General features: G+C 41.4%; 42 protein-coding genes and 1 tRNA gene. 24 read left to right on the top strand and 19 right to left on the bottom strand.

Going from position 1 to position 45832, the window contains the following annotated elements:
- Nucleotide 1: 1 nt before the first annotated feature.
- A tRNA-Cys gene (locus Q0C15_RS02135) sits at nucleotides 2-73 on the bottom strand.
- 66 nt (nucleotides 74-139) lie between these two features.
- Nucleotides 140-808, bottom strand: a complete 669-nt coding sequence (locus Q0C15_RS02130; RefSeq protein WP_297215522.1) for a 16S rRNA (pseudouridine(914)-N(1))-methyltransferase Nep1 — start codon at nucleotides 806-808, stop codon at nucleotides 140-142.
- 428 nt (nucleotides 809-1236) lie between these two features.
- Between Q0C15_RS02130 and Q0C15_RS02125 the strand changes: the two genes are divergently transcribed.
- Nucleotides 1237-1686 carry a DUF1641 domain-containing protein gene (locus Q0C15_RS02125; protein WP_297215520.1) on the top strand — a complete coding sequence of 150 codons (450 nt, stop codon included), beginning with the start codon at nucleotides 1237-1239 and terminating at the stop codon, nucleotides 1684-1686.
- A gap of 20 nt (nucleotides 1687-1706) precedes the next feature.
- On the opposite strand, the gene Q0C15_RS02120 is transcribed toward Q0C15_RS02125, so the two are convergent.
- Nucleotides 1707-2045 (bottom strand): SHOCT domain-containing protein, encoded by a 339-nt coding sequence (locus Q0C15_RS02120; RefSeq protein WP_297215517.1) that lies wholly within the window; start codon nucleotides 2043-2045, stop codon nucleotides 1707-1709.
- 48 nt (nucleotides 2046-2093) lie between these two features.
- Entirely contained in the window at nucleotides 2094-2594 is a 501-nt protein-coding gene (locus Q0C15_RS02115; protein ID WP_297215515.1) for a MarR family transcriptional regulator, read from the bottom strand.
- 616 nt (nucleotides 2595-3210) lie between these two features.
- Between Q0C15_RS02115 and Q0C15_RS02110 the strand changes: the two genes are divergently transcribed.
- The 7 genes from Q0C15_RS02110 to Q0C15_RS02080 all read left to right on the top strand — a co-directional run bounded on the left by Q0C15_RS02110 (nucleotide 3211) and on the right by Q0C15_RS02080 (nucleotide 10277).
- Nucleotides 3211-4746, top strand: coding sequence for a tetratricopeptide repeat protein (locus Q0C15_RS02110; RefSeq protein WP_297215512.1), 1536 nt, complete (start codon nucleotides 3211-3213; stop codon nucleotides 4744-4746).
- A 170-nt stretch (nucleotides 4747-4916) separates the two neighbouring features.
- Nucleotides 4917-5705: a hypothetical protein gene (locus tag Q0C15_RS02105; RefSeq protein WP_297215509.1), complete on the top strand. Its 789-nt coding sequence runs from the start codon at nucleotides 4917-4919 to the stop codon at nucleotides 5703-5705.
- Between the two features lie 316 nt (nucleotides 5706-6021).
- Nucleotides 6022-7254, top strand: a complete 1233-nt coding sequence (locus tag Q0C15_RS02100; RefSeq protein WP_297215507.1) for an FAD/NAD(P)-binding oxidoreductase — start codon at nucleotides 6022-6024, stop codon at nucleotides 7252-7254.
- A gap of 4 nt (nucleotides 7255-7258) precedes the next feature.
- Complete coding sequence (locus Q0C15_RS02095) at nucleotides 7259-7549, top strand: hypothetical protein (RefSeq protein ID WP_297215504.1); 291 nt, start codon at nucleotides 7259-7261, stop codon at nucleotides 7547-7549.
- Between the two features lie 188 nt (nucleotides 7550-7737).
- Complete coding sequence (locus tag Q0C15_RS02090; RefSeq protein WP_297215500.1) at nucleotides 7738-8175, top strand: 30S ribosomal protein S15; 438 nt, start codon at nucleotides 7738-7740, stop codon at nucleotides 8173-8175.
- Nucleotides 8172-9512, top strand: coding sequence for a DHH family phosphoesterase (locus Q0C15_RS02085; RefSeq protein ID WP_297215497.1), 1341 nt, complete (start codon nucleotides 8172-8174; stop codon nucleotides 9510-9512). Before Q0C15_RS02090 ends, Q0C15_RS02085 begins: the two co-directional genes overlap by 4 nt.
- Nucleotides 9513-9584: 72 nt before the next feature.
- Entirely contained in the window at nucleotides 9585-10277 is a 693-nt protein-coding gene (locus tag Q0C15_RS02080) for a hypothetical protein (protein WP_297215494.1), read from the top strand.
- Nucleotides 10278-10384: 107 nt separating this feature from the next.
- Here Q0C15_RS02080 and Q0C15_RS02075 read toward each other — a convergent pair whose 3' ends face one another.
- Entirely contained in the window at nucleotides 10385-11158 is a 774-nt protein-coding gene (locus Q0C15_RS02075; protein WP_297215491.1) for a CARDB domain-containing protein, read from the bottom strand.
- Complete coding sequence (locus Q0C15_RS02070) at nucleotides 11155-17400, bottom strand: glycosyltransferase family 39 protein (protein WP_297215488.1); 6246 nt, start codon at nucleotides 17398-17400, stop codon at nucleotides 11155-11157. The genes Q0C15_RS02075 and Q0C15_RS02070 overlap by 4 nt, the downstream gene beginning before the upstream one ends.
- Before the next feature lie 105 nt (nucleotides 17401-17505).
- On the opposite strand from Q0C15_RS02070, the gene Q0C15_RS02065 reads away from it, so the two are divergent.
- The 3 genes from Q0C15_RS02065 to mptA are packed head-to-tail and all read left to right on the top strand — an operon-like array spanning nucleotide 17506 to nucleotide 18948.
- Nucleotides 17506-17724 carry a KEOPS complex subunit Pcc1 gene (locus Q0C15_RS02065; RefSeq protein WP_110642119.1) on the top strand — a complete coding sequence of 73 codons (219 nt, stop codon included), beginning with the start codon at nucleotides 17506-17508 and terminating at the stop codon, nucleotides 17722-17724.
- Complete coding sequence (locus Q0C15_RS02060; protein ID WP_110642121.1) at nucleotides 17717-18091, top strand: prefoldin subunit beta; 375 nt, start codon at nucleotides 17717-17719, stop codon at nucleotides 18089-18091. The genes Q0C15_RS02065 and Q0C15_RS02060 overlap by 8 nt, the downstream gene beginning before the upstream one ends.
- On the top strand, nucleotides 18088-18948 hold the full coding sequence (gene mptA, locus Q0C15_RS02055) for a GTP cyclohydrolase MptA (protein WP_297215482.1): 861 nt from the start codon (nucleotides 18088-18090) through the stop codon (nucleotides 18946-18948). Before Q0C15_RS02060 ends, mptA begins: the two co-directional genes overlap by 4 nt.
- A 31-nt stretch (nucleotides 18949-18979) precedes the next feature.
- On the opposite strand, the gene Q0C15_RS02050 is transcribed toward mptA, so the two are convergent.
- Nucleotides 18980-19408: an FAD synthase gene (locus Q0C15_RS02050; protein ID WP_297215480.1), complete on the bottom strand. Its 429-nt coding sequence runs from the start codon at nucleotides 19406-19408 to the stop codon at nucleotides 18980-18982.
- A gap of 119 nt (nucleotides 19409-19527) precedes the next feature.
- Between Q0C15_RS02050 and Q0C15_RS02045 the strand changes: the two genes are divergently transcribed.
- Nucleotides 19528-19989, top strand: coding sequence for an N-acetyltransferase (locus tag Q0C15_RS02045; protein WP_297215479.1), 462 nt, complete (start codon nucleotides 19528-19530; stop codon nucleotides 19987-19989).
- An 8-nt stretch (nucleotides 19990-19997) separates the two neighbouring features.
- Here Q0C15_RS02045 and Q0C15_RS02040 read toward each other — a convergent pair whose 3' ends face one another.
- Complete coding sequence (locus tag Q0C15_RS02040; RefSeq protein ID WP_110642129.1) at nucleotides 19998-20441, bottom strand: HIT family protein; 444 nt, start codon at nucleotides 20439-20441, stop codon at nucleotides 19998-20000.
- Between the two features lie 311 nt (nucleotides 20442-20752).
- Between Q0C15_RS02040 and Q0C15_RS02035 the strand changes: the two genes are divergently transcribed.
- Nucleotides 20753-22624: an aldehyde ferredoxin oxidoreductase family protein gene (locus tag Q0C15_RS02035; protein ID WP_297215475.1), complete on the top strand. Its 1872-nt coding sequence runs from the start codon at nucleotides 20753-20755 to the stop codon at nucleotides 22622-22624.
- 2 nt (nucleotides 22625-22626) lie between these two features.
- On the opposite strand, the gene Q0C15_RS02030 is transcribed toward Q0C15_RS02035, so the two are convergent.
- Entirely contained in the window at nucleotides 22627-24645 is a 2019-nt protein-coding gene (locus tag Q0C15_RS02030; RefSeq protein ID WP_297215472.1) for a cation-translocating P-type ATPase, read from the bottom strand.
- Between the two features lie 82 nt (nucleotides 24646-24727).
- On the opposite strand from Q0C15_RS02030, the gene Q0C15_RS02025 reads away from it, so the two are divergent.
- Together Q0C15_RS02025 and Q0C15_RS02020 are read left to right on the top strand one after the other, a co-directional pair.
- Nucleotides 24728-24868 (top strand): YHS domain-containing protein, encoded by a 141-nt coding sequence (locus Q0C15_RS02025; RefSeq protein ID WP_367181941.1) that lies wholly within the window; start codon nucleotides 24728-24730, stop codon nucleotides 24866-24868.
- Between the two features lie 33 nt (nucleotides 24869-24901).
- Entirely contained in the window at nucleotides 24902-25087 is a 186-nt protein-coding gene (locus Q0C15_RS02020) for a DUF1059 domain-containing protein (RefSeq protein ID WP_110642135.1), read from the top strand.
- A 157-nt stretch (nucleotides 25088-25244) separates the two neighbouring features.
- Here the strand turns inward: Q0C15_RS02020 and Q0C15_RS02015 are convergent, their stop codons facing one another.
- Entirely contained in the window at nucleotides 25245-26432 is a 1188-nt protein-coding gene (locus tag Q0C15_RS02015; protein WP_297215464.1) for a nicotinate phosphoribosyltransferase, read from the bottom strand.
- 213 nt (nucleotides 26433-26645) lie between these two features.
- Entirely contained in the window at nucleotides 26646-28004 is a 1359-nt protein-coding gene (gene cysS / locus Q0C15_RS02010) for a cysteine--tRNA ligase (RefSeq protein ID WP_297215461.1), read from the bottom strand.
- A 225-nt stretch (nucleotides 28005-28229) separates the two neighbouring features.
- On the opposite strand from cysS, the gene Q0C15_RS02005 reads away from it, so the two are divergent.
- Entirely contained in the window at nucleotides 28230-29996 is a 1767-nt protein-coding gene (locus Q0C15_RS02005) for an ATP-dependent DNA ligase (protein WP_297215458.1), read from the top strand.
- 3 nt (nucleotides 29997-29999) lie between these two features.
- Here the strand turns inward: Q0C15_RS02005 and Q0C15_RS02000 are convergent, their stop codons facing one another.
- Complete coding sequence (locus Q0C15_RS02000; protein WP_297215455.1) at nucleotides 30000-30440, bottom strand: single-stranded DNA-binding protein; 441 nt, start codon at nucleotides 30438-30440, stop codon at nucleotides 30000-30002.
- 72 nt (nucleotides 30441-30512) lie between these two features.
- The gene (locus tag Q0C15_RS01995; RefSeq protein WP_297215450.1) at nucleotides 30513-30845 is read right to left on the bottom strand and encodes a toprim domain-containing protein; all 333 of its coding nucleotides are present in this window, start codon (nucleotides 30843-30845) and stop codon (nucleotides 30513-30515) included.
- Nucleotides 30846-31160: 315 nt separating this feature from the next.
- On the opposite strand from Q0C15_RS01995, the gene Q0C15_RS01990 reads away from it, so the two are divergent.
- Together Q0C15_RS01990 and acs are read left to right on the top strand one after the other, a co-directional pair.
- A complete protein-coding gene (locus tag Q0C15_RS01990) occupies nucleotides 31161-31685 on the top strand; it encodes a hypothetical protein (protein WP_297215447.1) in 525 nt (174 codons plus the stop codon).
- A gap of 196 nt (nucleotides 31686-31881) precedes the next feature.
- Nucleotides 31882-33978: an acetate--CoA ligase alpha subunit gene (acs, locus tag Q0C15_RS01985; protein WP_297215444.1), complete on the top strand. Its 2097-nt coding sequence runs from the start codon at nucleotides 31882-31884 to the stop codon at nucleotides 33976-33978.
- 40 nt (nucleotides 33979-34018) lie between these two features.
- Here acs and Q0C15_RS01980 read toward each other — a convergent pair whose 3' ends face one another.
- Nucleotides 34019-34831 carry a fumarylacetoacetate hydrolase family protein gene (locus Q0C15_RS01980; protein ID WP_297215442.1) on the bottom strand — a complete coding sequence of 271 codons (813 nt, stop codon included), beginning with the start codon at nucleotides 34829-34831 and terminating at the stop codon, nucleotides 34019-34021.
- A gap of 82 nt (nucleotides 34832-34913) precedes the next feature.
- On the opposite strand from Q0C15_RS01980, the gene rnz reads away from it, so the two are divergent.
- The 6 genes from rnz (at nucleotide 34914) to Q0C15_RS01950 (ending at nucleotide 39748) form a co-directional block, all read left to right on the top strand.
- Nucleotides 34914-35834: a ribonuclease Z gene (rnz, locus tag Q0C15_RS01975; protein ID WP_297215439.1), complete on the top strand. Its 921-nt coding sequence runs from the start codon at nucleotides 34914-34916 to the stop codon at nucleotides 35832-35834.
- Between the two features lie 110 nt (nucleotides 35835-35944).
- A complete protein-coding gene (locus Q0C15_RS01970) occupies nucleotides 35945-36928 on the top strand; it encodes a hypothetical protein (RefSeq protein WP_297215436.1) in 984 nt (327 codons plus the stop codon).
- Between the two features lie 40 nt (nucleotides 36929-36968).
- Nucleotides 36969-37838 (top strand): dihydrodipicolinate synthase family protein, encoded by an 870-nt coding sequence (locus Q0C15_RS01965; RefSeq protein ID WP_297215434.1) that lies wholly within the window; start codon nucleotides 36969-36971, stop codon nucleotides 37836-37838.
- Nucleotides 37839-37942: 104 nt separating this feature from the next.
- Nucleotides 37943-39001, top strand: coding sequence for an NAD(P)-dependent glycerol-1-phosphate dehydrogenase (locus Q0C15_RS01960; RefSeq protein ID WP_297215431.1), 1059 nt, complete (start codon nucleotides 37943-37945; stop codon nucleotides 38999-39001).
- A gap of 1 nt (nucleotide 39002) precedes the next feature.
- Entirely contained in the window at nucleotides 39003-39449 is a 447-nt protein-coding gene (locus tag Q0C15_RS01955) for a UPF0179 family protein (protein ID WP_297215428.1), read from the top strand.
- A gap of 113 nt (nucleotides 39450-39562) precedes the next feature.
- Nucleotides 39563-39748 (top strand): DNA-directed RNA polymerase subunit K, encoded by a 186-nt coding sequence (locus Q0C15_RS01950; protein WP_110642163.1) that lies wholly within the window; start codon nucleotides 39563-39565, stop codon nucleotides 39746-39748.
- On the opposite strand, the gene Q0C15_RS01945 is transcribed toward Q0C15_RS01950, so the two are convergent.
- From Q0C15_RS01945 to Q0C15_RS01925, 5 genes are all read right to left on the bottom strand, one after another.
- Nucleotides 39745-41193: an amino acid permease gene (locus tag Q0C15_RS01945; protein ID WP_297215424.1), complete on the bottom strand. Its 1449-nt coding sequence runs from the start codon at nucleotides 41191-41193 to the stop codon at nucleotides 39745-39747. The genes Q0C15_RS01950 and Q0C15_RS01945 overlap by 4 nt on opposite strands.
- A gap of 141 nt (nucleotides 41194-41334) precedes the next feature.
- Entirely contained in the window at nucleotides 41335-42978 is a 1644-nt protein-coding gene (gene metG, locus Q0C15_RS01940; protein WP_297215421.1) for a methionine--tRNA ligase, read from the bottom strand.
- 64 nt (nucleotides 42979-43042) lie between these two features.
- Entirely contained in the window at nucleotides 43043-44575 is a 1533-nt protein-coding gene (lysS, locus tag Q0C15_RS01935) for a lysine--tRNA ligase (protein ID WP_297215418.1), read from the bottom strand.
- 147 nt (nucleotides 44576-44722) lie between these two features.
- A complete protein-coding gene (locus Q0C15_RS01930; protein WP_010901571.1) occupies nucleotides 44723-45319 on the bottom strand; it encodes an orotate phosphoribosyltransferase-like protein in 597 nt (198 codons plus the stop codon).
- Between the two features lie 229 nt (nucleotides 45320-45548).
- Nucleotides 45549-45832, bottom strand: a 284-nt coding sequence (locus Q0C15_RS01925; protein WP_297215413.1) for a helix-turn-helix domain-containing protein, incomplete at its 5' end; no start/stop codon positions are given.

The following is a 45832-nucleotide window of genomic DNA, read 5'->3' as shown; positions in this document are numbered from 1 at the left end:
AAGGATAGGTAGGGATTCGAACCCTAGTAGATGGGATCTGCAGTCCCACGCATGACCTCTCTGCCACCTATCCGTGTTCTGGCAATTATTCAACAATATTTTATCCTTTCCACAAAAAGCGGCCATAACTAATGAAACACTATGTGAGGCCTATGGCCCGCTCATAATTTGCTATGACTTCATTTGCGACAGACCATATTGTTAGTTCCTGATCGAATATTGCATATTTTTCTTGCATATATGATATATCGCTGAGGAAGTCACCTTCAGAAAAACCACCAATCACGACAAGCATATCGGATTTGTCTACGATTTCTGAGGGTTTTTTCATTTCGCCTTTTGGATGTAAAAGTATCTTCCTATCAACATTTATGGAATTTATCAGATCCAGAAGATTCGAATCTTCAATTGAGAGCAGCTTTTTCCCGCTGTTCGTTATAATTTTTTTATCGAACAGATCCTCGAAGAGACCTATAAACCTATTATATGACTTGGGCATCCTAGTGATTGGACTTATCTTTATTACCTTGTTATTTCTCGTATGTATGTAAGTTCTCAGCTGATTCTTATGATTAAGTATGGATTCCTGCGCCATCTCCAGCAATAGGTATATTATGTCAGGCCTTCCCCTTCTCTTTGATTCGTTTGGAAAGTACCGGTCGATAGAGGTATGCATATAGTTGGAATCTAGTATTATCTTTTCTACCTTTTTGTTTCTTTTCTTGGCGAATCGCCTTATTGCTGGATCTTCTGTCATCTGTTCTGGAATGGTTTCCAGTTCGGCATCGGCGATGATCAGATGAAGCATAACATATGATGCTAACCTGTGATATTATGGTTCTCATCTTCCCTGAGACCGTGAGCTACCCATAAGCAGAATCTTCGAATCTTCCCTTTAACGAAGAGAGCTCTGCCCGTACGGTATATTCCATACAAGCACCGTATCATAAATCTCTAGGCGTATATTCGGATCGCATTTGTCCTATTCTTATAGATCGTCCAGAATTCATTATACTTTATCATTAGGCTTAGTCCCAGTATCTTCTGGTCGAAGAGATGATTTTACCACTTCCAGCAAACGCCTAACTCCACTGTAAAACTTACACTGAATGGAGCTAACAACATTAATATATCAATTGATACTTAATACATTATGATATCTATTAAATATATTCTGGACGCCAAATTATCCTCAAAGGATGCTATCAGATTTGAATTGCCTCACAGTGGAGGTAGGTGAAGTTGGAGAAATTAAAAAATGACTATGTTTTCGAAGGCACCGAAGGATCGGTTCAAAAAATCCTATCTATTATAGTGGAACTGGATAAGAGTGGGATAATTGATATATTATACAGGATGACCAAGGATGAGGAGGTTATAAACTCATTAAAGAAATTGCTATCAAGCGGTTTCCTTATGAATCTTATTGATAACTCAGAGGTTATAGCAAATTCTCTCACTACGATAGATCTCGGAATGTTTCCACATTATACAAATGCTATAAAGGCTGTAGAAAATGCAATAAAAACTGAAGATGTGGAACCTGTTGGCGGACTGAGCGGAATTCTTCAGAAAATAAAAGACGACGATACTCAGAGAGGTATAGGCATTGTACTATCACTACTTAAGAGTCTGGGAAAGACATGCTCTGAATCCGAAGGATGTCCATTTAAAGGGAAAGAATGAGGAGATTTAGTTACTATTTGTTATCTCCTCAGATCTTCCAATCTCTTTTCATATTCCTCTTTTGAAATTTCTCCTCTAGCATATCTTTCTTTTAGTATCTCTTCAGCTCGGTCGTCGTAATCGTGAATACCAGAAAATGCCCCGAAGAAGAGGTATATGAACAGCACTATCACGAGTATGGAGATTATGGCCATTATTGGCATGAATATATACATGCCATAATATGGATACCCCATCATACCATAACCAAACCCTCTGTATCCTACACCGTAATAGATTGTTGGAATCACGCTGAGGATCACAACTAGCGCTATCATAGCTATAAGCGCCCAAATCACAACACTAAGATGATTTTTCATATTAATCAATAGAATGAAATACCTGATAAACCTGACTTGAAATACATTTCAGAAATGTATTTTACCCAGAAGAAAAATCTCGTTCGTCATGCCGTATCTCCTTCTCTGTATGATACCTTTGTTTTCAAGCGCGTTAAGTATCCTTGAAACTGTTGCGGGAGAAAATCCAGAGTCCTTTACTATTTGATTCTGCATTGCACGACCTCCATATCTTTCAATAATTGCTATGATCGTCTTTTCATTGTCAGTTAGATCAGTTGAAATTATTCGCTCTTTATCATCCAATTGATTATGCTTTCCATAAATGCTTACGAATGATCTGATCGATAGAACAAGAATAATGCTGTTTATGCCAATGATAAGGCCGTAAAGTATCAGTGTGATACGATTTATTTTTATCCCATACATTATCGTGAACAGCATCACCGAAAACGTGGAGACCAGTATTATAAGTGAAACTAGAGATACCACTAGCATTGTAAATAGATACCTTACTATCCCGGAATCAGGGGTGAACTTATCCCTTTTTTTAGATTTTGTATCAGACATAATGATCCTGTTTCGTGCCCGCACGAATTTTCATCCATCTGCTATTATATCCTGCTTTCTCAATCATCAGTGAATCATGCCTTCTAATATATAAGTAGATAATTTATTAATAATTTCTTGAATGATCAGCATCTTGATGGTTACCTCCTAAAAACGGAAGATTCATCTTTTCCAGAAATGCGTTCTATGGTTTTCTCGTAGAGTCTTTTAGAATGAACGAAAAGGCTCTATCGTACTATTTCCCAAGAGAGCATCCTCTTTAATATATAAAGTACAGGAATTTTTAGGTCTGATGATTCTTGCTGAAAGCCAGATCCTATCTATTCTTGGAAGGTTGAGCGATTATTTTTCCAGGTATATTATCTTAACAGTCAAGTCAATCGATAGCTTCCAACAAGATCGATTAAGCGAATGCATCGTAATGCATCAAAATTTAAATAATGGAGGCAAATATTGAACTTGCTTTATGGGACCATTGTAACAGAATCGAGTAGGGAATGACTGGCCCGACTTTATGCCTGTGATGGTTGAAAGTATTGTGTGGTTCCGAAGGTGAGACCGCGCAGGAACTTCTCAGAGAACGATGAGAAGATGTCAAAAATGAAGGCGAAACGATATGGAGTCTAATAAGGATAATGCAGATAGATATGCAAGTGAGGCAAAGGATGCCATAAATTTTGGTGATTACGATAAGGCGATAAGCAATATTGAAAGGGCCATTAAAGCGAGCCCGAGGGATGTTTCATATCATCTCATAAAGGCTGACGCGCTCTATAAGAAGGGCGATTATGAGGGGGCACTTGACGCACTTAACTTCGCAGAGACACTTGATCGTAACAATCCAGAACTACATTCTCTGAAGAGCATATGCTATGGATCAATAGGAAAGTTTAAGGAATCGAAGGAGGAGGCCATAAAAGCCATAAAGGCCGACCCAAACTATCCTTTTGCATACTATAACAAGGCAAAATCTGAACAATACCTTGAGGAATATGAAGATGCAAAGAAAGATCTTCAAAAATATCTCGAGCTACAGCCAAACGACCCGGATGCGTATCTTGATCTTGCCGAAATGAGCTATAATGAGGGCGATTACAAAAAGGCTCTGCAGAATGTTAATACCGCTATAAAGAAGGATAAGGAGAACGTAGATGCCCATGATCTGAAGCTCAACATTCTGCTTGCCCAGAAAGATATAGAGAGCTATCTGAAAGAGCTGCTAGAGGCATTTAAAGATACTGAGGATTTCAAGTACATAGGCACACTTGTCGACACCCTAAAGAATGTTGGATCTTATGATACAGCCGAGGATATACTTAAAGAATTCATAAAGATCTATAAGGGGGAACCATTTTTATATGATGCTCTCGCAAGGGTATATTACGATGAAGACAGAAAGGATGATGCATATAAAATATACGAAGAACTGCTGAGCGCCAACGGCGACAGGGAGGCAAAGATATACTGGTTCGATTTTCTGCTTGATGATGGCTCCTTTGATCGGTTAATAGAGGAGATCAATAAGAGCGGGCTGAATGATGATGAGGTCCTTGAAATAAAATATCTTGCTGAGGATCAGAAGGGAGATCATCAGAGCGCCCTTGAAACGGCCAAGGAACTCATGAACCTTGATCGAAGCCCTTACAACATCAGCCTCTATGGATCACAATTGAGAAAACTCGGGAGACTTGATGAGTCCATTAAAGCGCTCTCAGAATATGAAAATGATCCAGATGTTTCGTATGAAATGTTCCTTTCTTATATGGACAAGGACCAGGCCAAGACCGCATCTAGATATCTGAAGAATTCAATAGAGAACAGCGAGGAAGATGAGGATATAATATCGAATGTTCTCGAAGGCGTATCTAAAATGATAGATAAATCAGATTTTCAGAGCGTTAACGATTTTCTTGATAGCCTGAATGATAAATCTGACGATATATCCATTCTTGTAGATACGATGCGCGCAATAAACTCCGGTGTATTTGAGAGCTATGAGAAGGGCAAGGAAAAACTTCTGAGAATTGATGAACATAAAGAGGAAGTGTGCGAATTTGCCAACAACATAGTTCAATTGACAGAGGGAAAAGCAAGATCTTTTCTGGAAAAATTCATAGAACAGAACTGCGATAGTGAGGATCAGGAAGATTGATCTCATTATCTAATATCCTTTTTTATATCGATATCATGACGTGGATAATGCACCAGATTGGTATATATCACCTATTGCTGGGATTATAAATTAGAGCCAGTGATCCCATCATTGAACTTTTTCGAAATCTGCTTTGGAAGATCATTTATATATCAAATCGATTGAAGAATGTGGAGATAAGGAAGATTATAGATCCGGATCAGATAGACGGCTTTCTGGAAGTTATCAAGTCTGCGTGGAGGGCTGATAACATTGATGGTGCATTCAGAGATACCATAGCTTCAATGCGTTATCATGGTGGGATACTTCTTGGTGCATTTGACGATGATGGAAAGATGGTTGGTATGTCATTCTCATATCCAGGATACAGAAACGGAAAGGTATATCTCTATTCTCACATGGCAGGAGTAGTAGAGGGGAAAAAATATTCGAATATAGGATACACTCTGAAGTTAAAACAGAAGGAACTGGCTACTTCAATGGGTTATGATCTGATAGCTTGGACTTTTGATCCATTCAATCCACTGAATGCCTATTTCAATATAACAAAGCTGGGTGCTATTTCGCGCACATACATAAGAAACTTCTATGGAAACATGAGTGACGGCATAAATCGCGGTATGCGCACTGACAGAGTGGTTGCAGAATGGTGGATTAAGAGTATGTTCGACAGAAAATGCAGCGAAATAGAGTTCGTTAATGATGAAATGGACTATATCAGCATAAAAATGCATGGTGATTCAGATTGCCTGGGGTTCTATGTTCCATCCAAGATTTCATTCTTCTTTGAGGAACAGTCCCTAGGGATCAAACTAAAGGAGAAGGCTTATGAAATTTTCAACGAACTTTTCAGAAATGGCTATTCAATAATAGGCTATGAAAAGGGGACATCGAACTATTTTGTTTTCAGGAAGATAGATCAGAATCTTCCGAAGGTCTTTGATCCAGCGGTGATCTAGACCATATAAGAGAACTGTTGGTTGGTCGTGACTCTAGAATGCTTTACTTTGAGGATCATCTATTCATCCGCAGTATGAATGAAATGTTAACTTGACTAATGACGAAATATTTTAAAAATGATTATATATAAAATAGAACTCGACAGATCAGAGCCAGCAACCATGAACATGAATTTTTAAACTCAATACATTCATTATGATATTTATTCGTATTTTACTTAATCTAGCCATTATCAATTGATATTCTTATTTTTTATATATAATGTTTCATCTAATAATAAATTATTTTTAAATAAATGAGGAAAATCGATGCACAATGGCAGATGTCAAAATTCTAATATTAGGTGGGAGGTTCGGTGGGCTACAGACAGCCTACGATCTCAAAAGATATCTGAAGAACAAAGCAGATATCAAGATAATAGAGAAGAATAGGTATGTCTATTTTCGTCCTGCACTTCCGCATGTAGGAATAGGGCTTGAACGTTCTGAGGATCTACGGATAGATCTCACGAAGGTTTTACCGGAGAGAGGCATAGAGTTCATACAGGGAACTGTCACGCGCATAGATCCTGAAAGAAACTTTGTGGAATACGCCAAGGAAGGGGGTGGAGGATACAAGGAAAAATATGATTTTCTAGTTGTAGCTCTTGGAGCGCACCTGGCCAGCGAGATGATAGCCGGATTCGACAAATACGGATCAAGCGTATGTGAGGCGGATCTCGCCGAGAACATGTGGAAGAAACTTAAGGATTTTAAGGGAGGAAATATAACTCTTGGATCTGCGAAATTCATCCAGGATACAAAGAACAGACCTACAAGTACGCCAGATAAGTATGCACCCATAGCCGATTCGGCCTGTGAAGGGCCGGTTTTCGAAATGTCGATCATGCTATATGATTACTTCAAATCAAAGAACATGCTGGATAAGGTCAAAATGACGGTATATTCACCAGGTGAATATCTGAGCGACTTATCACGAACAAGCCGTGCCACGGTAGCCTCAATGTATAAAGGAATGAACATAGAACTTATAGATAACTTTGTGGTGAAGGAGGTGACCGAAAAGGAGGTTATCAGTGAAGATGGTAGGAGACTGCCTTCGGATATAAGTTTCATATTGCCACCTTATACTGGGCAGAAAATCGTAAAGGATGCCAATCTGGGCGATGATGTTGGTTTCGTGCTTACAGGAACTGATATGAAGTCTGTGAAATACGATAATATCTATGCGGTGGGTGATGTAAATGCGCTTATCGTACCGAAGATGGCATTCCTTGCTGTAAAAGCTGCAAGAATAGCTGCTGCCAACATAGCCAACAGATTTGGATTGTCTGTGCCTGTAGAAGTATACGATCCGAAGATCGTATGCGTGGCTGATAGCCCGTATGGAAACTATGCCGTCGCAGTGACAGATTCAACCTTCTATGGTGGGAACATTTCTGAGGCCATACCTTCAGCCGCAAATCACTTGAAAAAGACGCTGTTCACAAGATATTTCCTGTGGAGTAAGGGAGATCTCGCTATGGATAAGTATCTAACAAGTTGGTGATCATATGTCGTTGTTGAGTCAGCTTGATAATTTGAGTAAGATTACGCCGGAAGATATAGAGGTAATGCAGAAATTTTCCAGAATAGCCCAAAAACTGGAAAAACTAGGGCTGCTGGATGTGCTGGAAGGCATTCTGGATGATGATAGAACCATAAGCGCCATAACATCCTTCCTCACCAGCGATACCATGCTTGAGATACTGGTCAACAGGGATAATATTGTAAAACTCATAGCCCTGCTTTCCAAAAACGAAACCTATGCCAATATCTCTGCGATCCTCGAAAAACTTAGCTAAAAATAATATTTTTATAATTTATTTCTTAAAAATAACACATAATATGGGCTATATAACATATTCATCGAGCGACTCCCCATATACTTTCCTTGAAATAATTCTTCAACGTTAGCCTCATATTGAGAGCGGACAGAAAAATGAAAAAGTAAATAAATGGGATATAGATTGCGTTAAAATCAGGTGTAAGAATGGCACGAATGCATACGAGGAAAAGAGGCAAATCAGGTTCAAAGAAGGTTTATGGTGTTCAACCAACCTGGATTCAATACAGTAAAGATGAGATCATAAACACAATTGTTAATCTGAAAAAATCGGGAGTTCCACCATCCGTGATCGGGATTAAACTGAGAGATCAGTATGGCATTCCGACCGTTAAAGCAGTACTCAACACTAAGCTTGGGAAAATACTCGCAGAAAAAGGCCTTAAGGACGAAGTACCGGAGGATCTAGCGAATCTAATAAAGAGATACAACAATGTGGCAAAGCATGTGGATCTGAATCCCAAGGACCAGGCCAATAAGAGGGGAAGAGATCTCATAATGGCCAAAATGCTCCGCCTTGTAAAATATTACAAGAGGACAGGAGTACTTGATGAAAAGTGGAACCTAAGTAAGGTTCTGAGATGATTGAAGATCTAATTCCAAAAGAATTATACGGTAAGTATGTGAAGGCCAGGGATATGATCCTTGGTTCCGATTTTTTGCGTGTTATCGTTCATTATGATGGGGATGGAACTAGTTCAGCCGTTATCTTAACAAATATGCTTAAGAGATTGAACAAGAAATTTCATCTCAGCTACATAAAGGAGCTGAACGAGGCTGGTTTCAGATCGTTCATAACCGATGACACTACAATCGTAGCTGATGCTGGATCCGACCAGCTCAGATTTATACCGGATAAGGAGAATATTATTGTCCTTGATCATCACTTCTATACCCAGGGAAGCTGGAAAGGCCTAAATATAAATGCTAGAGATTATGGAGTGGATGGCACCCATGAGGCCTGCGGATCGACCATGTCCTATATAATGGCGCTTGTGGTTGACGAGAATAATTCTGACCTCTTCCCCTTCTTCATGAGTGGCCTAATAGCAGACAAACAGGATCTTGGAGGGATTACCGGCCTTAACCAGAAACTTGTCGAGGCCTATGGTACAAAATTCAGGAAGGAACGCACTCTTAACCTGGAGGGATCCTCCATAAGGGATTCACTAACATACTCCACAGATCCTTTTTTCAAGGACATCACTGGTTTTCCTGATAATGCTGAAACCTTTCTAAGATCCATCGGGATAAATCCTGAAAAGAAACCGCAGGATCTCTCGGAGGATGAAAAACGCTTGTTAGCCAATGCACTTGGTTTGAAATTGCTTAAACAAAAAGCCGGTTTTGAAGCTCTATCATACATAGAGGGTGACATTTATTATTTTGATTCTGGATATTCATCAAAACAGCTTGCTTCCATAATTGACGGCAATGGTAAAATGGGTAAAAACTCGGTACCTGTTGCATATTTTCTGGGCTTTCCGGAGTTCAAGCAGGAGATGGAAACAAACTGGAAAATGTTCAAGACTAAAATAATTGATTATGCATACAGATCTATAGCAGAAATGTTCAATACCACACATATCTCGTACTTCTATGCCCCCGAGTCAGAGATGGCTGGAGCAATCTCAGGCATAATAATGCTTTACCTGGCAGATCAATCAAAACCGGTGATCGGGTTCAGCGTAGGAAAGGACGACACAAAAGTATCATCTCGTGGTACAAGAAAGCTCGTCGCCAAAGGCCTAAATCTTTCAGTGGTAATGCGCGAAGCTGCTTCAGCAGTAGGTGGATCGGGTGGCGGGCATGATATAGCAGCAGGCGCAGTGATTCCAAAGGGAAAAGAGATACAGTTCTTAGAGGTTGCTGAGAAGATCGTGGAATCACAGATAGGAAAAATAGCTGCGAAGGCCAGGTAAAATATTATTCTTCATAATTTATATATAAATTTTACCGAAAAAAATTTAAATGATGATTCGATAGTTATATGAATGCCAAGAGTTGGGATAATAACATCTGACTTCAAATTCTACCATGATGTTATAAATGAACTTAAATCTTGGAAAATACCGTTTGTAAGCTTGGATCTGAAGGATGGAATTCCAGACGATGTTGTTGTGATCTTAAGTTCAATCAGGGACGATATTGATCTACCTGGTCAGGTGAAAGCTCAGGATGGTATTGATGGAATAAGAAGGGCTATACCCAGACTTCTCAATAAGACCATGTTTAAGGATCTGATCATCGGTATTGATCCTGGCCCAAAACCTGGTATTGCAGTGTTCGGTGATGATGTTCTGTTGGAGGCCTTCGAGTGCCCAACAGTATTTTCGGTCAGAAATTTTGTTGACTCAATAAGTATGAGCTATAGCTATGAAAATATAATGATCAAGATAGGAAATGGCGATAAGCCAAATCGAGAGATCATAATGAGCAGACTATCAGATGTGGATATCGCCATAGAGATAGTGAACGAAAAAAACACCAGCACGCCACACAAGATCCATGATAATGCACTTTCTGCCGCCAGAATAGCACAGATAAACGGTCTTTATCCCACAAAGAAAATCCCCATAAAATTCAGCAGAAAAAATGTATACGAAAAGGAGTTCACAACGTTGAGAAATGTAATAGAAAACAAAAACGTGTTGGATAGACATGAAAACAGTAATACCCAGACCTGATCAAAGATCATAAAAAGGGAAGTTATATCTGAGGAATACCATTGTTTTCGTATCAAGTAAATGATTATATCACATATTTGTTAATATTTTGTTGTGTATACCTTTTCTTATTTCTTTGATCTTTTCCATTTGGGCTGATTGCGTCCTCTGTTCGATCCGAGGACCATTATCACCATAAATATCAATACGACGCCAAATACATAGAATATCCAGTCATAGTTCGGCGGGGTTCCGTAGTAAAATTTTGTAGTTATGGAGTTTGCATTCCCATCTATTTTGATGTTGGCGTTGTTCAAGGTGACCGTAAGCGTATGTGATCCATGACCAAGATTGGGATTAACGTATGTGACGTTAACCTCCACAGTTGATCCTGGCATTATTTTCGGCACCGTCTTTTGAATTACGGGGACGCCATCCACATAAAACGTTGCCGTAACATTGTAAACTGGATATGCGGATGGATTACTCAGAGATACATGGAAATAGATAGGTGAAACAACCGAGATCGTTATCATCTCTGAATAATTCTCCTGGATGCCATCGAAATCAGCAGATGTTACTATGTAGAGATAAAGTGTCTGTGGAACATCTGGAGCCGTTATACTGGCAGTGTAATTATATTTTGATGGGTAATACTGATGTATAGTGTTGGTTGGGCTTATTCCAGTAAGATTCGTACCAGCTATATAAATCGTGTAATTATAATTGCTGAATCCAGCTGTACTTGTTATTGTTATATTGAACTGCTGGCCTGTGCCGACATACGATGGGAAACTCACCTGACTCGAGTAGAACGGCGCGGTCTGTGCATTGGCCGCAGTTCCTGCCATTCCGATCATAAGAAGTGCGATCACTGCCACAAAGATTATCGATTTGTTCATTTCCTGCGCCTCCCCCTGTATGCTGATACACTTAGACCAACTATGACGGTCACAGCGATCAAACTCAAGCCGATTATGAGGCTAAGATATGGATTCGATGTATAATTGCTTATTACTCCATTGCCACTCGCAACTACGCTTGCCTTTGAGAGCTGTGGATAACTGGCATTCAGCGTTAAACTATACGTAGTATTATAACCACTGACCACAACCTTAACTGAAACCTGCGGTGCCGGAGTGCTCGTTGTGGGTATAAGAGTTATATTCACCGATCTGGAGCTGTATGCAGGTATAGTAACATTGTATGGATACTTAACAGAATAATCTAGCAGCGAAAGATTGTTTATCTCAGCCGCAGATATATTAAGATTTACCGTTATGTTCGCATTGCCGGTATTGTTTATTATAACTGGTAATTCAAGATAAGTCCCATTCACTGAACTTATTCCGGCAGAGACATCGAAAGCAACAATAGATGGAAAGTTTGCGTAAAGATATTTGGTAGTATTACCGCCATTATAGGTTATATTCACTGGGATGCTTATTTGCCCGGAGTTCATCATCTTTAGTGGAGTTATGTTTGCGGTTACATTATCTTCCTGTCCCGGGATCAACATCAACTTTCCATCGCTTATGTTCTTACCGAAGAATATCATGCGAAACTCACTCAGATTACCGGATGAAAGCGTTATATTTACGATTGAATTCCCAGTATTCATAATTGTGAAGTTATAGCTCAAAGGATAGTAGATAATCGTTCCATTTTTGATAATATATTTAAAGGTCTTTATCTTGGAAATTTGAGTTATAGAGAATGAAAAGACCTTCTCTTTGACCAAATTAAGGTTCACATATGTTTGACCTTTTACGTATACGGTGGAAGAGCTGGCGAATGTTATGCTAACCGTCTCTGATGGGAAACTTTCGCTACTGCTTATCTGTGAAGAAAAGGTATAATTCCCTATCGGCAGATAGATGTATCCGATCGAGCTGTTTACATTTATGTTAGCATTTCCAGAAGAAATTGAGACGTTCAAGGGCTCCTGTACTCCATCTACAGCCGTCAACATGAAGACTTTGTAGGAGTCGGTCATGCTTGCGTTGAATGTCTTTGACCTTTCAAATGGGCTTATGGATAATGAACCGAAGTAACCAGTACTGTACGTGCGACTCAATGCATATACGGTATAATCTCTCGTAGGAACCTTGAAATATGCTATGCCCGTACCGTTTGCATTGGCTCCGGAGTAAAAAGAACCATTATAATACAGGTAAACTGTGGAATATGGATGATCTGTATCTATCCTCAAATTGGTCATGACCTGGACAAGCGTGACATTTATTGTTTCATTGGTGTTTGCATTTAACGTTACATTTGAATATCCTGTTGCATAGAAGGATCCAGTGTAATTGGAAAGAGCACCAGAGAATGTTATATGGTAACTCCCTGCCGGTAAGACCAGACTGGATAGGCCTGATATCTTGTATCCATTCCCTGAAACAGTATAATTGCCGAAAATGCCAAGGTCATTGCTGAGGTTTAGGTAGAAGCCAGATGCCGTAGTTATATTGTTTATCTGAATGTTCCTCGTCACGTTAAACATAGAGAGATGGTAGCTTGAACCTGAAATATAATATTCCTCGTATGTTCCAACAGGAATAATTCCTAACATAACACGCGAACCAGTTTGACTGAACAGATACAGGTTGCTTAGATTGCTAGATACATTGGCTAATATCTGAACAGGTAGCTTTATCGTCCTTGATGCAGCTATTGGACGATCATTATATTTTATGATGTTTGTAGCATTGTGAATCGTTATTGTGTATATTCCTGGTAGAACGGATCCAACTATGACGCCATTGATCAGTGAAAGGTTATAATCGTACTCTCCTCTAAGATCTACATAACCGTTGAACACCGCTGGAATAGATGAATTGTATAGCGTTATATCAATTGGAATGTTAATTGGAGTCATACCGAGGGTCATGGCGGGTGCCAGATTTGTGACGGTGTAATTTTCAAAGTATGGAGATATCACCTTTATTGACGGGCTCCCGGTATTGGATGCATAAACTATATCAGTATATCCTGAAGGCGTAATTGGCACAGCTTCAATAGGGGTCCTGTATGAGTAAAGAACGATATAACCATTCCTTATAGAAGAATTTGAATCGTAAGATGGGCTAACACCGGAGTTATATAAAACTATACCGGTTAATGTTGAGTTGACAAGATGCATCTGATAAGCGAGGTTGCGCGTCAATGGGACTTTAATATTTGCCGAATAGCTCTGACCGGCCACAACACTCGATGAATATATGGAATAATATCCATCGGGTAGACTGATATTAAACTCAGAGCTGCCACTGTACTGGTAATATATGAAAGAGTTGCCAGTAACTATGGAATAGTATCCAGAGCTCAAAGATATGTTGGTGACATTTGATTCCAGGGAAATCAAGCTGGACGGATATCCAGAGATGTTCAATTTTGTATCGGTTGTAAATGTATACGTTCCAAGGAACGCATATCCATCTCCGTAACCGTATACGGTGTATGATCCGGACGGTATGGATACTGCATAACTGCCATTGCTTATATCAACAGACGTAGTTACATTTCCATAGTTTCCGTCTGAAAGAAACTTGAGCGTTGAAATATTAGAGGCAATACCACTGACATGAACGACAGGATACGCGTTGGCTGATATGTTAATGAATTCGTTCCAGCCGGAAAGCGACTCAAAAATCGTGTCGGTTGTTGAATTCTGATCCATGGCATTTATCTCATAGTTGCCAGAGGGAAGATATATCAGATAATGGCCATTTTCTGCGGATACTTCATTATAAGGAGCACCGTTAACGTAAATCGTGAGACCATTTATGGGCGTATTACCTACCAGAACGGTCAGATTCACTGTATTCATTGGAACGTATGCGTTGTATACGTAAGACCCTCCTACAGTTGTATTCGCTATAGTAATGTTTCCATAATATTTTCCATCAATTATTGCGGATACAGAATAATCATAAGGAGGTATACTATTAAATTCATACTGACCGTTAACAACGTTTTTGCTAATCGTATAGTTGTATGTCGAGTTGTGAAGGATCACAGTTCCAGTATTAACATGAACGGTTGATGTTCGATTGTACGACGTCCTGTAAGTATATCCCAGGTTACCACTTATTGTTGTGTTCTTTATCACAAAATTGTGTATAATATAATAATCTGGCAAACCACTTGTCAAATTGACCGATGTTGAGATATGCTCTGCCTGCGCATCTGATATATGAACCTTCCAGTATGAGATAACATTAGATCCTATGAGTGTGAGTGGATCCAACGTACCAGTGCTTATAACAACTGTATCATTTCCTGGAAGACCTATTAAATTGTAATACCCAGTTGAATTAGTGATTACACGTTCATGGGGTATACCATACTGATCGAATATAGTGACGTAAACCCCGCCAACACCAGAACCAGATTCTGTGGTAACTCTACCGTTTATATATGCACCTGGATAATAGGCAACGATCGGATCTGCACCATTATATATTTCGGACAGCGGTGGCAGAAGCTGAGCCTTTCCCTTACCTTCAGATGTAAGGGTATACGCTTCCTGGATCGGTACTATCTTCCATGCGTTTGGATGAGCAGTTGTATTGTTATATGGATTGTAAGGAACACCAAGGTATACAAGCTCGAAGTTGCTCATATTCCAGGCAGGCATTATCTCGTACTGTCCAACCCCATACGAAATTCCAGGAATACCGTTGGACTGCCCCACCGCTGAAGGCGGATATCCGACCAGAAATCTGTATATTGATGTGTTATAGAATGCTGGGGTATACGTTATGTTAAACCCAACAGGCGTAAGATCTGTCGGTAACTGGTTGAGCGGATATGTACCCTGATCAGTGGATGCGTAGATCTGATAATATGTGTATGGAACTATCTCTCCATCATAGGTATATGTCGCCTGATCTGTAAGGTATGCTGGTGCATAAAAGATACCCGGGTTATCACCAGAGAATGGGAAAAGATTGTGATCGATCTGGATATACTGAATTGAATAACCTGTAACATCTTCAAGGGCAGCATAAAGATCGCTGAGTGTATTGAGACTAAATGTACTGGCAAGATATCCCCTAAGGAATCCATAGTAGATATTGTCTGGTGTTGAAGAATTAATGAAATTTCCATAGATGCTTGTGTTCGAAAGTACGGTGGAGGTAAAGGACGCCGGATCAACATATGATTTATATACAATCTGGGCAGCTTTTGATCCCAAATATTGTGTGATCGTCGAGTTTATTGGGGCAAAATTGTGGTAATTAGCTTCATAGCCTTTTATCAATCTTGCTATCATCACGCCAAGTATCTGACTCTGATTTCCAGATAGCAGTATCTGACCAGCTGGAACGTAACCCTGCTGGAAGTCATCCGCCACCGTTGGATGCTGTCCTTCTAGAACTTCCTGGAAACCATAATCCCACCAGTTAACGTACGCTGGCCTCTCATCTATAGGAACATTGGTGTTCTGCGTAGATAGCCATGCGAAGGACTGAGCCAGCGGCTGAGATGAATTGGCTATGTAGAAACCTGATGAACCGAAGTATTGGGCGTTGCTCGAATTGTTAGCCCTGAGGAAAGGTGGAAGCTCATGATAGATTTGGGAATTTATTGTTGAGGCACTGTTTTCAGGTATCGCGGCATTCACCATGCCGATACCGGAAGGTATTATAAGCACCAATACCAGTATTATTGCGAAGCTTGCATGAACCCAGTTTATATTTCCCTTCAGCGTCTTCTTCAGCGTAGAGCTTCCAATGTTTCTCTTTCTGACCTCTGTTAGCTTGGCCATGTCTATGAAATAGATCAATACGGCGCCACCTAGAATCCCATAAGCTGGAGCTGCAGTAATATTGAACCTTGCTGCTTCGAAGCTCATATAAATTGAGACCAGAGAGAAGACTAGAATAAACATAAGTATGTCGGTTTTTTCTTTCACGTATTTGTACAATACATAGACTATTCCGCTCATTCCAAATATGAACTGAGCCACACCGAAACTATTTATATATTCACCAAGCGGTAGCGGAGCTGCCTCTGCTATCGTGGTATAGACCCTCGTTTTGATGAAATAACCTTCTCCAGATATGAGCGTGTGCATAGTGGTTGGTTCCAATTTGAGTAAGACGAAGAAACCACCCAGAGAAACGGCTATGGTCAACGGAACTGTTATCACCCATGGTTTCCTGCCAATTATATTTATTAGGATAAGGAATGCGATACCAAGTACCGCCATCTGCACCTCTGGGGTATACCAGCCAGATATAAGCCCTGAACCGTAGTAGTAGTAAGCGCCCATCAGAAAACCAAGAAACATAGACAGTGTCGTTATATAGGTAAGATAGCCCGTAGGCTTTCTTGTGAGAAGATTTATCACAGACTGAACGACTACATATATAAGTATGATTACCTGAATGTAGGCATAACCCTGCCAGGAGAGCATCAGCCCCCCCAGAGCAGCTCCAGACAGGAGGGCATAGATAGTAGCTTTCTTATTCTTGGAATAGTAGGAAATTATGGACGGCAAATATGACTTTACATCCGATAGTTTATTTATAAATAGGCCTTTCTTGGCATTTTTTATCGCCATCTCAAAGAAGTATATGGCCAGGAATGCGAATAGGAGCTCTGGAGTGTGCATTCTACCATCGGTCAATATACCGGCAGATAGGTTTCCTGGCATAAGTGCATACAGGAATGCTGCTATTATACCTGCCTTTTTACCGAAGGCCTCCTTTGCCATCAAATAAACTGGTATTATAAGAAGCGCCCCGAATACCGCATCGAACTCGGCGAATGCGTAATATGCAGCCTTATATACACCAAATATAGGTGAAAGTATAGTGGCTACAAACGCTATCATCCAGTGAAAGAATGGTGGTCTCGGATTTCCTGCCCCAATAGGATAATTGAGGAACAATTCATGCAATAACTGAGTGTGGTATGTTAATATATATTGAATAATATAATAATTGAAATACGGATCACTGCCACCCGAATTATTGAGAAACGGGTAGTCAAAAGCCTGCGACCAAGAAAAGAAGTTGGCCATAAAGAGATAGAAAACAAAGATTATACCCAGTATTATCTCTGTTTCGTATCTCTTGAATATCAATGTAAGATCGAATTTGTTTTCGTTTCTCTCTACAGTTTCAAACATACAGCGAAACCTCTAATCAAATCTCTATATAAAAAACTGATCGATTGGGTTAGAATTGGTCTTACAGGATGAATAAATAATTGTTATGAATTCACTCAACCATTGATGCAAGTTAAACTATATCTTGATGGATATCAGTACCGTATATTAAGACCAGATGTTGAGGGGAGATATGGTAAGGCTGACGTCTCTCTCCATAGTGAAGGCGGGAGTTTTTACATTTATATAGAAGCACCTGATACAGGATCGCTGAGAACTTCATTGTCCTCAATTGCGAGACTATTTCATGTGATAGATAGGATGGAGGGATTAATTAATGGTTGAACCAAATATAAGTGCATACTTGCAGAATCAATTACGCCAGGCCCAGGAGCTTGAAGAAAATATAGAAAAACTAGCAACACAGAGATATCAACTTGATCTAAGTCTTAAGGAGATGCAGAAGACGCTTGACGAATTGAATAAACTCGATGAAAGTACTCCAATATATCGCACCGTGGGATCTATTTTATACAGAGTGCAGGATAAGAAAAAGCTGGTAGATGAATTGGATGAGCAGATAGAACTGGCAAAGATAAGAATAAGTACACTCGAGAAACAGCAGAAATCACTTGAAGAAAAATACAAGGAACTACAGAATGCAATAAGGGATAGATATAATCAGGAGAATAAGAAAGGTGCCACAAATTGATAGATTTCCTGGATGTCCAGAAGGAGCTCCCATCCATTGGTGTGAGGATCAATAGGGTTGGGGTAAAGAAGATAAATTTTCCCCTGAAACTCGGCGAGGATTTCGCTTTCTTAGTTATCGATCTATTTGTTGATATCCCTGAAACAAGAAAAGGCGCTGACATGTCCAGAGCAGTGGAATCCATCCACAAGATCCTTAATAGCTGGTCAGATAGCGAAAGAATAGGAGAAATAGGTATTGCCATATGTGATGAAGCCCTCTCAAGGTTCAACTATTCAGAAAAATCAGAGAGTTACATTGAAATAAACTATTTCAAAAGGGAAAAGGATAGATACCTTGAATATAAAATATATTTACATTCAATTAAAAATCGTCTTAATACCCTAAAAAACGAAATTGGGATGTCCTATGTTACGATGACGGCCTGCCCATGCGCCATGGAAACCACAAGAGCATTGATCAGTAAGGATAATCCGGAACTATCGGATTATCTGATATCTATTCCAACCGTTACTCATAATCAGAGAAATATTATAAAATTATTTGTTGAAAACAAAGGGAACAATATCTCTGTATGGCAACTTGCAAGCATAATAGAAAATGTTCAGGGTAGACCGCTCGATTCGCTTCTTAAAAGGATTGATGAGGGAAATCTTGTCTATAGGGCTCATAAGAATCCAAGATTTGTTGAAGATGTCGTACGTGAAATAGCCTATGTGGCTGCCAATTCTCTGGCAATTCCAGACGAAGCGAAGATAAGAGTATCATCCGAAAGTGATGAGAGCATACACCCACATAATGCGTTCGCAGAACTAGAACTGAGCGCGGGTGAACTTAGAAGGATCTCCAGAAAATAATCAAATTGCCATGCCCAAGAAAATTTCATCTTTACATTTTTTCTCCAATCAGATCCATTATCTTTTTTCTCACCAATGACGAGCTGTTGAGATCTCCATCATATTTCGAGATGCGAACTATGCGTGCTTCCACTCCAACTTTTTGCAGCTGCCTGTTAAGTTCTACTTCATCAAATTTTTGATCGTACCCTAGAGTTATTATATCCGGTCTGACTTCGAGTACTGTTTTCATCATATCGTCTTCATGACCAAGGATCGCATAATCAACTGGTTTAAGTTCGGATACAAGCTTTAATCTGGAGTTTTCGTCAAAAATAGGCGACTTACCATTCTTTTTCGCAGTCTTATCCCTTGCCACTACCACAACCAGCATATCTCCCAGTTTCTTTGATTCCTTCAGATAATGAATATGACCAAGATGTATGATGTCGAAAACGCCGGTTGCCATTACCTTAATCATCAGCGCCCTATTTTAAGATTGTAAATAAAGATTTCACCACCCGTCATATATTCACTTCTAAAGATCTAATCTTGATATGATGAAATACTCCTATATCCAGAGAGGTTATTCCCACAGTAATGATAATCAGACGCTACAGAAGATCAGACCTCGATAATATAGCAGTGCTGGAAAAGAGGGCTTTCACTGTCGGCCCATATTCCAAACGTTATCTCAAAACTGTGCTGGAGTATCCTGGATCGATAAGCATGGTGGCGCAGATAAACTCCTCGATATGTGGTTATCTGGTAGCACTGCCACTGGATGAAAGATCCATAGATATAGAGAGCATAGCAACAGATCCTGACTGCAGGGGCCTGGGCATAGCAAAGCGTATGATTTCCATGCTTATAAATTGGGCTTGCAATGAATATGAAAACATAATTCTCGAAGTGAGGGACAAAAATACTGAGGCCATATCGCTGTATCTGAAAATGGGATTCGAAATCATAGAATTTCTCAATGGATATTATCATGAATCCTATAGAGGATCAAAAAATGCTTATCGTATGAAAAGAAATTGTAAAGAAAAGACTGCTTGATCCATGATTCAATCAAAATCGTGATTTCTCTCCATTTCGCTGTAAACTCCGGCTATTTTCTGTGCTGTTCTCTGAAGATCTTCAAAAGATACTTCCAGTCTCCCCCATTTGAAAGGTTTATCACACCATCTCGGTATAACATGCACATGAAAGTGCATGACCCTTTGATTTGCACACGATCCATTGTTCTGGCCTATATTGATGCCATCAGCTCCCATAGCTTTCATTACAGCTTTGGCAACCCTCTTGGCCATCAATTGAACTTCAATATAGTATCTCTGATCTATGTCGAAGATGTTCTCAAAATGTTCTTTCGGAATTACAAGGATGTGCCCTGGTTCAACAGGGGCATTGTCCATGAATGATATCACCATATCATTTTCGGCCACTATGGCTGCATTTCTCTTTATGATAATCTCCTTACAAAAAACACATGAATCGTCCAATACCATTTCGAAACACCCATGTTTATTCTGCTGCTCTGGCTCAAGGAATATTATCGATGCGACCCGTATATTTCAATATTCCTTACATATCCAGATCCTATGACTTATGCACGCCTTCCTACGTCAATCAATTCAAAGTTAATATATTTGCCATTCCATCGTTTCTTAAGTATTCCTTTTGATTTCGATTATGCAAATTAAAATCTACGATGAGTATTATCTCAGATATTTCTTTTATAATGTAAGATATCTCATAATATCGTTCTTCCTTTAAGAATTCCCATTAAGTTAAAATAGAATAATCAACTATGATCATTATGTACGGCGTAAATGGAAAGGTTCTTTGGGCTGATCTCACAAATGAGAAGATGTGGGTTGAAGAGATCCCAGAACAAATATACAAGAAATATCTTGCGGGGGTTGGTCTTGGCTCCTATATACTCAATCGTGAAATAAAGAATAACATCGATGCGCTTGGCCCTGATAATATACTGGGCTTCGTAACTGGAATATTCAACAGCCATAATGCACCTCTCGGTGGAAGGTTGGAAGTGGTGGCCAAATCCCCAATGACCGGTACATGGGGCGATTCAAACTGCGGCGGAAAATTCGCTCCTGAGTTGAAAAATACTGGTTTTGACGCACTCTTTGTTAAGGGTATAGCGAAGCGCCCGGTTTACATAAAGATAGTGGATGATAATTATTCTATAGAAGATGCGAGCACGCTTTGGGGCAAGGATGCATATGAAACTGAAACTGAGTTGAAGAAAATAGAGCCGAAAGGGCAGGCAATGGTTATAGGGGTACCGGGAGAAAAGATGCTCTACGCTGCTGCAATAATGAATGAATACGGAAGAGCTGCCGGCAGATCCGGGCTGGCTGCCGTTATGGGATCCAAGAAACTTAAAGGTGTACTTGTACGCGGGACAAAGAAAATACCGGTATATGATGATAAGATGCTCACCGATACCATAAAGAAAGCTCAGATACAGTTCAGGAATTCAATGAATCTGGTCAATCCTTGGCACATGTTCGGTACAACTCAAATTACGGAATCATCCCATCTAAATGGTGATACCCCTATCAAGAACTGGGCTGGTGTTGGTATAATTGACTTCGGCGAGGAGAACGCTCGCAAGATAAGCGGTGAGGAAATCAGGAAGGATGTCCTCAAATCATACGGCTGTGCGCAGTGCACACTGGCATGTGGAGGACATGTGAAGAGAGAGACAAGATATGGAACAGTTGAAGGACACCGCCTGGAGTATGAAGGTACCGGTGCATTTGGGGGCCTAAACCTGATTGCGGATCTTGACGCTATGTCTATGTCCTTCGAGTTGTGCAACAGATATGGACTCGATATAATAACAACTGGAGCTGTGATAGCCTTTGCCAACGAGCTGTATGAAAGGGGAATTTTAACCGAAAAAGATATAGGATTCAAGATAGGATTCGGAAATCCAGATGCTGAGGTCAAGCTCACCGAGTTGATAGGGAAAGGCGAGGGGATAGGGAGAATACTTGGCATGGGACAGAGATATGCAGCAAAGGTCATAGGAAAGGGTGCTGAAGAATCTGCCATGGAAATAGGCGGGCAGGATCTTCCGATGCATGACCCAAGGCTGATGCCCAGCCTTGGAAATACCTATATCTCGGATGCCACACCTGGAAGACATACCGCTGGTGGTATAGGGTTCAACGAGGGCTTCGAGCTTGTCCTTCCATTCAAGCATAAGGAGAGCGGAACAAAGATCCCGAGATACGAGTATCATGGAAAAGCCCACTGGCAGCTGCTATCTGTGGCAGGACAGGAGATCCTGAATTCCACCGGGATGTGCCTGTTCTCCACCAATATATGGCCAAACAGCTATCCGTATCTTGAACTGATAAAGGCGATAACAGGATGGGATCTTACCGAAGACGATCTTGTGGAGATCGGATGGAGGATACAGATGGCCAGGCACATATTCAATGCTAAGCAGGGGATAAATCAGTATGAGATCAAGCCACCAGGGAGAGTCATGGGTTATCCACCTCTGAAAGCCGGTCCTACCGCTGGGGTATCCGTGGATTATGAGACTTTGAGAAACGAATATCTGTCCGAGATTGGATTGTCAAGAGATGGCAGGCCATCACCGGACGTCCTCAAAAAATTGGATATAGATCCCGAGATCGCTGTCGGTATCTGATTTCAGATGCCGATATAATATTGATTTACCCTAATCTTTCCCTTTAGTCTCATCGAGTTAAGAACAACCGTAGTTGAACTCATTCCCATGGCAAATGCGGCCAGGATCGGAAGGAATGAGTATATCCCCGTTCCAAAGATAGGTACCAGGATGCCAGCAGCTACAGGTATGAGCGCAGAGTTATATGATATGGCCCAGAATATATTCTGTTTGACCTTAGAAATAGTCTTCGATGATATATCGAATATTGCTATTATTGCTCTGAGATCATTTCTGAGAAGAACGAAGTCTCCCTGGCTTCTCGTTATGTCTGATCCGGATCCCATTGCGACCCCGACATCGGCCTGATCGATCGCTATAGCATCATTTATACCATCTCCAACGAACATTACATATTCTCCTGATTCCTGATATCTCCTTATGATCTCAGCCTTATCCTCTGGCCTGAGACCGGAGTGTATTTCATCGGCACCCAATGGATCTAGAACTGAGAGCGAGTTCTTGTTCCTATCACCCGTCAGAACAGATATCCTTATGCCCATTGATCTGAGATGAGATATGGTTTCAACAGCCTCTGGACGCAATTTACTGCCCACACTCAGAATGCCTCTCTCTTCTCCATCAACATAAATCTTAATGTAGCCATCATCTCCTGATCGCACGGAGACATGATGCCCAGAGCAATCACCTTCTATACCGATCCCAGGAATTTCATTTACATTCGCAACATCCATCGATGTTGAGTTACCAGAATAATCTACTATTGCCCTTGCTACCGGATGGTTAGAATGCAATTCCAGTGCCGCCGCCATATGAAGGGCATTCATATCTCCATCGTAACTCAGGACATGCATCTCTGGTTCCGTTAGTGTTCCAGTCTTATCAAAGACTACCCTGTTCACCTTTATTACCCTATCCATTGCCCCCGTATTTTTCACCAGTATTCCAGCCTCGAAGGAACCCTCAGATGCTATCAGAAGTGTTATAGGGCCGGCAAGTCCAATTGCACATGGGCAGGCTATGACTATAACAGAAACAAATGCCAATACCGCTATTTCGATGAAATATGGATCTCCTATGGATCTAAGATAGAAGAACCAGAAGAGAAATGAAAGGCTAGCCGCTGCAAGCACAACTGGAACAAAGTAAGAGGAAAAGATGTCTGCAAGCCTCTGAATCTTTGTTCTTCCTGAGGAAGCCATCTTGATGAAAGAATATATCTTGCCAACAGTTGAATTTGCACCTACATTCTGCACCCTTACCGTAAGAATTCCGTTGAGATTTTTCGTACCTGCTGAGACGAAGTCACCCTCCCTTTTTGCCAGCGGCAATGCTTCACCGGTTATCATCGATTCGTCCACATCAGATGATCCACGATCTACCGTACCATCCACCGGTATTATTTCTCCAGCCCTGACCTCTATCAGATCTCCAGGATGAACATCTGAAGCAGGTTTGTCCTTCACACCCTCGCTGTAGACCACATGAATGGTGTCCGGAATCAGATCTATAAGCTTGTTTCCAGCCTCACTTGCCTTTGCCTTTGTAACATTTTCAATATAGGATCCTGTTAATATCAGGGATACTATGAAATCCGATGAATCGTAATATACCATGGAATGCGGTATGACATGCGGGAAGAACGTTATGAATAGAGAGAATGCGAACGCAGTGATAACGCCGAGAGACACCAGAAGATCCATGTTCCCGCTTTTTGTCTTTATGGCGCCCCATGCTCCCTGATAGAACTGCGTACCTGAATAGAAAATTACCGGAATAGAAAGCAGAAGGAGAATGAAATCGCGGTATTTTATACCGCTGAGATATGTTAGAACCATCACGGTCACAGAAAATACCCATGCAACCCATAATTTTTTGGCGAGATCCTTCCCTTGTTTCTCTGGCTCCAGGAATTTGTCCATGCATGTCTTCGAACAGAAATAATATCTCGTTCCATCCCTATCAACATAGAGATCCGATGTCTCTGGAACATACATACCGCATATAGGATCGGTAGCCATTTTTAAGCATTGCCCGCCATAAGTTAAGGCTATTCTGTGCATTTTGCAAAGGATACGTTTAAACAGGAATCAAAGATACTTGATTATGATAGATCCAGTGTGTGGAATGAAGGTTGATAAAAACGCAAAATATAGATCAAGCTACAATGGAAAAGAATACTACTTCTGCAGTGAACATTGCAAGATTGAATTCGATAAGAATCCTATAAAATATACAAGATAAAAAAGTTTATTAAGATAAAAGAATTATAAATTTATGGCAAAATATGTTTTTAAATGTGCCGACATAGGTATGAACTGTGGCTTTGAAGCCTCTGCAAAGAGTATAGATGAACTGATGCCAAAGATCGTTGAACACGCAAAGACAGCCCATAATATAACGGAGATAAATGAGGATCTGAAGAACAAGGTCACAGCCGCAATAAAGAAAAAGATGTTCTGAATAGTAAATTAAATAAAACGATAGATCTTCGTTTCATCCATATTTTTGATCTAATTTGCATAGTTAGTTTCATAGATTATTATGATTGTATCTAAAAAAATATCCGATCTTTTCAACAGCTTTATGCGCCAGGATGATATATTGGTCATGCATTCTATTATTTGTTCTGATCCTGGTCTATAAAGAATTTCAGCTCTTTAAGAGATCTCTCTCTTATGGCCCTTGGTAGAGGATATTCGAAAAGCCTCTTTCCATGAGAAAGATATTTTACCATCAGATTTCGCATCATGCCACCACACGGACAGGCCTTTTCCTGAACATCCGCGGGTACCACTTCTACTCTGTTACATTTCTCGCATCTGAGCACGTTCTTCTTGCCCGACATTTTACCTCTCTTGGTCTCCGGCTTTCCATTAACCTCAACTATATCCATAGCAAAGTCAAAAGGCTTGGCAGATGATATTGAGGTTCCTACACCGAAGGCCTCAGCTCCTGCATCCCTCAGCCGCCTGACAGTATTCTCGTCAAGCCCACCCGATACCATTATCTTGATGTCCTTTCTGCCTCTGAGGGCTAGTTCCCATCTCACTTCTCTTATCAGTGCCTCGAAATTACCCCGCCTGGATGATGGAGTATCCAGCCTAATATAATCAACCTTATCGAAGAGCTCAGCAACTTTTATGGCAGCAAACTTCTCATCCATGTATGTATCTATGAGAAGAACTGATTTCTGCCCACTCTTCGTATTTTCCAAAGTCAGTTTCCAGGCGTCCTCATCGCCTATCATTATGGACAGGGCATGCGGCATAGTTCCGACCGGATCCTCACCTATGATCCTGGCACCAAGCACACCAGAAACCCCGTCTGCACCACCGATATAAGCTGATCTATCTATCATGGGTGAGATGGCCGGATGCATCCTGCGTATACCGAACGAAAAGAATGGAAGATCCCCGGCAGCCATTCTGACCTTTGAGGCTTTTGTTGAAATACCGGAGGCCTGGCATATAAAGCCCAGTATCGCAGTTTCATACATTCCGAAATCACAGTATTTTCCCTCTATTCTTATGAAGGGCACAGGCATTCCATTGACATCCCTTGGATATATTATGGTGCCCTCTGGTATTGCATAAAGATCCACATCTATATTCTCGAGAAGCTTGATCACCTCATCCAGGCCCGTGAAATTGATCCATGTATCCAATGGCCCTGATATTGTGGCCTCCATAGATACTTCAAGATCCTTGCATCTATTTCCCAGTGCCTTTATTGTCCTTTCAAAATAAACGTCAGAGGCCAGACCCTTCTTTATCTCCTCATCGCTGGCAATGTTGAATGTATTCATCTTACCATCCCGTCATCTGAATATACCGAATGTATATATAAATGGAGACTCGAACTTTTCTAATTCAACTGGCCTAAACGTAGTATCGAAGTGAGCTACTCCTAAGCTAAAGCATCGGATCTTCCTTTCATCGCTAAAGCTGTTGAGATTTACAGCTTCCCCCCAAACCCCACCTTCTCTTTTAAAACTCATGAATATCCTGAGCTTCCATCGTCACCACCATATGGTATTATCTCCTCTGTCCTCTATGTGTATTCCATTTCTGAGCAGGATTTCCCGTATCTGATCTGCCTCGCTGAACTTCCTTTCCTTCCTCAATCTGTTTCGCATATTGAGCAGATCTTCGACGATTCCTGAAAGATTATTGTTCTCAGAGAACAGTATTCCAGCGAAGACGTCAACCCATCTGAATATCTTCGCAGCCTCATCCGCACTTTTTCTTGATATGTCCTCCAGATCTCTGTTTATCTCACCGGCAAACTCAAGGAGATCCCTAAACACCGATCGGAAGTCAAAGTCATTTGACGCTTCTTCTTCCATCTTGGCTATGATTGATCCAGCATCCAGTTCGATGTCTTTATTCCCAGATGCGTTCATTAGTTTTCTGTAGGTAGAATTGATATATTCCACCTGCTTTTTTGATTCTTCCAGAAGATTCTTTGAAAAGTCCAGCTGGGTCCTGTAGTTTGCGTTCAGCAACGCATAGCGAAGATCTTCTGGTCGATATTCCTTCAGAACCTCCCTTATGGTTACGAAGTTCTTCAAGGATTTTGACATTTTTTCGTTATTGACGTTGATCATGCCTGTGTGGATCCAGTAATGCGAAAGATATTTCCTACCGCTTATCGATCTCATCTGTGCTATCTCTGCCTCGTGATGCGGGAATATAAGATCGGATCCTCCACCATGTATATCATATTCGGGCCCGAAATAGGTCTCTGTTATAGCCGTGTCCTCTATGTGCCATCCAGGCCTCCCCGGCCCCCAAGGCGATTCCCAGTAGGGCTCCCCAGGCTTTCTCTTCTTCCAGAGTACAAAATCCTCTGGATTTCTCTTGTTTTCGTTCACTGCCACCCTATATCCATGTATTATCTGATCCAGGCTCTGGTTCGAGAGTTGACCATAATCTGAAAATTTTCTTACCTCGAAATAGACGCCATCGGTTGTCTCATAGGCATAGCCCTTTTCAATGAGCCTCTGGATCTGAGATATGATCTCAGGGATATATAATGTTGATTTGGCGAAATAGTTTATTGAATTCACCTTAAGCACAGCCATATCCTCCAGGAATTCTCTGAAATAGATCTCAGCAACTTCGCTGGGATCTATGTTCATTTCTCTGGCTTTATTTATTATTTTATCATCTATATCTGTTATATTCTGAAGATAAAATACGGAATAACCTTTAGATCTGAGAAATTTGACAACTGCATCAAAAAATATGTAGGTTCTTGCATGTCCTATATGAAAATGATCCTGGACGGTTGGACCGCAAACGAATATGTTTACACGTCCTTTGTTCATCTCCCTGAATTCTTCAATCCCTCGTGTCAGTGTATTGTAGAAACGCATATGCAATCATTCCATAATCAATCTATAAGATATATAGACATTGATCCATGTTCCACTAGCCTTATAATGAAACGAGCAAGAAAGCTTCACCTTTAGGGATAAGCGGGTATCAGTTGATACGGCCTTCAATATTCTCTGACCGGACAAGATGAAACGGAGAACTCTGATCCCGCATTCACGGTCTGCTGCAGATAGCTTTTATACTTCCAGTCGTATACATGATATATGTTGTTTTCTGTAGTTGCGGACGCCTTTGAAAAGATGGAAAGCACAACCAAAAGGCTGGAACTTACTGATCTTCTTGTTAATCTTTTGAAAACCGCTGATGATGATCTGCCTCTCCTGGTTTATCTTGTCCAGGGAAAACTTGGCCCCGATTATCTTGGTCTTGAAACACAGATGTCTGACAAACTAATATTAAAAGCGCTTTCAACCGCCTCAAATATATCGGAGGAAGAAATAGAAAAAGAATATACAAAACTTGGAGACATAGGATCTCTAGCACGCGAAGTGGCCGAAAAGAGAAGCATGAGCACATTGATGAAAGTTGAACTAACCGTAAAATACATACATGATTCTCTTATGAAGATGGCCAGATCATCTGGATCTGGAAGCACAAAGGCAAGGATCGATGCGTACATGGATCTATTCCTCAACAGCACCCCCAAGGAGATAATGTACATAACAAGAATCATAACTGGCAAACTGCGTGTTGGAATATCCGATGCCACAATACTTGACGCAATAATAAAAGCATTCTCAGATGGAAAATATGCCGAGGATATAGAGAATGCCTATAATTTCCATCCTGATCTCGGTTATATAGCATCTGAGCTGAGGAAGGGCAACAGCCAGAATATAATTGAAATGGGGCCTACTCCCATGATACCCTTCAAGGTCATGCTTGCAGAACGCCTGAGATCCGTGGAAGAGATCCTTGAGAAGATGGGTGGAAGATGCGCATTCGAATACAAATATGATGGGATGCGCACGCAGACGCATATTGAGAAGAACAATGTTCGATTATTCTCAAGGGGAAACGAGGAAACAACGAATCAGTTTCCGGATATAAGGAAAGCGGCATTGGAAACTTTCAAGGTTGATTCGGCCATACTGGATGGAGAAGCTGTACCATATGATCCAGATACCGGCGAACTCTATCCATTTCAAGTCATATCTCACAGGAGAGGAAGAAAACATGACGTAGATAAGGTGTCATCTGAGATACCGATAACAGTATTCCTCTTCGACATTGTTTATCTCAATGGTAAGGATCTTTCCAAGACACCTTACTCGGAGAGAAGGAGCGTACTGGAATCACTCTTCAAGGAAAACGACCATTTCAGACTTGCAAAGAGAATAGAATCCGGAGATCAGGCAGAAGTGCATCGATTCTTCAACCAGGCGATAGAGGATGGCTGTGAGGGGCTAGTTGCGAAGAGCCTCTCTCAGGATTCTGTCTATAAAGCTGGCGCAAGGGGTTGGTTATGGATAAAATTGAAGAGAGACTATCAAGCACAGCTCTGGGATACCTTAGATCTCACCGTAGTGGGTGCATTCTACGGACATGGTAGAAGAAAAGGAACCTATGGAGCACTGCTCCTGGCTACATACAATGATAAAAATGATACCTTTGAAACGGTGTGCAAACTTGGATCTGGGTTTTCTGACGATGTTCTGTTTTCTCTGCCTAAGAAATTTGAAAAATATGTATCAAAGGAAAAACCAGCCAGGGTGGTCAGCAATCTTGAACCAGATGTATGGTTCTATCCGGAAGTTGTGATGGAGGTCATTGGAGCTGAAATAACAGTGAGCCCAGTGCATACATGTGCCTATGGAGAAATAGAAAAAGATTCCGGGTTATCTGTAAGATTCCCGAGATTCACTGGGAAATGGCGTGAGGATAAAAAACCTGAAGATTCAACAACATCAAGGGAGATCCTTGAGATGTATAAAGAACAAAAAAAGACTTTGACGGAAGAGAAGAGTTAAAAATTACTCTTCTTCTTCGTCTCTGTTCGATCTTCCACCGTATCCGCCGCGTCTGAAGTTATCTCTGCGTGGACCGGATCGATGGAAATTCTCATATTCCTTTTCGCTTGCGTCGAAATCCTCGTTAACATCTGCTACTTCTTCATCAGAAACACTCAATGAACCGTATTTGCCAACGTTAAGCCTTATATGACCCCTGACAAGTGAAACGTATCCGTTCCCTATTGCAAGAGTCTCACCGGTCTTAGCCTGGCTAGCCTGATCGCCCCATAGGGACAGTATAACCTTTCCCGTGTCGTCTCCGATGGTTACTTCTGTCACAGATCTCTGGTCTCCAAACTTCGTTTGTATTGTTTTTGGTTCTCCAACAGACAAAACTTTTCCAACAACATTCACTCTCCTTGAGGAGGGTGTTAGATCCTTTATTTTCGTTATATCTTCCATACTACTTACTATCCTGTCTCTAGAACGTCTCTAGAAAGACCAACCACACATTTCAATTGCGTATTTAACTCTTTACATCTGCACTGTCTTTTCATACTGACGTTCATATTCCGAGGGCAGCTCTTCTACAGTTTTCACCGGAACATTTTTCCTCACGAAATTCCAGAGGTATATGTCTATATCAACCCCCATTCCTGTCAGATATTCACTCATTCGCTTCTCAAGATCGCAACCTTTTGCATCAAAATCGGTCAGCAGTATGATGCGCCTGTATCTTTCGGCAATACGGTCAGAAAATTCAACAAGAGACATTCCTCTATTCAATATCAGTATTTCTCCTAGGAACTTCATCTTCCTCAGTGATTTCAGATCGTTTCGCCCTTCAACTATTATTGGTACACTCATATTTCTGGATCGGTACTTCTCAATAATCTCCAAAAATCTGTTTCTGGAGGACGTGATTGCCCATCTCCGCTTGCTATTTAAAGATTGTGTCCATTGCTAATCATTAACATTTATATATGAATATTCGTTATATTCAGTAAGGTGAGTATGCAGGATATGAATATATGTATTTTTGAGCTGTCCGAGGCTTGGAATGGGGTGTGCGAGGGTCATACCGACGATCCGGTTTAGGGGGTGTTGTGAACGTCCATAGACAGGTATGATTATTACCTGAAGCTGATTCTTAACAGCCCCATAAATGAATACATATACATAATGGACGAATACCAGAATGACCGGGATATCAGCGATTCAGAGGCTGAATCTCTAGACAGGATCGTCATAAAGTATATGGGATCATACAGAAAAACGGATCTCAAAATAATCAACGTTGAGACTGGGATGGAAGAAACAGCACCGCTAACTATGATCGACGACTTTGGAGGAAACGCAATATATGGTGGAGAAATCTCCATGTTCGGACTTCTGTGGAAAGTATATTCACCGCCACAGTATTACGAGAGGCCCATAGTAAATAAGTGGTACTATAACGAAAAGGTTGCATCGATATTGAATGAGACACTACGTGAAGCCGTTCCTGGAAAGATAAAGAATTATTTCGATATCCCACCCTGGGTCTTCGCTATAAAATATCAGAACGTTTCAAGATACGTTCCGATCTACGATATAATAAACGATGCGATAAATCATGGGGTGATCCCTGGATGGTATTACCTATCAAAGGCCGGATTGAATCAGGAATTCATTGAAGCTGTAAGAAACAGAACATTTCAGCTATGATACTGACAACTAATATCTATCAGTGAAAATATCTGCATTTGAATACATATTTTAGTATTTAATTTCAATACCCTATGAATCATATTAGCTGGATGTATAAGATATTTGATATCTGATTATCAATAAATATCAATTAATATGTTTGATTTAAATATTAAAAACAAAAACATTTTTCTTTACGCTGCGATTATCATTTATGGATCTAAAAAGCTTGTTCTATCCAGAATCAGTTGCGGTCATAGGAGCTTCAGCTGATACAACGAAGATTGGTTATCAGATTGTTCGCAACCTCAAGGAGGGCGGCTATCGCGGTAAGGTATATCCAGTCAATCGAAAAGGCGGAAACATACTGGGTTATACGGTCTACCCATCTATAGGGGACGTCCCTGACAAGGTTGATCTGGCCATAATATCGGTACCAGCTGAGCATACGCCTGAGGCTGCTGAAGAATGCGGAAAAAAAGGAGTGTTCGGTATAATAGTTGTGGCTTCCGGTTTTTCAGAAGTAGGAAGAAAGGATCTAGAAGATCAACTGGTTTCAGTCTGCAGGAAGTACAACATGCGTCTGCTTGGGCCTAATGTGGTTGGCCTTATGAACAATGTTGTGAAACTTAATGCATCTTTCGCACCCTATCTTCCTTATCCAGGCACAATAGGAATGGTATCACAGAGCGGAGCACTGATAGTGGGTCTCGACGCTATGACCTGGAGCAATAAGACTGGAACAAGCTTCCTGATAAGTATCGGTAATATGGCAGATCTTGATTTTTCGGATCTCGTATCTTTTCTAGCTGACGATGAAAATGTATCCTGCATATCATTATACACTGAAGGCCTGAAAGAAGGAAGAAAATTCATAGACACAGCAAGGGCCATCAAGAAGCCAATTGTAATGCTGAAATCTGGAATCTCCAAGCATGGATCTGTCGCGGCAGCATCACACACAGGATCTCTTGCAGGGTCCCACCGTGTGTATGATGGGGCGCTCAAACAAGCAGGTGTTGTACGCGCCAATTCCATAGAGGAGCTCTTCGATCTATCTCTGACGCTATCGCTGCAGCCACCGATGGCCGGGGATAATCTAATGGTTGTTACGAATGGCGGTGGAATTGGTGTGCTGGCCACTGATCAGGCTGAGTTATCAGGTATACCCCTGCAGACACCTCCTGACGATCTACAGGCAAAAATCAGGCAGGTCATACCTTCATTCGGCAGCACAAAGAACCCGATAGATATGAGTGCAATGGCCACTCCAGAGATTTATGCAGATACTCTGAAAACCGTGATGGAAGATGAAAGAGTCGATGGTCTGGTTGTACTCTACTGCGAGGTCGCGAATCTGGATCCATCTGATGCAGCGAAGGGAATTATAAATGGTATACTTTCATCAAAGAGAAAGATCCCAGTGGTTGCTGGCTTTGTCGGTGGCGATCACTCCAAGAATGCAGCTCTGTATCTTATCAAAAATGGAATTCCTACGTTCGATTCACCAGACAAGGCAGTGAAGGCAATGGCCGCCCTGCGCAACCATAAGAGAATGAACGATCTTATTTGCCTTGGACCGGCAAGACCTGTGGATCTCAAGCGCGATGGCGTTGGTGAAAAACTCAAGAAATATGCAACAGCTGGCATAAAGAGTCTGAATGAATTGGAGTCCAAGGAGATCTTTGCTTCCTATGGAATAAAGGTAAACAGGACGGAACTTGCGAAAAGTAAGGATGAATTGAAGAACATAATCAAGGATTTCAAATATCCAGTGGTCTTGAAAATACAGAGCCCGGACATAGTGCATAAGACGGATGTTGGAGGAGTCATTGTCAATGTGAAATCTGAAGATGAGGCCTTAAAGGCTTTTGATACCATAATTTCAAATGTCAAAAAGAACGCACCACAGGCAAAGATAGATGGCGTAGTTGTCGAGGAAATGCTCAAAGGTGACCTAGAGACCATTATCGGCACAGTAAATGATCCAACGTTCGGGCCTACAGTAATGTTTGGGCTTGGCGGAACAGCAGTCGAGGTACTGGAAGATGTCTCGTTCAGAGTTGCGCCTGTTTGCTCTAAAGAAGCATACGATATGATACACGACACAGTAGCCGGTAAGATGATGCAGAGATTCAGAGGCAGAGGCCCGCTGGATATAGATGCGGTTGTGGATCAGATTGTAAGATTCTCATGGCTGGCATACGATCATCCAGAGATCGAAGGTATCGATGCAAACCCAATGATCGTGAATGAGCATGGAGCAACGGTGGTTGACGCAAGAATAATGCTTTCAACCACTCATCATTGAAAATACATAATTTATGAGTCAAATAAAGAAAACTACAAAATTATTCATCCTTTATATTATGTTTCAGTTCCCCTATCCCACTCACCTCAATCGAAACTGTATCTCCATCTGCAAGATAACGTCCAGCCGTAAAGGCAGCCACCCCTGAGGGTGTTCCGGTGGTTATTAGGTCCCCAGGATCAAGCGTTATAGTCTGTGAAAGTGTGGATATGAGCTGGGCAATGCTGAAGATCATATCATCTGTTGTCCCGGACTGACGGAGTTCGCCATTGATTCTTGTTTCTATCTTTAAAGGGAATTTTATCTCGTCCTTAGTCACTATGTAAGGCCCAACGGGTAGTGCCTCATCAAATGCCTTGCCCTGTACCCAATTGTATCCATATGGATGCATCTCAGGAAACTGGTAATCCCTAGCACTTACGTCGTCTACTATCGTAAAGCCGAACACATAATCTTCGGCCTGTTCCACTGGTATTCGCTTTCCCCTTTTTCCTATTACAATCCCGATCTCGCCCTCATAATCCAGCTTTTCTATCTCCTTTGGCTTATGAACCGTTCCGCCATGGGCAACAAGTGCGTTCGAGAATTTCGTAAAGAAGTAAGGTTTAGGTGGAAATCTGGTTTCCGATTCCTCTGAATGAGATCTGAAATTGACGGCTGGGAGAAATATCTTGGAAGGTTTGACAGCAGGAAGATACTGAAATTTCCCATCGTATTGAGTGGAAGAAAAGATATCACCATATTGCTTTATGAATTTGTTTATGTCATCTATTCCCTCCAGCAGCCTTACACTTTGACCATCTGATAGAAATAATCTCTCTTCACCATCCACCATGCATCTACCGATCTTCATGTATCCATATTATAAGTTAAGATAATTCATTATCGATCTTCGGCATGGAAAAATAATAGTAGAATAGTAGAATGGGAGGTCAATGGCTTCCAATATCAGGATCATCTTTTATGGGACAGGTGGTAGCTGGCCCACACCCATACGAGCAATGCCGGCTGTAGGTATAAAGATAGATGATGTTCTCAATCTTTTTGATTGCGGGGAAGGGACTCAGAAGCAGATAATGAAAAGTTCAACTTCTTTTATGGAGATAGACAATATATTTATAACGCACTTTCACGGTGATCATTTCCTTGGATTGCTTGGTATGGTTCAGAGCATGTCGTTCAATAACAGATCAAAACAGCTGAACATATTCGGCCCAAAGGGTGCGATAAATATACTTTCGAATGCTCTCAATGTTGGTTACTATACACTTCATTTCCCATTGAAGATCTATGAACTAGAACCTGATAGAACCTACGACTTCGGTAAATTTTTGATCAAAACGACACTCAACGATCATCCAGTTCCTGCCCTTTCCTACAGCCTAGAAGAAAAGGATCTGATAAAGATAGATCCAGAAAAGGCTAAGCAAAAAAACATACCATCAAAGATCATAGAGAAGATTAGAGAAAATGGGACCTATGTATATAGAGGTATGGAATACAGGATCCAGGACATATCGGCCGGTGTAAGGAGAGGAAGAAAGATAGTCTATACTGGAGATACCAGGCCGATGGATAGGATGGTTGAATTTGCCAAGAACGCGGATGTGCTGATCCACGATACAACAACGGACTCAAGTTTTGAGCCAGCTGTGAACGAATTCGGCCATTCTTCTTCAAGACAGGCTGCCAGAATAGCAAAGAGGGCAGGCGTTGGCAGACTTTATCTATATCATTACAGCCCAAGAATAACCGATACAAAGGTTCTTCTTGAAGACGCGAGAACTGAATTCGAAAATACCTATGAAAGCAAAGATCTCATGGAATTGGAGGTCAAGGTTAGGCATGACGAGTGAGAAAAGATAATTGTTAAATAGCTATGCGGATTTTTTAGCATATCGTTAACAATTCTATGATTATATAACATCATTAAAAATATTTAAATATCTTAGTATGATACTAAACTATGATTATAAACCTATGGAACCCTACATATGAAGGCATCTATGCCGCGATACTTATTTCCTATCTGCTTGGTGTAATCCATGGAATAACGCCTGATGAGCATACATGGCCTATAACTTTTTCATACGCTGTGGGCAGCTATTCCACAAAGGGAGGAGCAAAGGCTGGTCTTCTATTCTCATCTGGCTTCACAGTGGAGAGAGCAATAATGTCGGAGATAGCAGCGCTCGCTCTGGCAAGCTTTATGCTCTATCCCTACTTTAATAGCTTAGTATATATCATCGTCGGTGCAGTTATGGCTCTGTCTGGTTTCTACATTGCAAATAAACTGAAATATCCACACATACACATATTAGAGGAATGGCTGTACCATGTCTTCGGTATTCATAAGGGCCATGAAGAAAAAGAGAAGATGGAACTTGAGCACATGGAAAACCCCATAATGACGAAGGTCGATGGAGAATATAGACCCGTACCGCTGAGGCTTGCCTTTGTTCATGGGCTGATTGCCGGATTTGGTTTCGGTGCATTTGCCCTGATAATTTACTTTGTCATTGCGCCGAATATGCCCATATACCTTGGTTTTGTACCTGGTCTCATGTTCGGCCTTGGAACAATGACCATGCAAGTTCTGGCAGGAACTGCATTTGGTCTTTGGCTAACCAAAAAGAAAAATCTTACGGTGAGGGGTATAGCTTTTGTTGCTAGGGGAATAAGCCACTTTGTCCTTTCATATGGCGGGATAGCGTTTGTTGTAGCTGGCATCATTACTCTTATATTTCCGGCACTGTGGAATTATCAGATAATAACCGGCGTGAAGATACATAATCTGGATGCCATAGGCCTGCCATTCTTCCTTGTTGTTATATCCGTAGTGGTTTTCGGATATCTTGGATATAAAATAAACCTCAGAAAGGCCATTCAGCTAGATTACGTCACTAAAAACGATCGCAGTAGAGAGGCCATAGAAAATCGATATATCTGAAATTCAACAATATTTAACTACTTTTCAGTAATGTCTACGTATGTATAAGGGTATCATAACGCCCATGATCACGCCTATGAACGTGAAGGGCGAAATAGATTACAGCGCTACGCAGGTATTAATTGAGAAACTTGATAAATACGGTGTTGATGGCCTTTTTCCAATGGGATCAACTGGTCTCTTCCCGATGTTCAGCACGGAGGAGAGAAAGAAATTCTTGAGCTTTGTCAGCGAACACTCAGGAAAGATGCAAGTGTATGCAGGCGTAGGATCTTCATCAACCCAGGAATCGATAGAACTCTCAAAATATACTGAAGATATCGGAATAAAGACAAGAGTGTTGATGCCCACATATTATATAAAGCCTGATGAAAACTGGATCTATAAGCATTTTTCAGCCGTCATATCTGCTGCATCCAATGATCTCTTCATCTACAATATCCCACAGCTGGCAGGTTCATGGATCAGTGAGGATCTGATAGAAAAACTCGCTAGAGAATTTTCAAACGTAAAGGGAATTAAGGACAGCTCAGGTGATATGAGATTCTTTTCCAGAATAATGAAACATAAAGGATCCAACTTTGACATCTTCCAGGGCCAGGATGATCTGCTATTTCTTTCCCTTTCCATCGGAGCAAGTGGCGGAGTTTGCGGCCTTTCCAACATATCCCCATACATAACGGATCTCTATCATGAATTTTCATCAGGTAACCTCGATAAAGCAAGGGATATACAGATGAATAGTATAAATTCCTTGATGTACGCGGTCAATAGTGCTACGTTCCCGTCAGGCTACTACTACGCATTTTACAAGATGAACAACATAAAGGGTGGTTACAGAGCCCCAATGATAGAGCCCAGCTCAGACCAAAAAAGGATCATCGATCTGGAGATCTCAAAGATCGCCTGAATCCTCGATTCGATTTTTTTAAAAATTATACGCATTTCGTTATCATTGTATATGTCTTATCCGAACAGTGAAAGATTTATATCCCTTCTTAGTTTGTTCCTTCAATGGAATTCCAGAAGTTCAGGACGATGCATTTCCCCAGGGACGTATACATAGGACATGATGTGCTTGATCATATCGTTGACGTCGTGGGGGAAAACAGCCGTAATAAAAAGACGATTATCGTATCAGGAAGTATAACATATGAACTTGCTGGAAAGAAGATCGAAGATCTCCTGTCTCTTGATGGATATGAAGTACGCGTCTTTCTGACAGGCAATGCTAACTATGAGACTTTGGAAAAACTTGAGCAGGATGCTTATGACTTTCAGGCAGGCATTGTGATAGGTGTGGGAGGGGGAGCCAAAATAGACCTGGCTAAGAAACTTGCCTTCGACAGAAAATTACCATTCGTGAGCGTACCTACGGCACCAAGTCATGACGGCATTGCCTCACCCAGGGCATCTCTGAGAAGAAATGGTATATCGTATTCTGAGGAGGGTGCAATGCCCATAGGTGTTATAGCTGATACTGCGATAATGATAAAAGCACCATACAGGTATCTTGCAGCTGGTGCCGCAGATGTAATATCAAATCTCAGCGCCGTTAAAGATTGGAAGCTGGCCCATAGGCTCAAGGGAGAGGAGTTCAGTTCCAGCGCAGCAGCTATGTCGGAATATTCGGCACAGGAAGTTCTTTCTCAAATAGGTGAGATCAAAAGGTATGAAGAATCATCCGTATGGCTTGTCACGAAGAATATACTCGCTTCCGGCACAGCCATGGCCATCGCTGGGAATTCAAGACCTGGAAGTGGAAGTGAACATCTCTTCGCCCATGCGCTGGAGGCTGCAGGTGTCGACAACATGCTGCATGGAGAGATGTGCGCTATGGGCACGGTTGTGTCCTTGTATCTTCATGACGAAAACTGGCAGCAGATAAAGGAAGCTTTCGATACGCTAGGAATATCAATAAGATCCAAGGATTATGGCATTAGCGACGAAATCGTGATAGAAGCCCTCAGAAAGGCTCATTCCATCAGGCCTGAGAGATACACCATACTTGGTGAGAGCGATATGTCCTATGATGCGGCGGTGAAGGCTCTGGAACTTACTGGAATAATCTGAGGTGATTGTTCTGCCAAAGATAAGTCTGATCGGTAGTAGCATAGCAAAGGAAGGCTTGGAGTTTGTTTTTGCCGGTCCACTCACAGCGTGCTCTGACTGTAGGGTGAAGAATGTCTGCTTCAATCTGGAGCAGGGACATCGCTATAAAGTAACAAAAGTCAGGGAGCAGGTAAACCCATGCATCATTTTTAATGGTGATAAAGTCAATACCGTTGAGGTGGAAGAACTCGAAGACTATGTGAACGTGCAGGAAAGTAAACGTATTCAGGAAGGGGCGATAATATCTCTGAAATCGATGAACTGCGACTACATCACATGTCCCAATATAGAAAAGTGCAACCTATATTATTTCAAACCTGACACCAAGGTCATGGTAAAATCTATTGGAAAGGAGATAAGCTGCCCTAAAGGATATAAGATGAAACAGATCTCCATCTCATACAAGTGATTCTGCGACAGATCATGGCATTAGGATAACAATGGAGAATGTTCGGCATTACGTCATATTAAAAATCGCAAAGCTATTATAGGGGTTTTTAATGTAGTTTTTACCAGATTTCTATGAAGTATACCAAATTTGAAAAAGCAAGGATTATAGGAGCAAGAGCTCTTCAAATAGCCATGGGCGCTCCAGTTATCATCGATGTGCCTAAAAATATGATAGATCCTGTTGATATAGCAATGCTGGAGTTCGAGAATAACGTTATACCCATAACAATTAAAAAAGCTTCAAAAATTTTAAATTAAACTTTTGCGTTTTCAACGTCAAACTCGCCGGCATTTTTAAGAACTTCTGGCCTCTTCTTTGAATAATAAAGCGTAACGATAAGACCTCCAACCACGACCCAGAGTATGGTTATAATGAACGAGGCGAAATAGGCGTCATTTACAGGCGTTGGATTCGTTATCCATCTTGTCCATATGTTTGAGACGGTGAAGTAAATGACCACAATACCTATAATTGTCGCAACTGCCGGCGCCAGGGCATGCTTCAAAAATTCGAATCTGTTGATCCTTCTGGTGTAATATGTCAACGATGTATTAGCCATTATATGAACTATGATTATGGATATCCCTGTACCCGCCTCAAGAATGAAGGCTGCAGTCTTAGGGCCAAAATATAGTCCCATAAGCACATCAAGAACAAAGGAGGTTATGCTCCAGACAATTATGGCCATGTAAGGTGAACGGTATTTCGGATGTATCCTAGCTATGACCTTCGGGAATATCACATTGTCTCCCGCTGCGGAGTACCACCACCTGCCCACTGCAGTTGCCTTCGAGACTCCGTTGGTGAGGTAGCTGTTGACCGTGAATATAATCAGCAATATCACACCTATGGGACCAAGATACTTTCCAAATACTATTATCCCTGCATCAGGTGCGCTGGCGAACGATCCTATATTGCTTATACCCCAGCCAACCGTTAGGGCGTAAGTTGCAGGTATTATCGCTATAGCAGTCAGAATCATGGCGTACAGGATCGACCTACCTATGTTTCTTTTGGGATCCTTTATCTCTTCAGAGACGGTTGTAACAATTCCAGTACCCGTGAAATCCAGTATCGAGAACACAGCACCAAACATTATTGCTGAAAAACCTACCCCAAGATTCTTTGGGAGCGTGAACGGCACAATCGAATTATGTGGCCCAACCCTCAGTATGATGATTATTGCGCCTATGACCAGAAACAGAACCTCGGCAAGGCCTGCAACGGCATTGTATCCAAGTGATGGCTTTATGCCGATGTAGGTTACTATAGTTATGTAAGCTGTGAATGCACCGGCGAAGAGTATCCATATGTAGGGTATTGCGGTTATTCTTGGTGATATCAGGAATATGAACGACGAAAGACCCAGTATGCCAAACGCGGCGCCCGTTATATCATAATACATGAAGCTCAGTGCAGTTACTGGCCCTAGTTTGCCGCTCTCGGTAGAACCAGCTGCAAATGCATAGTAGCTTCCTGCATTTGCCTTGTATTTTGAGAATTGATAGGGCGTGACCATGAACACTGCGTATACGAGCCATCCAAAAATCACGGAAAGTATTGTTCTCGATCCAGCTATTGAAAACGTTGCCACAAGCAATATCGCAATATCAGCGGCAGGGGCAACCTGTCCCATCGACTGGAATATTCCCTGCATTATGCCTATTGAGTTCCTCTTCAGTCCACTTCTTCTACGCACCATCTTTAAACCTCTGAAAATACGGAATGGCGAAAGAATTGGGTTTATCGCCAGTCCTCATTTCTATATTGTCCTTATGTTATATAAACATAACTGAAATATTATGAGGAATAGGACTCACAAGGATAGAATTAAAATGAATGACTAATTATTTAATTTTGTCTTTACTGATTCAAGATCAAGCTTCACAAAAGGTATACTGCCTCTGCGCACATCGAACGTGTGCATCTCGTTCAGGCGATTGTACGAGTCGTCTATCCTAAATGGTATTCCAAGCAGATCCCACATCCTCTCAGACGATGCAGGGATGTATGGATACGCCATTGCAGTGAGGATCTCTATTATCTTCAGCGAAAGATATAGATCATGGTTGAGTCTGTTTCTGTCGATCTTAACAGTCTTCCATGGCTCCGATCTATTGAAGAATCCGTTTGCGTAGATCGCCAGATCAAGCCATATGGATAGCCCTTTTTTTATGTGCACGCTGGATAGCTCGTCCAAAAAGGCCTGAAATGAATGAATTGCGTATAAAAACTCCTCGTCTCTGGTAACATCGACAGGTTCAACCTTAAGATCGTATTTATCGATGAATGACACGACACGATACACGAGATTGCCGTACTTGTCTATTAGATCAGAATTCACAGTATTCACGAGTTCTTCGATGGAAAAATCCGAATCACCGGTTTCGGGTAGTATCGAAGCCACATAATACCTGAGATAATCTACCGGAACGGCTTTAAGTAGATCATCGACGCTGTATCCGATTCCCCTGCTCTTAGAGAACTGCTGGCCTTTGAAGGTCAGGTACTCATTGGCCGGTATATCGTATGGGAGGTTGAAGCCTCCGTAACCCATCAGCATAGCCGGCCATATTATCGCATGAAAAGGTATGTTGTCTTTTCCGATGAAATAATAATTGCGCGCTTCCGGATCGAAATAGAATTCCTTCCACAGATCCGGGTTTCCAATTCTCTTTGAATACTCCTTTGCTCCCGTTATGTATCCGATGAGCGCTTCAAACCATACATATATCCTCTTGGTTTCATATCCCTGCAGAGGTATCCTCACACCCCAATCTATGTCTCTAGTTATTGGCCTCCTTTTCAACCCTCCTGATATGAAATTCTGAGTATATGCAACCACATTTGGTTTCCAGAAACTCCTTGTTGAGATCCATTCTTTGAGCCTATCCTCAAGCAGATCCAACCTCAAAAAGAAGTGATCAGTCTCCCTGAATTCGGGTGTCTCGCCACTCAGAATACATTTAGGATCGATGAGATCCTGGGGGTCAAGGGTACGACCACAGTTGTCGCACTGATCGCCCCTTGCCTTTGGATAGTGGCAGTAGGGGCATGTTCCTTCAATATAGCGATCCGGCATAAACCGGCCGATCTTGCGGCAATAGGGAGCGATCATGGTTCCCTTCTCGATATAACCAGCATTCAAAAGCTTCAGGAAAAAATCCTGAGCATTATCAGAGTGCTCCGGCCAGGTGGTCCTCATGAATATATCAAAATTTATGTTGAGATTACGAAACGTCTCCAGATGTTCCTCGTAGTACCTGTCGGCTATCTCCCTTGGGGTTTTTCCCTCCTTTTCAGCCCTGACGGTTATGGGCGTACCATATTCATCGCTGCCAGATACGTAGAGAACCTGATTACCTATCAATCTGTTATATCTTGCGAAAACGTCTGCCCCCAGATAAGCTCCAGCGATATGGCCGATATGGAGCGGGCCATTGGCGTATGGAAGGGCACAGTTAATCAGTACCTTTATATGAACCACCTCACGGTTAATTTATTTCAAATATTATTGGTTTTCTAATTTCTGATAGAGTTTGCTCTGGAAATCAGGCACCTTCATGCTGCGATAATACTCTTTCTATCCTGTTCTTTACGAAATCTCTGCCGAGGTTGTATAGGAAATATCCCAGCCTTGGCCCTCTATCTTTTCCTATAAATATTCTGTAAAACAATGAAAATACTGAATCAGGGCTTTTCTTGTATTTCTGAGCAAGATCGTACACCTTATCATGTATTGAAGCTGACTCCCAAGGCATACCATCGATGTCGTTCACGAAGGACTCCAGCAGCATAGCCTCCTCATCATTTAATTCGACGCGCTGATCAATTGGCAAGATCTTGAATTTGACATTTTCCGGAGCGTATCTATCAAGCCATCTCCTGGCATACTCTATCTCCTTTTTAAAGTCTGCCTCATCAAAATTAGATGTGGAACTCATCTTAACGGCACGCAATAGCTCATCTTCATTTCTGTATATCTGGACAAGAGTCACCAGATGCCTGAAGTCCACCGGATACGGCTTTCTGTCTTTATTAACGAGTGAATATTCCACCATAGCGATCTGGTCCTCATCAAGCGCAGACCTATCTCCAAAGTATTCATCCTGTAGCTTACCAAGTTCATCTGCTAGCGCTAGTATGCCAAGCCCCGGATCAAAGTCTATGTGCCTTCCCGGATTAACGCGTGCAATCATATACCGCAGAAGATCTGGTGGTATTACCTCCATTATTTCCGAAGCCGCTATAGCAAGACCAGTGGAAGAATGCATAGCACCCTTTCCTTTCAGTATTATACGCTCGTATATCAGTGGCAGTGGTGGCGCTATTCCGAATATTTCGGATGCAATTTTTTTTCCTGTATCGTAGGAACCACCAGGTGCACCATGATCTTTCCCAAAAGGTTCGACAGTAACCTTGAGCGCGAACCATTTTGCTGGCCATTCTACTCTCCATGGCATCTTGCCTTCCGCCTTCCTAATGTCAGCAAATCCATGATGACCACATTTGCACACGTATTCAGCATATGGATACTTATATGAAACAACCTGAGTTGTGTTTATTCTACCGCACCTTTCACATAAAGGTTCGTATGGATAGAAATCACCTTCTATCTGCCTTCCTGATACGGTTTCAAGTATCTCTCTTATTTTTTCCCTGTTATGTATCGCAATATCACATGCTCTGGCAAGTGTACCAGTATCATACAGATCGGAGGTCTTTATGACTCTTGCTGGGATGTTCGCCTCCTTCATAACGCGGACGAATGGATCGAGATAATAATCAGAATACTTCCCTGTTCCTTCAGGTGCTGGTATATTCTTCAATGGCTGTCCCACGTACCTCTTATAATCTTCGCTGAGGAAAGGATAGACCTTTCGCAAAGGATCCATATCATCACATAAATATATAAAATCCGCCTCCAATCCTTTCTTGGATATGGCCTTGAATAGTATATCTCCGGTCAGGATTTCTCTCATGTTTCCGATATGTATTGGACCAGAGGGCGATATACCAGTGGAAACACGCTGTGGACCATTCAGATCCTTCACCAAAGCATCTGCCCAAAACAATCTTATCACTGCCACGAGATAGGAGAGGCGTAAATAATACTTTCATTCGTATAAAGAATGAAAAAGTAAATTCAATTCTTATTCGATATATTCCTCACTTTGGAATCCAAAGCTTTCTTCCCAATTTTTCCATAAAAAGGGAATTCGATTTGGTGCTTATGAGCCACCGATGACCTGCGTCCTTATCAGCGATCTGACAGGTACACCATTCAGATCATTCACGCTCATCTTGGAAGCCAACAGCACACAGAGCACTGGCTTTCCCCCCTCTTTGGTGACATCCGTTATGGTCCTCCTCATCGTCTCCCCTGTGCTGGCAACGTCGTCAATAATCACAACTCGCTTGCCCTCTACCGATGCAAAGTTAGAACTGAATACACCTTCCTTTCTCGCAGGATGTGGCCTGTAAACGATCAGCTCCTTATCCATCAGATATGAGACCAATGTAGCGTAAGGTATACCATTTATAGCTATGCCCAGTATTGAATCAACTTCAAATGAGTTTTTATTCATCTCCTCACGAATGATATCACTCATTATCTCTGCTATACTGATGATCCTGGAACCGAATACTCCTACACTTCTCCAACCTATCTTGACATCCTGAACAGCGCCTTCCTTTAGAAATTCCTTACTGAGAAGCCATGTGACCGTATTAACTGAAAGATGAAGTTCAGTTGATATCTCCTTGTCGCTCATACCCTTATTCTTCAATTCAAGAGCTCTCTTATAGAGTTCTTCAATGCTCTTCATATCAATACCCCTTGCCTTTGCAGCATCAGATGGCCTGCTCCCCAACTGAAGCCTGGGAGCTTCCTGATTCAAAGACGCAATGGCCATACCCTTTCTGAGGGTATGTTCATATGCATCTCCACAGGCGTAGATTCGGACCGTGCCAGCCCTATATTATGATATCGCACTGCTTGGCTATCGCAGGCGATACCATGCTCATGCATACAAAATATATCCATAAACTTTCCTGTCATAGTGAGCTACTCCTCAGCTTAAGCTTCGGAGCTTCCTTACAGCGAAGAGACATCTGTAAAGATTGAGAATTAACTTCGTACAACCATGGATACTTCTTCTTAAGTTCGATAAGCATGTTCGCTGTGTCTAAATAGTTTAAAGAAGATTTCTTAGCATCCCTATGCGTTATGTAATATTCATCCCTCTTCGCTAAGAAGTAATTGTATACGAATCTACAGCTGCCAAAGTGCTTCTCCAGTAATACTTTCTGTTTTACATTTGGATACAGCTTCACTTTGG

Source organism: Thermoplasma sp., assembly GCF_023256435.1.
GTDB lineage: Archaea > Thermoplasmatota > Thermoplasmata > Thermoplasmatales > Thermoplasmataceae > Thermoplasma.
Note: the sequence above shows the minus strand (reverse complement) of the source record. Positions and strands in the feature narration are given on the sequence as shown.

Coding starts and splice junctions, on each gene's coding strand:
- Q0C15_RS02130 (WP_297215522.1), bottom strand. CDS start 808: ATGCTTCATCTGATCATCGCCGATGCCGAACTGGAAACCATTCCAGAA.
- Q0C15_RS02120 (WP_297215517.1), bottom strand. CDS start 2,045: ATGAAAAATCATCTTAGTGTTGTGATTTGGGCGCTTATAGCTATGATA.
- Q0C15_RS02115 (WP_297215515.1), bottom strand. CDS start 2,594: ATGTCTGATACAAAATCTAAAAAAAGGGATAAGTTCACCCCTGATTCC.
- Q0C15_RS02110 (WP_297215512.1), top strand. CDS start 3,211: ATGGAGTCTAATAAGGATAATGCAGATAGATATGCAAGTGAGGCAAAG.
- Q0C15_RS02100 (WP_297215507.1), top strand. CDS start 6,022: ATGGCAGATGTCAAAATTCTAATATTAGGTGGGAGGTTCGGTGGGCTA.
- Q0C15_RS02095 (WP_297215504.1), top strand. CDS start 7,259: ATGTCGTTGTTGAGTCAGCTTGATAATTTGAGTAAGATTACGCCGGAA.
- Q0C15_RS02090 (WP_297215500.1), top strand. CDS start 7,738: ATGGCACGAATGCATACGAGGAAAAGAGGCAAATCAGGTTCAAAGAAG.
- Q0C15_RS02085 (WP_297215497.1), top strand. CDS start 8,172: ATGATTGAAGATCTAATTCCAAAAGAATTATACGGTAAGTATGTGAAG.
- Q0C15_RS02080 (WP_297215494.1), top strand. CDS start 9,585: ATGCCAAGAGTTGGGATAATAACATCTGACTTCAAATTCTACCATGAT.
- Q0C15_RS02075 (WP_297215491.1), bottom strand. CDS start 11,158: ATGAACAAATCGATAATCTTTGTGGCAGTGATCGCACTTCTTATGATC.
- Q0C15_RS02070 (WP_297215488.1), bottom strand. CDS start 17,400: ATGTTTGAAACTGTAGAGAGAAACGAAAACAAATTCGATCTTACATTG.
- Q0C15_RS02065 (WP_110642119.1), top strand. CDS start 17,506: ATGCAAGTTAAACTATATCTTGATGGATATCAGTACCGTATATTAAGA.
- Q0C15_RS02060 (WP_110642121.1), top strand. CDS start 17,717: ATGGTTGAACCAAATATAAGTGCATACTTGCAGAATCAATTACGCCAG.
- Q0C15_RS02050 (WP_297215480.1), bottom strand. CDS start 19,408: ATGATTAAGGTAATGGCAACCGGCGTTTTCGACATCATACATCTTGGT.
- Q0C15_RS02045 (WP_297215479.1), top strand. CDS start 19,528: ATGATAATCAGACGCTACAGAAGATCAGACCTCGATAATATAGCAGTG.
- Q0C15_RS02040 (WP_110642129.1), bottom strand. CDS start 20,441: ATGGTATTGGACGATTCATGTGTTTTTTGTAAGGAGATTATCATAAAG.
- Q0C15_RS02035 (WP_297215475.1), top strand. CDS start 20,753: ATGTACGGCGTAAATGGAAAGGTTCTTTGGGCTGATCTCACAAATGAG.
- Q0C15_RS02030 (WP_297215472.1), bottom strand. CDS start 24,645: ATGGCTACCGATCCTATATGCGGTATGTATGTTCCAGAGACATCGGAT.
- Q0C15_RS02020 (WP_110642135.1), top strand. CDS start 24,902: ATGGCAAAATATGTTTTTAAATGTGCCGACATAGGTATGAACTGTGGC.
- Q0C15_RS02015 (WP_297215464.1), bottom strand. CDS start 26,432: ATGAATACATTCAACATTGCCAGCGATGAGGAGATAAAGAAGGGTCTG.
- cysS (WP_297215461.1), bottom strand. CDS start 28,004: ATGCGTTTCTACAATACACTGACACGAGGGATTGAAGAATTCAGGGAG.
- Q0C15_RS02005 (WP_297215458.1), top strand. CDS start 28,230: ATGTTGTTTTCTGTAGTTGCGGACGCCTTTGAAAAGATGGAAAGCACA.
- Q0C15_RS02000 (WP_297215455.1), bottom strand. CDS start 30,440: ATGGAAGATATAACGAAAATAAAGGATCTAACACCCTCCTCAAGGAGA.
- Q0C15_RS01995 (WP_297215450.1), bottom strand. CDS start 30,845: ATGAGTGTACCAATAATAGTTGAAGGGCGAAACGATCTGAAATCACTG.
- Q0C15_RS01990 (WP_297215447.1), top strand. CDS start 31,161: ATGGACGAATACCAGAATGACCGGGATATCAGCGATTCAGAGGCTGAA.
- acs (WP_297215444.1), top strand. CDS start 31,882: ATGGATCTAAAAAGCTTGTTCTATCCAGAATCAGTTGCGGTCATAGGA.
- Q0C15_RS01980 (WP_297215442.1), bottom strand. CDS start 34,831: ATGAAGATCGGTAGATGCATGGTGGATGGTGAAGAGAGATTATTTCTA.
- rnz (WP_297215439.1), top strand. CDS start 34,914: ATGGCTTCCAATATCAGGATCATCTTTTATGGGACAGGTGGTAGCTGG.
- Q0C15_RS01970 (WP_297215436.1), top strand. CDS start 35,945: ATGATTATAAACCTATGGAACCCTACATATGAAGGCATCTATGCCGCG.
- Q0C15_RS01965 (WP_297215434.1), top strand. CDS start 36,969: ATGTATAAGGGTATCATAACGCCCATGATCACGCCTATGAACGTGAAG.
- Q0C15_RS01960 (WP_297215431.1), top strand. CDS start 37,943: ATGGAATTCCAGAAGTTCAGGACGATGCATTTCCCCAGGGACGTATAC.
- Q0C15_RS01950 (WP_110642163.1), top strand. CDS start 39,563: ATGAAGTATACCAAATTTGAAAAAGCAAGGATTATAGGAGCAAGAGCT.
- Q0C15_RS01945 (WP_297215424.1), bottom strand. CDS start 41,193: ATGGTGCGTAGAAGAAGTGGACTGAAGAGGAACTCAATAGGCATAATG.
- Q0C15_RS01930 (WP_010901571.1), bottom strand. CDS start 45,319: ATGAAGAGCATTGAAGAACTCTATAAGAGAGCTCTTGAATTGAAGAAT.